At 72.3% G+C, this 57671-nt stretch carries 43 protein-coding genes and 1 pseudogene (1 of these 44 running past the window's edge); 15 read left to right on the forward strand and 29 right to left on the reverse strand.

What is annotated here, in order from left to right; genetic code table 11:
• Positions 1-343: 343 nt before the first annotated feature.
• Both ACYU7L_RS02615 and ACYU7L_RS02620 read left to right on the forward strand, forming a co-directional pair.
• Complete coding sequence (locus ACYU7L_RS02615; RefSeq protein WP_460793637.1) at positions 344-619, forward strand: hypothetical protein; 276 nt, start codon at positions 344-346, stop codon at positions 617-619.
• Between the two features lie 50 nt (positions 620-669).
• Positions 670-846: a hypothetical protein gene (locus ACYU7L_RS02620; protein WP_460793638.1), complete on the forward strand. Its 177-nt coding sequence runs from the start codon at positions 670-672 to the stop codon at positions 844-846.
• A 60-nt stretch (positions 847-906) separates the two neighbouring features.
• On the opposite strand, the gene gabT is transcribed toward ACYU7L_RS02620, so the two are convergent.
• The 9 genes and pseudogenes from gabT to ACYU7L_RS02665 all read right to left on the reverse strand — a co-directional run bounded on the left by gabT (position 907) and on the right by ACYU7L_RS02665 (position 13806).
• The gene (gene gabT / locus ACYU7L_RS02625) at positions 907-2265 is read right to left on the reverse strand and encodes a 4-aminobutyrate--2-oxoglutarate transaminase (RefSeq protein WP_460796552.1); all 1359 of its coding nucleotides are present in this window, start codon (positions 2263-2265) and stop codon (positions 907-909) included.
• Between the two features lie 18 nt (positions 2266-2283).
• Positions 2284-3624, reverse strand: a pseudogene (locus ACYU7L_RS02630) (flavin monoamine oxidase family protein); the annotation flags it as partial.
• Between the two features lie 27 nt (positions 3625-3651).
• Positions 3652-5088 carry a gamma-aminobutyraldehyde dehydrogenase gene (locus ACYU7L_RS02635; protein ID WP_460793639.1) on the reverse strand — a complete coding sequence of 479 codons (1437 nt, stop codon included), beginning with the start codon at positions 5086-5088 and terminating at the stop codon, positions 3652-3654.
• Between the two features lie 205 nt (positions 5089-5293).
• Positions 5294-6931, reverse strand: coding sequence for an amidohydrolase (locus tag ACYU7L_RS02640; protein WP_460793640.1), 1638 nt, complete (start codon positions 6929-6931; stop codon positions 5294-5296).
• 1 nt (position 6932) lies between these two features.
• Positions 6933-8315 (reverse strand): NAD(P)/FAD-dependent oxidoreductase, encoded by a 1383-nt coding sequence (locus ACYU7L_RS02645; protein ID WP_460793641.1) that lies wholly within the window; start codon positions 8313-8315, stop codon positions 6933-6935.
• A complete protein-coding gene (locus ACYU7L_RS02650; protein WP_460793642.1) occupies positions 8312-9676 on the reverse strand; it encodes an NAD(P)/FAD-dependent oxidoreductase in 1365 nt (454 codons plus the stop codon). The genes ACYU7L_RS02645 and ACYU7L_RS02650 overlap by 4 nt, the downstream gene beginning before the upstream one ends.
• Positions 9673-11067, reverse strand: coding sequence for an aminotransferase class III-fold pyridoxal phosphate-dependent enzyme (locus tag ACYU7L_RS02655; protein WP_460793643.1), 1395 nt, complete (start codon positions 11065-11067; stop codon positions 9673-9675). Before ACYU7L_RS02655 ends, ACYU7L_RS02650 begins: the two co-directional genes overlap by 4 nt.
• A complete protein-coding gene (locus ACYU7L_RS02660) occupies positions 11060-12574 on the reverse strand; it encodes a CoA-acylating methylmalonate-semialdehyde dehydrogenase (protein WP_460793644.1) in 1515 nt (504 codons plus the stop codon). Before ACYU7L_RS02660 ends, ACYU7L_RS02655 begins: the two co-directional genes overlap by 8 nt.
• A complete protein-coding gene (locus tag ACYU7L_RS02665) occupies positions 12571-13806 on the reverse strand; it encodes a saccharopine dehydrogenase family protein (protein WP_460793645.1) in 1236 nt (411 codons plus the stop codon). The genes ACYU7L_RS02660 and ACYU7L_RS02665 overlap by 4 nt, the downstream gene beginning before the upstream one ends.
• Before the next feature lie 152 nt (positions 13807-13958).
• Here ACYU7L_RS02665 and ACYU7L_RS02670 point away from each other — a divergent pair, with 152 nt between their 5' ends.
• On the forward strand, positions 13959-15344 hold the full coding sequence (locus ACYU7L_RS02670) for an aspartate aminotransferase family protein (RefSeq protein WP_460793646.1): 1386 nt from the start codon (positions 13959-13961) through the stop codon (positions 15342-15344).
• Between the two features lie 489 nt (positions 15345-15833).
• Here the strand turns inward: ACYU7L_RS02670 and ACYU7L_RS02675 are convergent, their stop codons facing one another.
• The 4 genes from ACYU7L_RS02675 to ACYU7L_RS02690 are packed head-to-tail and all read right to left on the reverse strand — an operon-like array spanning position 15834 to position 19937.
• A complete protein-coding gene (locus ACYU7L_RS02675; protein WP_460793647.1) occupies positions 15834-16640 on the reverse strand; it encodes an ABC transporter permease in 807 nt (268 codons plus the stop codon).
• Positions 16641-16642: 2 nt separating this feature from the next.
• Positions 16643-17557: an ABC transporter permease gene (locus tag ACYU7L_RS02680; protein WP_460793648.1), complete on the reverse strand. Its 915-nt coding sequence runs from the start codon at positions 17555-17557 to the stop codon at positions 16643-16645.
• The gene (locus tag ACYU7L_RS02685) at positions 17554-18687 is read right to left on the reverse strand and encodes an ABC transporter ATP-binding protein (RefSeq protein ID WP_460793649.1); all 1134 of its coding nucleotides are present in this window, start codon (positions 18685-18687) and stop codon (positions 17554-17556) included. Before ACYU7L_RS02685 ends, ACYU7L_RS02680 begins: the two co-directional genes overlap by 4 nt.
• Entirely contained in the window at positions 18687-19937 is a 1251-nt protein-coding gene (locus ACYU7L_RS02690) for a polyamine ABC transporter substrate-binding protein (protein WP_460793650.1), read from the reverse strand. Before ACYU7L_RS02690 ends, ACYU7L_RS02685 begins: the two co-directional genes overlap by 1 nt.
• A 162-nt stretch (positions 19938-20099) precedes the next feature.
• Here ACYU7L_RS02690 and ACYU7L_RS02695 point away from each other — a divergent pair, with 162 nt between their 5' ends.
• Positions 20100-20573, forward strand: a complete 474-nt coding sequence (locus ACYU7L_RS02695) for an Lrp/AsnC family transcriptional regulator (RefSeq protein ID WP_460793651.1) — start codon at positions 20100-20102, stop codon at positions 20571-20573.
• 193 nt (positions 20574-20766) lie between these two features.
• On the opposite strand, the gene ACYU7L_RS02700 is transcribed toward ACYU7L_RS02695, so the two are convergent.
• Positions 20767-22269 carry an LVIVD repeat-containing protein gene (locus ACYU7L_RS02700; protein WP_460793652.1) on the reverse strand — a complete coding sequence of 501 codons (1503 nt, stop codon included), beginning with the start codon at positions 22267-22269 and terminating at the stop codon, positions 20767-20769.
• Positions 22270-22456: 187 nt separating this feature from the next.
• Between ACYU7L_RS02700 and ACYU7L_RS02705 the strand changes: the two genes are divergently transcribed.
• Both ACYU7L_RS02705 and ACYU7L_RS02710 read left to right on the forward strand, forming a co-directional pair.
• Positions 22457-23191 carry a DUF305 domain-containing protein gene (locus ACYU7L_RS02705; protein WP_460793653.1) on the forward strand — a complete coding sequence of 245 codons (735 nt, stop codon included), beginning with the start codon at positions 22457-22459 and terminating at the stop codon, positions 23189-23191.
• Entirely contained in the window at positions 23188-23838 is a 651-nt protein-coding gene (locus ACYU7L_RS02710) for a GyrI-like domain-containing protein (protein ID WP_460793654.1), read from the forward strand. The genes ACYU7L_RS02705 and ACYU7L_RS02710 overlap by 4 nt, the downstream gene beginning before the upstream one ends.
• 90 nt (positions 23839-23928) lie before the next feature.
• On the opposite strand, the gene ACYU7L_RS02715 is transcribed toward ACYU7L_RS02710, so the two are convergent.
• Positions 23929-27690, reverse strand: a complete 3762-nt coding sequence (locus tag ACYU7L_RS02715) for a SpoIIE family protein phosphatase (RefSeq protein WP_460793655.1) — start codon at positions 27688-27690, stop codon at positions 23929-23931.
• Between the two features lie 192 nt (positions 27691-27882).
• On the opposite strand from ACYU7L_RS02715, the gene ACYU7L_RS02720 reads away from it, so the two are divergent.
• The 4 genes from ACYU7L_RS02720 (at position 27883) to ACYU7L_RS02735 (ending at position 32699) form a co-directional block, all read left to right on the forward strand.
• Positions 27883-28638 carry a histidine phosphatase family protein gene (locus ACYU7L_RS02720; protein ID WP_460793656.1) on the forward strand — a complete coding sequence of 252 codons (756 nt, stop codon included), beginning with the start codon at positions 27883-27885 and terminating at the stop codon, positions 28636-28638.
• Positions 28625-29509, forward strand: a complete 885-nt coding sequence (locus ACYU7L_RS02725) for an ADP-dependent NAD(P)H-hydrate dehydratase (RefSeq protein ID WP_460793657.1) — start codon at positions 28625-28627, stop codon at positions 29507-29509. The genes ACYU7L_RS02720 and ACYU7L_RS02725 overlap by 14 nt, the downstream gene beginning before the upstream one ends.
• 106 nt (positions 29510-29615) lie before the next feature.
• Positions 29616-30041 (forward strand): DUF5709 domain-containing protein, encoded by a 426-nt coding sequence (locus ACYU7L_RS02730; protein WP_460793658.1) that lies wholly within the window; start codon positions 29616-29618, stop codon positions 30039-30041.
• Positions 30042-30125: 84 nt separating this feature from the next.
• Positions 30126-32699 carry an SCO7613 C-terminal domain-containing membrane protein gene (locus tag ACYU7L_RS02735; protein ID WP_460793659.1) on the forward strand — a complete coding sequence of 858 codons (2574 nt, stop codon included), beginning with the start codon at positions 30126-30128 and terminating at the stop codon, positions 32697-32699.
• A gap of 139 nt (positions 32700-32838) precedes the next feature.
• On the opposite strand, the gene ACYU7L_RS02740 is transcribed toward ACYU7L_RS02735, so the two are convergent.
• The 3 genes from ACYU7L_RS02740 to ACYU7L_RS02750 form a co-directional block, all read right to left on the reverse strand.
• A complete protein-coding gene (locus ACYU7L_RS02740; RefSeq protein WP_460793660.1) occupies positions 32839-34080 on the reverse strand; it encodes a Dyp-type peroxidase in 1242 nt (413 codons plus the stop codon).
• Positions 34080-34709, reverse strand: coding sequence for a copper chaperone PCu(A)C (locus ACYU7L_RS02745; protein ID WP_460793661.1), 630 nt, complete (start codon positions 34707-34709; stop codon positions 34080-34082). The genes ACYU7L_RS02740 and ACYU7L_RS02745 overlap by 1 nt, the downstream gene beginning before the upstream one ends.
• A 147-nt stretch (positions 34710-34856) precedes the next feature.
• Positions 34857-35633: a hypothetical protein gene (locus ACYU7L_RS02750; RefSeq protein WP_460793662.1), complete on the reverse strand. Its 777-nt coding sequence runs from the start codon at positions 35631-35633 to the stop codon at positions 34857-34859.
• Between the two features lie 96 nt (positions 35634-35729).
• Between ACYU7L_RS02750 and ACYU7L_RS02755 the strand changes: the two genes are divergently transcribed.
• Entirely contained in the window at positions 35730-37232 is a 1503-nt protein-coding gene (locus tag ACYU7L_RS02755; protein WP_460793663.1) for a hypothetical protein, read from the forward strand.
• Positions 37233-37319: 87 nt separating this feature from the next.
• Complete coding sequence (locus tag ACYU7L_RS02760; RefSeq protein WP_460793664.1) at positions 37320-38438, forward strand: Glu/Leu/Phe/Val family dehydrogenase; 1119 nt, start codon at positions 37320-37322, stop codon at positions 38436-38438.
• 98 nt (positions 38439-38536) lie between these two features.
• Here ACYU7L_RS02760 and ACYU7L_RS02765 read toward each other — a convergent pair whose 3' ends face one another.
• From ACYU7L_RS02765 to purF, 3 genes are all read right to left on the reverse strand, one after another.
• On the reverse strand, positions 38537-38725 hold the full coding sequence (locus ACYU7L_RS02765) for a DUF3073 domain-containing protein (protein ID WP_460793665.1): 189 nt from the start codon (positions 38723-38725) through the stop codon (positions 38537-38539).
• Between the two features lie 144 nt (positions 38726-38869).
• Positions 38870-39970 (reverse strand): phosphoribosylformylglycinamidine cyclo-ligase, encoded by a 1101-nt coding sequence (gene purM / locus ACYU7L_RS02770; protein ID WP_460793666.1) that lies wholly within the window; start codon positions 39968-39970, stop codon positions 38870-38872.
• Between the two features lie 71 nt (positions 39971-40041).
• A complete protein-coding gene (gene purF / locus ACYU7L_RS02775) occupies positions 40042-41562 on the reverse strand; it encodes an amidophosphoribosyltransferase (RefSeq protein WP_460793667.1) in 1521 nt (506 codons plus the stop codon).
• A gap of 135 nt (positions 41563-41697) precedes the next feature.
• Between purF and ACYU7L_RS02780 the strand changes: the two genes are divergently transcribed.
• The gene (locus ACYU7L_RS02780) at positions 41698-43500 is read left to right on the forward strand and encodes an ATP-binding protein (protein ID WP_460793669.1); all 1803 of its coding nucleotides are present in this window, start codon (positions 41698-41700) and stop codon (positions 43498-43500) included.
• 2 nt (positions 43501-43502) lie between these two features.
• Positions 43503-45308 (forward strand): sensor histidine kinase, encoded by a 1806-nt coding sequence (locus ACYU7L_RS02785; protein ID WP_460793671.1) that lies wholly within the window; start codon positions 43503-43505, stop codon positions 45306-45308.
• A 336-nt stretch (positions 45309-45644) separates the two neighbouring features.
• Here the strand turns inward: ACYU7L_RS02785 and ACYU7L_RS02790 are convergent, their stop codons facing one another.
• The 6 genes from ACYU7L_RS02790 to ACYU7L_RS02815 all read right to left on the reverse strand — a co-directional run bounded on the left by ACYU7L_RS02790 (position 45645) and on the right by ACYU7L_RS02815 (position 53270).
• On the reverse strand, positions 45645-46121 hold the full coding sequence (locus tag ACYU7L_RS02790; RefSeq protein ID WP_460793672.1) for a (2Fe-2S)-binding protein: 477 nt from the start codon (positions 46119-46121) through the stop codon (positions 45645-45647).
• A gap of 40 nt (positions 46122-46161) precedes the next feature.
• On the reverse strand, positions 46162-48555 hold the full coding sequence (locus tag ACYU7L_RS02795) for a molybdopterin cofactor-binding domain-containing protein (protein ID WP_460793673.1): 2394 nt from the start codon (positions 48553-48555) through the stop codon (positions 46162-46164).
• Between the two features lie 328 nt (positions 48556-48883).
• Complete coding sequence (locus tag ACYU7L_RS02800; protein WP_460793674.1) at positions 48884-50089, reverse strand: PucR family transcriptional regulator; 1206 nt, start codon at positions 50087-50089, stop codon at positions 48884-48886.
• 14 nt (positions 50090-50103) lie between these two features.
• A complete protein-coding gene (locus tag ACYU7L_RS02805; RefSeq protein ID WP_460793676.1) occupies positions 50104-51462 on the reverse strand; it encodes a M20/M25/M40 family metallo-hydrolase in 1359 nt (452 codons plus the stop codon).
• Between the two features lie 158 nt (positions 51463-51620).
• A complete protein-coding gene (locus ACYU7L_RS02810; RefSeq protein ID WP_460793677.1) occupies positions 51621-52838 on the reverse strand; it encodes a pyridoxal phosphate-dependent aminotransferase in 1218 nt (405 codons plus the stop codon).
• Positions 52839-52907: 69 nt separating this feature from the next.
• Entirely contained in the window at positions 52908-53270 is a 363-nt protein-coding gene (locus tag ACYU7L_RS02815) for a sterol carrier family protein (protein ID WP_460793678.1), read from the reverse strand.
• Between the two features lie 47 nt (positions 53271-53317).
• On the opposite strand from ACYU7L_RS02815, the gene ACYU7L_RS02820 reads away from it, so the two are divergent.
• On the forward strand, positions 53318-54511 hold the full coding sequence (locus ACYU7L_RS02820) for an acetate/propionate family kinase (protein ID WP_460793679.1): 1194 nt from the start codon (positions 53318-53320) through the stop codon (positions 54509-54511).
• A gap of 145 nt (positions 54512-54656) precedes the next feature.
• Here the strand turns inward: ACYU7L_RS02820 and ACYU7L_RS02825 are convergent, their stop codons facing one another.
• Positions 54657-57122, reverse strand: coding sequence for a phosphoketolase family protein (locus tag ACYU7L_RS02825; RefSeq protein ID WP_460793680.1), 2466 nt, complete (start codon positions 57120-57122; stop codon positions 54657-54659).
• Between the two features lie 122 nt (positions 57123-57244).
• On the reverse strand, positions 57245-57671 hold the final stretch of the coding sequence (locus ACYU7L_RS02830) for a helix-turn-helix transcriptional regulator (RefSeq protein ID WP_460793681.1). 530 nt of this gene lie beyond the right edge of the window; the window shows 427 of its 957 coding nt (coding positions 531-957); its start codon lies off the right edge, out of view — the gene reads right to left on this strand; it ends in the stop codon at positions 57245-57247.

Genomic DNA, 57671 nt, shown 5'->3' on the forward strand with positions numbered 1-57671 from the left:
GCCGCTCTCGGGCGATTGACTCCCATCGAGTACGAGACCATCATGACCGCGCCAGCCACTCAGGCTGCGTGACCCAACCTGTCACCTGATCGTGCAGCAGTCCCGTTCGGTCACGTTTGGGGTCCGGGTGTGATGGGGATCACGTCAGCACCCGCATCCATCCGACCGCCTCCCCTGCGCTACCTGAAGGTGTCCCCATGTCATCTCGTCCCGCGCACAGGCTCGTCGCCGCCGCAGCGTTCTGCCTGTCAGTCGCCGCCCCGGCCAGCCTCGGTCATCGGCCGTAGCAGCCGACGGCGCCGGTGCGTCCGCCGGCACTGATGCTCGCGCATCGTCCCAACGCATGCGCGACCACGACCGCTCCTTCGTCAAGAGCACCCAGCGCGGCGCCGCCGTCTGGATCCCCACCAGCAAGCACTTCAGCTCTCCTAGCGACCCGAGCGGTTGGCAGCAGGGCGGGACACAGGGCTACTCCGAGGCCGATGGCCGACAGACTGCCAAGACCAAGGGGTCGGCCGACACCGTCGGGGGCACCGGTGGCCTCGACTTCGGCGTGGCCAGTGTCAGCGCCACCACAACCGGCAGTGGAACCGCAGCAGCACTACCTCCAACTCGGTGACGCGGACCTGGTCCCAGGCTGTGAACCTGCCCGCGGGCAAGCTCGCTCGGATGCGCATCTATCAGGCGGGATGGCGCTTCAAGTACACCTACGTCGTGACCTACTTCGGCGGGCCCAACTGTCCGAACAGGACTTTCACCAAGTGGGCAGTGCTGCCGATGAAGAAGAAGGTCACCTCGATGCAGGTCGAGCTCTACAGCAAGCGGAACAAGCCCAAGCCGCGCTGACACCCGAGTCGGCGCGAACGCACACCGGACGAGGCTCGAGTGCATTCGCGCCGACTCGCGTCAGGGGGACGCGAACGCGGCGTCGATGACGTCGAAGGCCTCCTCGAGCTCGGCGTCGCTGATGGCCAGCGGGGGCAGGAAGCGCAGCACGTTGCCGTAGGTGCCGCAGGTCAGCACGATGACCCCCTGGCGGTGCGCCTCGGCCGCGATCGCCTTCGCCAGCGCCGGGTCGGGGGTGCTGGTGCCGGCCTCGACGAGCTCGACGGCGAGCATCGCTCCGCGCCCGCGTACGTCGCCGAGCCGGGCGTCGCGGGCCTGCAGGGCGTGCAGCCGACCCAGGACGAGCGCCTCGATCTCCCGGGCCCGATCGACCAGGCCCTCCGCTTCGATGGTGTCCATCACCGCGAGCGCGGCGGCGCAGGCGAGCGGGTTCCCGCCGTACGTGCCGCCCAGACCGCCGGCGTGCACCGCGTCCATCAGCTCCGCACGACCGGTGACCGCCGACAGGGGGAGCCCGCCGGCGATGCCCTTCGCCGTACAGATCAGGTCGGGCACCAAGCCCTCATGGTCGGAGGCGAACATCGCGCCGGTGCGGGCGAAGCCCGTCTGCACCTCGTCGGCGACGAAGACCACGTCGTTCGCCCGGCACCACTCGGCCAGCGCGGGCAGGAAGCCCGCAGCCGGCACGATGAAGCCGCCCTCGCCCTGGATCGGCTCGATGACGACGGCCGCGAGGTTGGCGGCGCCGACGGTCTTCTCGATGGAGTCGATCGCGCGGGCCGCGGCCTCGGGTCCGCTCGTGGCGCCGTCGCGGAAGGGATAGGACAGCGGGGCTCGGTAGACCTCCGGCGAGAACGGTCCGAAGCCGTGCTTGTAGGGCATCGACTTCGCGGTCATCGCCATCGTCAGGCTGGTGCGCCCGTGGTAGGCGTGGTCGAAGACGACGACCGCCTGCCGCCCCGTCGCCGAGCGCGCGATCTTCACGGCGTTCTCGACCGCCTCCGCCCCGGAGTTGAACAGCACGCTGCGCTTCTCGTGGTCCCCCGGGGTCAGCTCGTTGAGCCGCTCGGCGACGGCGACATAGGGCTCGTAGGGCGTCACCATGAAGCAGGTGTGCGTGAAGGCTGCCGCCTGCTCGCTCACGGCGCGTACGACGCGGGGCGCGCTCGAGCCGACCGTCGTCACCGCGATGCCCGACCCGAGGTCGATCAGCACGTTGCCGTCGACGTCCTCGACGACGCCGCCGTGCGCCCGGGCCGCGTAGACCCCCATGATCGGGGCGACGCCGCCGGCGACCGCAGCCGACTTCCGGGCGGCGAGCTCGCGTGAGCGGGGGCCGGGGAGCTCGGTGACCAGACGGCGGGCCTGGTGCGTGACCGACGTCGTCGCAGCACCGGCCGACGTCGCGCCAGACCCGATCTCGTCGAGGATCCGCTCGGCGACCGCTGCGCCCATCCGCACCGCGCCGTCGACGTGCTGGAAGCCGAGCCCGGCCACGTCGCTGCTCGCGAAGCTCAACGGGCCCACGTCCTCGTGCAGGTGCCGGCCATAGCGCGTGAGCGAGCCGACGTCGAAGCTCGTGGCATAGGCGCCCTCGGTCCACTCCTCGTCACGCCACGGCGACTCGTAGTAGCCGACCGGGTCCAGCGCCTGGTCACCGAAGTAGTCCCGCAGCGACTCCAGGATCCGCTGCCGGCGCTCCGCCGGATCCAGGGCGAGCACCTCGTCGGCGCGCTCGTCGGAGACGAACCCGACCAGGGTCCCCCTGGTCTCCCTGGCGATGTCCTCGTTGGTGTTGTCGTAGGCCTCGTGCACCAGCGCATAGGGGCTGAACGCCGTCCCCGACAGCCCCAGCTCACGCCAGAACGGCGTCGCGTAGGTGACGTGCAGCTTCACGACGAGACCGAACGACTGGTGCTGGCGCAACTCCCGGTGGACCGCCGGCAACGGGGGTGAGATGGCCACCTTCGAGACCAGGGTGGGCGGCACGGCGAGCAGCACCCGCCGGGCCCGGAAGAGGCCCGCCGACGAGGTCACCGTCGCGCCTCCCTCCTCCCAGGAGATCGCCGTGACCGGGGCGGAGAGGCGTACGGCGTTGCCGAGCTCGGCCGCGAGCCGAAGCGGCACCTCCTGCAGGCCGCCCACCACGCGACGGTCGAGGATGAAGTCCGCGTCGACCAGGTTGCTGAAGCCGCCGGCACTGGCCGCCATCAGCACCGCCGTCAGCGCCGAGAACGTGTGCGTCGGCTTGGTCAGCATCGCCGGACCGACGTAGAGAGCGATGTTGTCGCGCGCCTCCGCATCGTCACTGTGGCGCACCAGCCACTCCGCGAACGTCAGCCGGTCGAGCTCGGCCGCGTCCGGGTGCTCCCACGGCGCGAGCGGGTCGAGCTGGGCGGCCAGCTCGTCGAGGACCTTGGTCAGCCGCTCGACCTCGGCGGCGGTGGTGGCGGAGACCGGGAAGGCCTCGCCCGTGAACGTACGACGAGCACCGTCGGCGCCGATGTAGACCGACTCGCCGGCCCGGTAGCGGGGGTAGGTGTCGAGCCCCAGCTCCTCGAGCAGGCCCTTGAGGGCGTCCTGGTCGGGCGAGACCCACTGGCCGCCCACCTCGAGACGGACCCCGTCGACGACGTCGGTCAGCAGCCGGCCCCCGACCCGGTCGCGCGCTTCGAGCACCACGACCCGCAGGCCGGCCCGCTGCAGCCGTCGGGCGGCGGTGAGCCCGGTGACCCCGGCCCCGACCACCACGACGTCGACGTCCCTCGTCCTGCTCACCGGATCACTCCCAGGTCGAGCATCGGCTCACTCCTGCCCGATGTAGGACATCACGTGCTTGACGCGCGTGTAGTCCTCCAGCCCGTACATCGACAGGTCCTTGCCGTAGCCGGAGTGCTTGAAGCCACCGTGCGGCATCTCGGAGACGTAGGGGATGTGGGTGTTGATCCACACCACGCCGAAGTCGAGGCCGCGCGACATCCGCATGGCGGTGCCGTGGTCGCGGGTCCACACGCTGGAGGCGAGGCCGTACTTCACGTCGTTGGCCCAGCGCAGCGCCTCGGCCTCGTCGCCGAAGCGCTGGACGGTGATCACCGGTCCGAAGATCTCGTTCTGCACCTGCTCGTCGTCCTGGCGCAGCCCCGAGAGCACGGTCGGCTCGTAGAAGTAGCCGCGCTCCCCCTGCCGGCTGCCCCCGGCCTGCACGCTCGCGTGGTCGGGCAGCCGGTCGACCATCCCGGCGACCCGAGCGAGCTGGTCGGCGTTGTTGAGCGCGCCGTAGAGCACGTCCTCGTCGTCGGGCATGCCGGTGCGCGTCCCGCGGGCCTGCGCCGTCAGGGCGGCGACGAAGTCGTCGTGGATGCCGGCACCGACGAGCACCCGGGTCGCCGCCGTGCAGTCCTGGCCGGCGTTGAAGTAGCCCGCCTCCGCGATCGCCGCGGCGGCCCTCTCCACGTCGGCGTCGTCGAAGACGACCACCGGGGCCTTGCCGCCGAGCTCCAGGTGCACCCGCTTGAGGTCGGACGACGCGCTCTGCGCCACGTCCATGCCGGCGCGGACCGAGCCGGTGATCGACACCATCTGCGGGGTGGGGTGTGCCACCAGCGCCCGCCCGGTGTCGCGGTCGCCACACACGACGTTCAGGACGCCCGGCGGCAGGAACTCCTGGGCCAGCTCCGCCATCAGCGTGGAGGTGGCGGGCGTGGTGTCGCTCGGCTTGAGCACCACGGTGTTGCCGGCTGCCAGGGCCGGGGCGATCTTCCACACCATCATCGGCAGCGGGTAGTTCCACGGCGTCACCTGGCCGACCACGCCGATCGGCTCGCGACGGATGAACGACGTGTGGTCGGTCATGTACTCCCCCGCCGACTTGCCCTCCAGCACCCGCGCTGCCCCCGCGAAGAACCGGAAGTGGTCGACCGTCGGCGGCATCTCCTCCGAGCGGGTCAGGTGGATCGGCTTGCCGGTGTCGCGGCACTCGGCGGCCACGAACTCCTCGGTGCGCGCCTCGAGGGCGTCCGCGATCCGCAGCAGGGCCAGCGAGCGCTCCTGGGGAGTGGTCCGACCCCAGGACTCGAAGGCCCGCTCGGCCGCGGCGTAGGCACGGTCGATGTCCTGCGCCCCCGACAGCGGGGCGCGGGCGTAGACCTCCCCCGTGCTGGGGTCGATGACGTCATAGCTCTGGCCCGAGGCGGAGTCGACGAGCTCCCCGTCAACGACATTGCGGAAGATCTGCTGAGTCATGCGCCGAGGCTACCCGAGACAACCGGATCCGTCGCCGGTCAGCGCGCACTCAATTGAATTCGCAGCGGAGTGGGCGCTCGACCGACGAAACCAGCGTTCCAACCCCCTCGCTGGTCGAGCAGGTTGCGCAGCCGGTGGGTCGAGCAGGTTGCGCAGCAACCGACGTCGAGACCAACCGACGTCGAGACCACCCACGTCGAGACCCTCACCGCCGAAACACCCCCCGCCCCTCCACGAACGTGTGCGTCACCTGCACCCCCGCGATCTCCATCGGGTCGACCCCCAGCACGTCACCGTCCACCGCGACCACATCCGCGGCGTACCCCACCTCGAGCCGTCCGGTGTCCGACTCCCAGCCGTTGAGGTGGGCGGTCCCCGTGGTGTAGCCCGCGAGCGCCTGCTGCACGGTGAGCGCCTGGTGCGCCAGGAGTGGCTCGACCGAGCGGTCCTGGTCGGGCCCGCGCCGGTTGACCGCGACATGGATGCCCAGCAGCGGGTCGGGCTCGGAGACCGGCCAGTCGCTGCCGCAGGCCAGCCGGGCGCCGGCGCGCAGCAGCGAGCCGAAGACGTACTGCTGACCGCGCGCCGACTCCACGAGGAACGGCAGCGTCAGCTCCTCGACCGCCTGGTCGCGACAGGCCCACAGCGGCTGCGCGTTGGCGGTCACCTCGAGCGCGGCGAACCGCTCGACGTCGGCGGCGTCGATGACCTGGATGTGGGCCAGGTGGTGCCGGTTGTCCCGCGCGCCGTTGCGCCGCCGGGCCTGCTCGACGGCGTCGAGGCTGTCGCGGACCGCTCGGTCGCCGAGGGCGTGGATGTGCACCTGGAAGTCCTGGGCGTCCAGCGCTGTCACATAGCTGGCCAGGTCGCCGGCGGCGATGAACGAGAGCCCGACGTTGTCGGTGCGGGCGCCGCCGCGGTCGAGGTAGGGGTGCAGCATCGCCGCCGTGTGGGTCTCGCAGACGCCGTCCTGCATGATCTTGACGCTGCCCGCGTCGAGCCCCGCCGCCGCGGCCCGGGCGCGTCGTACGACGAGGTCGGGGAGTTGCTCGAGGCCGCGCTCGCGGTCCCACCACTGCGCGAGCACGACCTTGGCGCTCAGCCGGCCGGTCTCGTGGGCGTGGAGATAGGTGTCGAGGGTGTCGGGCATGCCGAGGCCCTCCCCGACGAGGGCGTCCTGCCAGCCGACGATGCCGACGGAGTGCAGGTGACGCTGCGCTGTCAGCAGGGCCGCGAGCATCTCCTCGGGCGACGGTCGGGGCAGCAGCCGGGCGACCAGGCCCATCGCCCCCTCGTGCAGCGCGCCGGTGGGGCGTCCGTCGGGCGAGCGCTCGATGCGGCCGTCGGCCGGGTCGGGCGTGTGCTCGTCGATGCCCGCCAGCTCGAGGGCACAGGTGTTGACCCAGGCGGTGTGGTGATCGCGGTTGGGCAGGAAGACCGGGCGGCTCGCGCAGACGCCGTCCAGCAGGTCCGCGGTCGGCACGCCGCCGGGGAAGACGTCCATCGACCACCCGCCGCCGGTCACCCACGGCCGCTCCGGATGCGCCCGGGCGTACGACGCGACGCTGACGAGGTAGTCGGCGATCGTGGAGACCCGGGTCAGGTCGCACTGGTTGATCTCGAGACCGGCCTGCACCGGATGGACGTGGGAGTCGTGGAAGGCCGGCAGCAGCCAACGTCCCGCCAGGCTCTCCACCTGGGTGCTCGCGGAGACAAGGTGTGCGACGTCGTCGAAGTGGCCGACTCCGACGATCCGACCTTCGCGGACGGCCAGGCAGTCGCCGTCCCAGTGACCGTCGCGATAGACGGGGGCGTCGCGCAGGAGCAGGTCGGCGGGCCGCACGTCAGCGCCCCGCGACGGCGTCGGCGACCCTCGCCAGCGGCGAGGTCGTGGCTCGCCCGGCGAGCTCGTGGCGGTCGGCGGCGCGGTAGGCGCGGTAGAGCGACTGCACGCCCAGCCACCGCAGCGGCTCCGGCTCCCAGCGCCGGGCCCGACGGCCGACCCACGGCAGCCGGGTCAGCTCCGTGTCACGGCCGAGGACCAGGTCGGTGAGGGTCCGCCCGGCGAGGTTGGTGGCAGTGACGCCGGTCCCGACGTACCCGCCGGCCCAGCCGAGGCCCGTCGCCCGGTCGAGGCCGACGGTGGCCGACCAGTCGCGCGGGACGCCGAGCACGCCGCACCAGGCGTGGGCGACGGGGAGGGACGGGGAGAAGAAGGTGTGCAGGAGGGTAGACAGCTGCGCGACCGTGCCGGGCCGGGTGGCGCCGTCGGCGTCCGTGCGCGAGCCGAACCGGTAGGGGACGCCCCGTCCGCCTAGCGCGATCCGGTCGTCCGCGGTGCGCTGGGCGTAGACGTAGGCGTGCGCGAGGTCGCCGACCGTCTCGCGGCCCTCCCAGCCGAGCTCGGCCCAGACGTCGGCGGGCAAGGGGTCGGTGACGATCATGCTGGAGTTCATCGGCAGCCAAGTACGGCGCTCGCCGCGCAGGCCGGCGGTGAACCCCTCGGTCGCTCGGATCACGGAGGTCGCCCGGACGTCGCCGCGATGCGTGCAGGCGCGGGCGGCGCGGCCCGGTGCAGCCGCGTCGATCGCCGTGACGGGGGTGTCCTCGTGGATCACGACGCCGAGCCGCTCGACCGCGGCCGCGAGCCCGGCGACGAGCTTGGCGGGCTGGATCCGGGCGCAGTGCGGGTGCCACAGGCCCCCGAGCGTCCCGGCCACCCCGACCCGAGCGGCGCTCTCGGCGGCGTCCAGCTCCACGACGTCGGTGTCCGGCCAGGCCGCCTCCGCCGCGGCCAGCGCCCGGAGCCGGGCCAGCTGGGCGGGGGTGCGGGCGACGCTGAGCTCGCCGCCGTCGTGGACGTCGGCGTCGATGCCCTCCCGCTCCGCGACCGCGATCACCTCGGTGACCGAGGCGTTGAGAGCGCGCTGCTGGGCGATCGCGGGGCCGCGGTCGCCGCCCACGACGTACTGCTCCCGGCCGCCCGTGACGGTGTTGGTCAGCCAGCCGCCGTTGCGACCCGAGGCGCCGAAGCCGGCGAAGCGCGCCTCGAGCACCACGATGCGAAGGTCGGGCTGGGCGCGCTTGAGGTAGTAGGCGGTCCACAGCCCGGTGTAGCCCGCTCCGACGATGCACACGTCCGCCTCGGTCGCCCCAGGCAGCGGGGCGCGCGGCGCGGGCAGCCCGATCTGCTGCCACCAGAAGGAGACGCCCCCGTTGGGCGTCACGAGTCGAAGCCCAGGCCGAGCCGGTCCAGCGTCCGCAGCCACGCGTTGCGCCGCCCAGTGCGGTCCTCGCGCGCCAGCGCCTGGCGGGTGAGCTGGATGCCGATCCAGGCGAACGGCTCGGGCGGGAAGGGCAGCGGCCGGCGGCGCACCATCTCCAGCCGGGTGCGCTCGGTCTGCTCCCCGGAGAGCAGGTCGAGCATCACGTCGGCGGCGAAGCGGGAGGCGCCGACCCCCAGCCCGGTGAACCCGGTGGCGTAGGCGACGCGGCCGCGGTGCGCCGTACCGAACAGGGCGCAGAAGCGGGTGGAGGTGTCGATGACGCCCGACCAGCGGTGGGTGAACCGGAGGCCGGCCAGCTGGGGGAAGGTCGCGGCGAAGTTGCGCGCGAGGGTCTCGAAGGTGGCCGGGCGGTCGTCGTGGTCGGGCGCGATCGAGCGGCCGTAGTGGTAGATCGCGTCGTAGCCGCCCCACAGGACCCGGCGGTCCGGGGTGATCCGGTAGTAGTGGAACTGGTTGCCCGAGTCGAAGACGCCGATCGCCGGGTCCCAGCGCAGCGCGGCCAGCTGCGCGTCGGTGAGCGGCTCGGTGGCCAGCACGTAGTCGTAGACCGGCACCACCGACCACCGCGGGCGGCGCAGCGGGCCGGGGAACACGTTGGTCGCCAGGGCGACCCGCTCCGCCCGGATCGTGCCGGTCGCGGTGCGCGCCTCGAGGTGGTCGCCGACGCGGTGCAGCGAGTCGAGTCGGGTGCGCTCGGCGATGCGTACGCCGTGGCGCTCGGCCGCCGCGGCCAGCCCCCAGGCGAGTCGGGCGGGGTCGACGAGCGCCGACCCCTCGGCGTCGTGGCGCCCTGCGAGGTAGGTCGGCGAGTCGACCATCGCCCGCACCGCGGAGGCGTCGAGGAACCCCTCGGTCCCCGGATCGAGGGCGGACACCTCGTGGGGACGGGTGGCGACCGCCAGCGCCCCGCCCCGGACGAACCCGCAGTCGATCCCGTAGCGCTCGGCGGTGTGCTGGATGGCGTCGAGGTTCTCCAGCCCGAGGCGGTGCAGCTCGTCGTACTCCTCGGGCCAGCGGGCCCGGCCGTTGTCCTCGCCGTGGGTCAGGCTGGCCTCGCAGAAGCCGCCGTTGCGCCCGGTCGCGTGCTCGGCGATCCGGTCTCCCTCGATCAGGATCACGGTGAGTCCGGGCTCCCGCTCGACGGCGCGCAGCGCGGTCCACAGCCCGGTGAAGCCTCCCCCGACGACCAGCAGGTCGGCGCGGGCGTCGCCCTCCAGCGCGGGCCGGGCGGCGGGCCGGTCCGGGGTGTCGAGCCACAGCGGCCGCAGCACGGACCCCTCGAGCGCGCTCACTGGGGTCACGCGGGCGGACCTGCGGTCTCGGTCAGGGCACGGTCCAGGATGTCCAGGCCCTCGCGTGCCTCCTCGCGCGTGGTCGTCAGCGGCGGCACGACGTGGATCCGGTTGAAGTTCGCGAACGGGAGCATGCCCAGGCGGGTGCAGGCCGCGATCAGCGTGCCCATCTCCGGGCTCGACCCGCCGTACGGCGCGAGCGGCTCGCGCGTCTCCCGGTCGCGGACCAGCTCCAGCGCCCAGAACGCGCCGACGCCGCGCACCTCTCCGATCCGGTCGTGACGCTCGGCCAGCGCGCGCAGCCCCGGGCCGAGGACGTCCTCGCCGAGCCGGGCGGCGTGCCCGACGACGTCCTCGTCCTCCATGGTCTCGATCGTCGCGACTGCGGCGGCGCAGGCCAGCGGGTGCCCGGAGTAGGTGAGGCCGCCGGGGTAGGCCCGCTCGGCGAACGTCGCATAGATGGCCTCGCTCAGCGCGACCCCGCCCAGCGGGACGTAGCCGGAGTTGACGCCCTTCGCGAACGTCAGCAGGTCGGGCACCACGTCGCCCGCGTGCTCGATGGCGAACCACCGTCCCGCGCGGCCGAAGCCGGCCATCACCTCGTCGGCGATCAGCATGATGCCGTGCCGGTCGCAGAGCTCGCGGACGCCGCGGAGGTAGCCCGGCGGCGGGACCATGATGCCGGACGTGCCGGGGATCGACTCGAGCATGATCGCCGCGATCGTCGAGGGGCCCTCCAGCGCGATCACCTGCTCGAGGTGCTCCAGCGCGCGGTCGCACTCCTCTCTCTCCGTGGTGGCGTGGAAGGCGCTGCGGTAGAGGAACGGCCCGAAGAAGTGGACGGTGCCCTGCGAGCCGTTGTCGTTGGGCACGCGGCGCGGGTCGCCGGTGACGTTCACCGCCAGCTGGGTGCCGCCGTGGTAGGAGCGGTACGTCGAGAGCACCTTGTGTCGCCCGGTGTGCAGCCGCGCCATCCGGATCGCGTGCTCGTTGGCGTCCGCGCCGCCGTTGGTGAAGAAGATCCGGTCGAGGTCGCCCGGCGTGTGCTTGGCGATCAGCCGGGCAGCCTCGGAGCGGGCGCCGTTAACGTGGGCCGGCGCCACCGTGCAGAGGTCGGCCGCCTGCTGCCGGATCGCCGCGACGATCCGCGGATGCTGGTGGCCGAGGTTGGTGAAGACCAGCTGGGAGGTGAAGTCGAGCAGCCGGCGGCCCTCGCCGTCCCAGATGTAGGAGCCCTCGGCGCGCGTCACCACCATCGGGTCGATCAGCGCCTGAGCCGACCACGAGTGGAAGACGTGGCGCCGGTCGAGCTCGTAGGCGCGCTCGGCGTCGGTCAGCGCGCGGGCGAGGGTCTCGTTGTGGATGGTCGTGGGGGAGTCGGTCATGGCGGTGTCAGGCATTCCGGGGGAACCCCAGCTCGAGGCCGCCCTCGGGCCGGGCGGCCGGGTTGATCCAGCGGGTCGTGACGACCTTGCCGCGGGTGAAGAAGTGCACGCCCTCGGCACCGTGGGCGTGGGTGTCGCCGAACAGCGAGCGCTTCCATCCCCCGAACGAGTAGTAGGCCACCGGCACGGGGACCGGCACATTGATCCCGATCATGCCGACCTCGACGTCCTCCTCGAAGCGACGCGCGGCCCCGCCGTCGTTGGTGAAGATCGCGGTGCCGTTGCCGTAGGCGTTCGCATTGATCAGCGCGACCGCCTCGTCGTACGTCGCGACCCGGACGACGCTGAGGACAGGGCCGAAGATCTCCTCGCGATAAATCTCCATCTCCTGGGTCACGTGGTCGAAGAGGGTCGGTCCCAGCCAGAACCCGTCCGGGTCCCCGTCAGCGGAGACGTCACGGCCGTCGACGACGAGCTTGGCGCCCGCCGCCTCCCCGGAGTCGATGAGGCCCGCGACCCGGTCGCGGTGGGCACGCGTCACCAGCGGCCCCATGTCAGCAGTGTCGCCGCGCTCCGCGTGCCCGTCGCCGATCCGCAGCGTCGCCGTACGCTCCGCGACCCGCGCGACGAGATCGTCGGCCACCGGCCCGACCGCGACCACCACGCTGATCGCCATGCACCGCTCCCCCGCGCTGCCGTAGCCGGCGCTGACCGCGGCGTCGGCGGCGAGGTCGAGGTCGGCGTCGGGCAGGACGACCATGTGGTTCTTGGCGCCGCCGAGGGCCTGGACCCGCTTGCCGTGGCTGCTCGCCTGCTCATAGACGTAGCGTGCGATCGGGGTGGAGCCCACGAAGCTGATCGCCGCGACGTCCGGGCTCTCCAACAGCGCGTCGACCGCGGTCTTGTCGCCCTGCAGGACGTTGAAGACGCCGGCGGGCAGTCCCGCCTCGCGCCACAGCTGCGCGATCCAGAGCGCGGCGGAGGGGTCCTTCTCGCTGGGCTTGAGGACGACGGTGTTGCCGGCGGCGATGGCGACGGGGAAGAACCACATCGGCACCATCGCCGGGAAGTTGAACGGGCTGATGATGCCGACCACGCCGAGCGGGTCGCGCTTGGAGTGCACGTCGATCCCGGTCGAGGCGCCCTCGCTGTGACCGCCCTTGAGCAGGTGCCCGATGCCGCAGGCGAACTCCACCACCTCGAGGCCGCGGGCGATCTCGCCGAGGGCGTCGGAGTGCACCTTGCCGTGCTCGGCGGTGATCAGCGCCGCGAGCTCGTCCTTGCGGGCGTTCAGCAGCTCGCGGAAGGCGAACATCACCTGGGTACGACGCGCCAGCGACGCCGCGCGCCACCCGGGCGCGGCCCGCTTCGCCGCCGCGATGACGTGGTCGGCGTCGGCCGCGCTCGCGAGCGCCACCCGGCCCGAGACGCGGCCGGTGGCGGGGTTGGTCACCTCGGCCCACTGCCCCGACTGCCCGTCGTACGCCGCACCGTCGGCCCAGTGCGTGATCGTGGTGGTCATCGTGACTCCTTCTCCGTTGCGGGCGCGTTCGTGGGGTCCAGCTCCTGGATCCCCCACGGGCTGCCATAGGCGGTGAGCAGGTCGAGGAACGGCACCGCGTCGAACGCCTCCGGCCCGAGCACACCGGCCCCCGACCAGACCCCGGTGGCCAGCAGCTCGAGCGCGACGACCGGGTTGACCGCGGTCTGCCACACGACGCACTGGTGGCCGTACTCGCGCATCGTCCACTCGTTGTCGACGACGTGATAGAGGTACGTCGAGCGCTCGGCGCCGTCCTTGCCGCGCCCCGTGACCCACACGCCGGCACAGGTCTTGCCCGTCATCAGCGGGCCGAGGTCGGCGGGATTGGGCAGCGCGGCGGCGACCACGTCGCGCGGGCTCACCTCGACGCCGCCCACCCGGACCGGGTCGGTGCGGTCGAGGCCGAGCTTGTGCAGGGTCTTGAGCACGTCGATGAACTCGGCGCCGAGGCCGTACTTGAACGTCGCGCGGCGGCAGTCGATCCAGCGCGGCATCAGCAGGACCTCCTCGTGCTCGACGTTGACGCACTCCACCGGCCCGATGCCCTCGGGGAAGTCGAAGACCTCGGGCTCGCTGAACGGCGCGGTGGTCGTCCAGGCGCCGTCCTGCCAGATCACCGGCGGGTTGAGGCACTCCTCGATCGTCGTCCAGATCGAGAAGCTCGGCGCGAAGTCGTGGCCCTCGACGGCGAGGTTGGCGCCGTCGCGGACGCCGAGCTCGTCGATCTCGCTGAAGAGGTGGTCGGCGGCGTAGCGCGCGAAGACGTCGGAGAGCCCCGGCTCGACCCCCATCCCGCACAGCGCGAGCCGGCCGTCGCGCGCCCACGCGTCGGCCTCGGCGAACTGCTCGTCGCCGAGCTTGACGCCTGTCTGCTCATAGGGGGCTTCCGGGTGCGGGCGGGACAGCGACATCGCCATGTCGAGGTAGTCGGCGCCGGCGGCGCGAGCGCCGGTGAAGATCGGCATCACGAAGCGCGGGTCCACGGCGTTCATCACGTGGGTGATCCGGTGCTCGCGGCACAGCGTCGCGACGGCATCGGCGCTGGACGCATCCACCTGGACCGGCGTGTAGCGAGGGTCCTGAGCCGCGGCGCGCTCGGCGCTGGCCAGGCTGTAGTCGGCCACCACGATCGCCTCGAAGAAGTCGCGGCGGGCGGCGATGGCCGTGATCGCGGCGCCCACGCCTCCGGCCCCGACCAGCAGGATCCTCATGCGTCGTACCGCACTGCTCGTTGCGTCATGGGGGCGAGACTAGTGCGAAGACGACACGTTCAGCGACCCCATCGCCACGAAATCCGTGCTGAATCTCGTGTTTCACGACGGATTCCCTTGCCGATCGGGAGTCAGGCCCGCACGATGGTGGCATGCACCCGGACTACGACCACCTGCAGCGCGCCGCGAAGGACCACCTGTGGCTGCACTTCACCCGCCAGGGGCAGTACGCCGACGCGGACGTGCCGATCATCGTGCGCGGTGAGGGCGCCTACATCTGGGACGCCGAGGGCCACCGCTGCCTGGACGGGCTGGCCGGGCTCTTCGTCAGCCAGGTCGGCCACGGCCGTGTCGAGCTGGCCGAGGCGGCCGCGAAGCAGGCCCGCGAGCTGGCGTTCATGCCGCTGTGGTCCTACGCCCACCCGAGCGCGATCGAGCTCGCCGAGAAGATCGCCGGCCACGCCCCCGGCGACCTCAACCGGGTCTTCTTCACCAGCGGTGGCGGCGAGGCCGTCGAGACCGCGTGGAAGCTGGCCAAGAACTACTTCAAGCTCGTCGGCAAGCCGATGAAGCACAAGGTGATCAGCCGGGCCATCGCCTACCACGGCACCACCCACGGGGCGCTGTCCATCACCGGGCTGCCGGGGCTCAAGCAGCAGTTCGAGCCGCTGGTGCCCTCGACCTTCCGGGTGCCCAACACCAACTTCTACCGCGCGCCCGAGCACGCGGTCCGCGGGCAGGGCGACGACCTCGAGGCGTTCGGGCGGTGGGCCGCCGATCAGATCGCGGTGGCCATCGAGAACGAGGGCCCCGAGTCGGTCGCCGCGGTGTTCCTCGAGCCCGTGCAGAACGCGGGCGGCTGCTTCCCGCCGCCGCCGGGCTACTTCCAGCGGGTCCGCGAGATCTGCGACCAGTACGACGTGCTGCTGGTCTCCGACGAGGTGATCTGCGCGTTCGGCCGGCTCGGCCACATGTTCGGCGCCGAGCGCTACGGCTACCAGCCCGACATCATCACCTGCGCCAAGGGCATCACCTCCGGCTACAGCCCGCTCGGCGCGATGATCGCCTCCGACCGGCTGATGGAGCCGTTCCTGGCCGAGGGCGAGATGTTCGCCCACGGCTACACCTTCGGCGGCCACCCGGTCTCCACGGCCGTGGCGCTGCGCAACCTGCAGATCTTCGAGGACGAGCGCCTGCTGGAGAACGTCCGCGACAACGAGGCCACCTTCCGCGCCACCCTCGAGCGGCTCACCGACCTGCCGATCGTCGGCGACGTCCGCGGCGACGGCTACTTCTACGGCATCGAGCTGGTCAAGGACAAGGCCACCAAGGAGACCTTCACCGCCGAGGAGTCCGAGCGGATCCTCTACGGCTTCGTCTCCAAGACCCTCTACAGCGAGGGCCTCTACTGCCGCGCCGACGACCGCGGCGACCCCGTCATCCAGCTCGCGCCCCCGCTCATCTGCGGCCCCGAGCACTTCGACGAGATGGAGCAGATCCTGCGCTCGGTGCTCGACAAGGCCTCCGCGCTGCTCTGACGGCGGGGCCGGCGGTACGGCGACGGAACCGGGTCGCCGTACGGGCGGGCGACGACGGGCGACGGAACCGGTCGCCGTTTGGTCCCCAACGGCATCGAAATCGCGACCGGACATGCAGTCTCTGACCAATCGGCGTGCCCTCGACGGCCGCGGCTCTCCGCCGTACGACGGTCGCCGCCGCGGCTCGCCGTACGACGAGTCGGGGCCGCCGAATGGTCAGAGACGACCGGTGGGCGTCAGATATCTCTGCCGTTGGGGACCAAACGGCAGCCGGAACGGACCAGGCATGTCGCCTCTGGCCAAACCGGGCGCGTCTCCACGCCCCGCAGCTCCCCGCCGTACGACGGTCGCGGCCGCTCGCCGTACGACGCGAACCGAGCGCCGCTCGCCGTACGCCCCCGGGTCAGGGGTCGCCCATTGGTCAGAAACGACAGGTCAGAGTCGGAAATCGTTGCCGTTGGGGACCAAACGGCAGCACCGGCCGCCCCCTCACCCCCGAGCCCGCCGCCGACTCCCGACCTCGCCCAGCACCACGGCCGCCAGCGCCAGCAGGAACATGATCGTGCCGATGACGTTGATCTGCGGCGGGATGGCCCGCTGCTGGGCGCCCCAGACGAACATCGGGAAGGTCACCTCCTGGCCGGCGTTGAGGTTGGTGATGATGAAGTCGTCGAAGGAGAGCGAGAAGGACAGCAGGGCCGCGGCGAGGATGCCGGGGAAGACCAGCGGGAAGCTGACCCGCCAGAAGGTCTGCCACTCGTTGGCATAGAGGTCGGCGGCCGCCTCCTCGATGCGCGGGTCCAGGCCGGCAAGGCGCGCCTTCACCGTGACGACCACGAAGGACAGGCAGAAGAGCACGTGGGCGATGAAGATCGTCCAGAAGCCCAGCACGTCGGAGGCCCCGGCGTTGACGAAGAACGCGAGCAGCGACGAGCCGAGCACGATCTCGGGCGTGGCCATCGGCAGGAACACGAACAGGTTGGCCGCCGAGCGTCCCCGGAAGCGGTGGCGCACCATCGCGAAGGCCATCAAGGTCCCCAGCAGCGTCGCCAGCAGCGTCGAGGCGAGCCCCACCCGGATCGAGAGCGACACCGACGAGCACAGCTGGTAGGGCTCGCAGATGCCGGTCCAGTTGTCGAGGGTGAACCCGTCGAAGGTGTAGCTGTTGCGGCTCGCGGGGTCGTTGAACGACATCAGGATCACCACGAGCACGGGCACGAACATGTAGAGCAGCACCAGCAGGCCCAGGATCAGCACGAGGTGGTCGCCGAGCCAGCGTCCGGTTCGCGACAGCATGCTCACACCAGCTCCTCGGTGCCGGAGCGGCGCACGTAGACGAACACCATCACGACGATCAGCACCATCAGCGACACCGACAGCGCCGACGCGGTCGGATAGTCGCCGGCGAAGAACAGCCCCTGGATCTCGGTGCCGATCATCCGGGTGTTGGTGTTCCCGAGCAGCTGCGCGTTGATGTAGTCGCCGCTCGCCGGGATGAACGTCAGCAGCGTCCCGGCGACGAGCCCCGGCATCGACAGCCGCAGCGTCACGGTGCGGAACGCCGTGAACGGCGAGGCGTAGAGGTCCGTGGCCGCCTCCACCAACCGGGGGTCCATCTTCTCCAGGGACGCATAGAGCGGCAGCACCATGAACGGCAGGAAGTTGTAGGTCAGCCCGGTCACGACCGCCACCGGCGTGGCCAGCAGGTGCCCCTCCGGCCCCAGCACGTGCAGCCAGCGCAGCGCGGAGACGATGAGCTCGTTGTCCCCCAGCAGGTACTGCCACGACAGCGTCCGCACCAGGAAGCTGGTGAAGAACGGCGCGACGACGGCGACCAGCATCAGGTTCTTCCAGCGCCCGGCCTTGAACGCGATCGCGTAGGCGAGCGGATAGCCGAGCAGCACGCACGCGACCGTCGCCGCCAACGCATAGAGCAGCGAGCGGATGATCTGGTCCTGGTAGTCGCGCACGGCGTCGGTGTAGTTCTGCCAGTACCAGGTCATCTGATAGCCGGTCTGCAGCGAGCCCGACGGGTCGTACAGGCTGGTCGCGACCAGCGTGACGGTGGGTACGACGAAGAAGAGCGCCAGCCAGAATCCGCCGGGGAGCAGCAGCAGGTAGCCCGCCAGGCCGCGGCGCCGGCCCTCGTCGGGCGGGGTCCCCACCAGCTGGGCGTCCACCGGCGCGGCCGGCAGGTGCCCGGCGGCGCTCACGCATCCTCCAGCTGGGCACCGGCGTGGGCGTCCTGGGAGGCGTCGAGGAGGAAGGTGTGCTCAGGGCGCCAGTGCAGCTCGACCTGGTCGCCGGGCCGGAACCGCTGCCGCGTGCCGGTGTTCTGCTCGAAGACCGTCAGCTCCTGGCCCCACGCCATCCGGACGAGGTACTGCGTGCTGACCCCCACGAAGCTGACGTCGCTGACGACGCCGCCGGCGAGCGTATTGACGCCCGTCCCCTCGTCCTCCGCCGGTGCGGCGAGATAGACCTTCTCCGGCCGGACGCCGACCCACACGTCACCTTGGTCGGCGCCCGAGGCCAGATTCTCCGTGCCGGTGACGTCCGCGACGATCGCGGACCCGTGGACACCGAGCCGGATCCAGTCACCCTCGCGCCCCTCGACCGTCCCGGCCACGAGGTTGGACTGGCCGAGGAAGTTGGCCACGAACGTCGTGGCCGGACGCTCGTAGAGGTCCTCGGGGCTGCCGAGCTGCTCGATGCGCCCCTCGTTCATCACCGCGACGGTGTCGGCCATCGTCATGGCCTCCTCCTGGTCGTGGGTCACGTGCACGAAGGTGAGCCCGACCTCGGTCTGGATCCGCTTGAGCTCGATCTGCATCTGGCGGCGCAGCTTGAGGTCGAGCGCCCCGAGCGGCTCGTCGAGCAGCAGCACCTGCGGGTGGTTGATCAGCGCTCGCGCCAGCGCGACCCGCTGCTGCTGACCCCCGGAGAGCTGGGTCGGGCGGCGCTTGCCGAGGTCCGCGAGCTCGACGAGCTCGAGCATCTTGGCGACCTCGGCGTCGACCTTCTTGCGCCCCTGGCGGCGCAGCCCGAAGGCGACGTTGTCGGCGATGCTCAGGTGCGGGAAGAGGGCATAGCTCTGGAAGACCGTGTTGACCGGGCGCTTGTAGGGCTTGAGCCGGGTGATGTCGTCCGCCCCGAGCGAGATGGTGCCGCTCGTCGGCTCCTCCAGCCCCGCGACCATTCGCAGCGTCGTGGTCTTGCCGCAGCCCGACGGCCCCAGCAGCGCGAAGAACGCCCCCTGCGGCACGGTCAGGTCGAGCGAGTCGACGGCCGTGAACGCACCGAAGGACTTGGTGAGCGCGCGGAGCTCCAGGTCGTCGGCCATCAGCCGCTGATCACCTTCGCGAAGTCCTTGTCGTACTGCTGGCGGGTCTTCTCGTCGAGCTCCATGAACCCGTAGGCGTTCGCCAGGAACGCCTCGTCGGGGAAGATCAGCGGGTTGTCGACCAGGGAGGCGTCGATCTTCTCCATCTCCTGCTTCGCCCCCTCCACCGGGCAGATGTAGTTGACCCACGCCGCCAGGGTCGCGGCGACCTCCGGCTGGTAGTAGTAGTCCATCAGCTTCTCGGCGTTGGCCTGGTGCTCGGCCCGGTTGGGCACCAGCATGTTGTCCGACCACAGCGAGAGGCCCTCCTCGGGCACGACCCACTTGATGTCGGGGTTGTCGTACTGCATCGCGATCACGTCGCCGGACCACGCCTCGCACGCGACCAGGTTCCCGGCGTTGAGGTCGCGGATGTAGTCGTTGCCGGTGAAGCGGCGGATCTGCCCGGAGCCGACGTACCCCTCGAGGCGCCCGAGCGCGGCCTCCCACTCGGTGCTGTCGAAGTCCTCGGGGTTCGCACCCTCGAGCAGCAGCATGAACAGCATCGTGTCGCCCATCTCGGTGAGCAGGCTGACCTTGCCCTTCAGGTCGGCGCGCGTCATCAGCTCCTCGAAGGAGCCCACCTCGCCGGTGTACTTCGCGTTGTAGGCGATGCCGGTCAGGCCGCTCTGCCAGGGGACGCTGTAGTCGCGGCTCTTGTCCCAGGCCGGGGAGGCGAGGTCGGCGCGCAGGTTGGCCGTGACGTTGGGCATGTTGCCCTTGTCCAGCTTCTGGATCCAGCCCAGGCCGACCATCCGGGCGGCCATCCAGTCGGTCATCGTGATGATGTCACGTCCGATCGGCTCGCAGCCGCCGAGCTGGTCCTTGACCTTGCCGAAGAACTCGTTGTTGTCGTTGATGTCGGCGTTGTAGGTCACCGAGATCCCGGACTCCTTCTCGAAGGCCTCCAGGGTCGGCATCCGCTTGCCCTTGACGTCGATGTACTCCGGCCAGTTGGAGAAGACCAGCTCGGACTCCTCCGCCGACAGGTCCTTGCCCTTGCACTCCTCCGCGGACTGGACCTGCGAGTCGGTCCCGCAGGCCCCCAGCAGCCCGGGCACCCCCAGGGCGAGGGCGGAGAGCGAGGCACCGCGCATCAGACCGCGCCTCCCGATCCGGTGCTGGCCGATCTGCCGGCCCATCTGTTGGCCGGGCTGCTGCCTGCGCGCGGCGCGCAGCGCGGCGTCGAAGCTCGAACGGTCATTGGGCATAGGACGCTCCCCAGGGTCGATGGCTCGATTCGGGATCCTGTCACCGTCACGGACTCACAACAAGGGATTCAGTGGATTGGAAACGTGATTGCAACGAAATCCATCGTTTCGAGGTAGTCAACCGGGCTTTGCCCGCCGCCGCGCGCATGCGACGATGCGGCCATGACCCGCAAGCAGCAACGACCACCGGTGGTCCTCGACGACGCCGCCAAGGCGATCATCGAACAGCTCCAGCAGGACGGCCGTCGCTCCTACGCCGCCATCGGCAAGGTGGTCGGTCTCTCCGAGGCCGCGGTCCGCCAGCGCGTCCAGCGTCTGGTGGACACCGGCGTGATGCAGGTCGTCGCGGTCACCGATCCCCTCGAGCTCGGCTTCGCGCGCCAGGCGATGGTGGGGATCAAGGTCACCGGCCCCCTCGAGCCGGTCGCCGACGCGCTGGTGGCCCTCGACGACGTCGACTACGTGGTCATCACCGCCGGCTCCTACGACCTGCTGGCCGAGGTCGTCGCCGAGAGCGACGAGCACCTGCTCGAGATCATCTCCGGGCGGATCCGCAGCATCGAGGGCGTCGTCGCGACCGAGACGTTCATGTACCTCCAGCTCCGCAAGCAGACCTACTCGTGGGGCGTGCGCTGAGCCGGACCCCCAGCCCACACAAGCCCAGTCCAGCCCCAGACAAGCCCCAGCCCAGCCAGCTGTTGCTGCGGCGGCCCTGACCCTCGACACGCCGCCGACCCGTCACTCCCTCCACGCCGTACGGCGTGTTTGGTCGAGGGAGTGACGGATCGGCGGGTGGGGGGCTGGGCTGGGCTGTGGCTGGCCTGAGGGGTCAGCCGTTGTAGCTGGGCTGGGACTGGGGGTTGAAGACGTCCATCCGGACCTTGCTCGCGGTCTTCACGCGGGGGTCCTTGAGCTCGAGGACGTCGAAGCCCTGCTGGATGTCGTTGGAGAAGATGTGGCCGTTGTACCAGTACGCCGACCACGAGCCGCCGAGCATCAGCTTCTCGTCGGAGAGCGGACCGCGGTCGAACCACGCCAGCTCACGGGGGTGCTTGGAGTCGGTGAAGTCGAAGACGGAGATGCCGCCCTGGTACCACGCCTGCACCATGTAGTCGCGGCCCTTGACCGGGATCAGCGAGCCGTTGTGGGCCACGCAGTTCTCGGTGTTGGACTGCGTCCGCGGCATCTTGTAGTAGCTGCGGAAGGCCAGCTTGCCGCGGACGATGTCGTAGATCCCGTTGGCGCCGCGCTTCTCACCCACGGTCGGGTTGCACGTCGCCGCGCCGCCGCCGCCGAGCTCGTCGGTGAAGACGACCTTGGTGCCGGAGTTGTTGAACGTCGCCGAGTGCCAGAACGCGAAGTTCTCGGTGTCCTGCGTCCGCTCGGTCACCACCGGGTTGGCCCGGTCGGAGATGTCCATCAGGATGCCGTCGCCCATGCAGGCGCCCGCGGCGATGTCCTTGCTCGGGTAGGCCGTGATGTCGTGGCACCCCGAGGTCTCGCGCGAGTAGCCGCCGGCCGGCTGGCCTCCGTCAGGGAAGAGCACCGGCGTCGAGGCCAGCGACGCCGTCTCCGGCGAGCCGACCGGCACCTTCACCACGCTGATCAGGTCGTGCGGCGGCTGGCAGTCGGGGAACGCCGCGTTGGGTGAGTACGACGAGACGTAGACGAACAGGTCGCGCCCGTTCTTCGTCGGGGCCAGCGTGTGCGTGTGCGAGCCGCACGGGGTCTCGACGGCCGCGACGTACTCCGGAGCTGCCGGGTCGGAGATGTCGAAGACCCGCACGCCCTCCCACGAGCTCTTCTCCGTCGCCGACTGGCTGGTGCTGGAGCACGAGTCGTCGTTGCGGCTCGAGTCGACGCTGAGGACCAGCAGGTCCTTCCAGACCGAGATGTCGTTCTGCGAGCCGGGGCAGTGGACCTGCACGACCTCGCGCGGCTCCTTGGCGTTGGAGATGTCGTAGACGGTGAAGCCCTCGTAGTTGCCCGCGAACGCGTAGCGGCCCTTGAAGGCCAGGTCGCTGTTGTAGGCGGTGTCGCTCGCGAACGCCCCCGACTTGGGCAGGTTGGCGACCAGCTCGAGGTTGCGGCTGCTGGCCGTCTCACCGACCCCGAGCTCGGCGTCGCTGTCGTCGAGGCGGCCGAAGTCCTCACCCGGCAGGCAGCCGCGTGCGAAGTTGTCGCCCGCGCGCTTGAGCTGCCGCTTCATGGCCGGCGGGCAGTTGTCGACGCTCCGCGAGGACTTCGCCACAGGCGCCTCCGCCCCGTCCTCGTGGGCGCCGACCGGCCCGGCGGTGGCCGCGAGCCCGAGCGCGACGACGCCGGCCAGCACCGCTCCCGTCGCGCTCGTCCGCCATCTGGTTGATCGTCTGCGTGCTGCCAACATGTCCCGAGACCTTTCGTCGGTACGGCGCGAGGGGTGGCCGTCGTCCGGATATGTCGTACCGTGGCGCGCATTCGAAAGTAAAGAGCTGTCGGCGACTCGTCTCGGGTTGTCGCCCCGGCCCAGGAGGACGCCCGTGCGCCCACTCCCCGCATGCCCCACCCCCTCGCACGCCCGCCTGCGCACCAGCGGCCTCGCGCTGCTCGTCGTACTCGCCCTGGCGGGGTGCAGCGACGCCGGCCCCAGCGCCGACCCCAGCGCAGAAGCCACCTCGAGCGGCACCCAGGGCGGCACGGAGGGCGGCTCCGCCGTGCTCCAGCCCGGCCGCCCGGGTGAGCCGGCGACCACCGTGGCTCCCGACGACGTGGCGTCGAGCGGCGAGCACGAGTGGAACCACGACGACGTGGCCTTCGCCCAGATGATGATCCCGCACCACGCGCAGGCACTGGTGATGTCGCGCCTGGCCCGCACCCGCGCCGCGAGCGACGACGTACGACGGATGGCCGCGCGGATCCGGGCCTCGCAGGCGCCCGAGATCCAGGTGATGGCGCAGTGGCTGACCGAGCGCAACCTCAACGTGCCGCGCGCGGCCGACGACCCCTCGGCCTACGACCACAGCGAGCACGGCCACCAGGGGATGCCCGGGATGCTCACCGAGCCCCAGCTGCGCGCGCTGCGCGACGCGAAGGGTGCGCGCTTCGACCGGCTCTTCCTCACCGGGATGGTCGCCCACCACCGCGGCGCCGTGGAGATGGTCGACGACGTGGCCGTCGCCGGCACCGACCTGCGGATCAGCGAGATCGCCACCGACATCGCGGCCGGCCAGGCGGCGGAGATCAAGCGGATGCAGAAGATGCTGCGCGCGCTGTGAAGACCGACCTCAAGAAGGAGCTCGACGAATACCGGGCCCGCCGCGGCGAGTTCCGGATCGTCGACGTGCGTCCGCTGCAGTACCTCATGGTCGACGGGCACGGCGACCCCAACACCGCGCAGGAATACGCCGACGCGCTCGCGGCGCTCTACCCGGTCGCCTACAAGCTGAAGTTCGCCAGCTTGACCGAGCTCGACCGGGACTACGTCGTGATGCCGCTCGAGGCGCTGTGGTGGGCCGACGACATGGCCGCCTTCACCACCGCGCGCGACAAGTCACGCTGGGACTGGACCGCGATGATCCTGACGCCCGACTGGATCACCCCGGACCTGGTCGAGACCGCCGTCGCCGCTGCCGCCCGCAAGGAGCCGCCGGCGAGCCTCGACAAGGTCCGCCTCGAGACGCTGCGCGAGGGCCGGAGCGTGCAGACCCTCCACCTGGGGCCGTACGACGAGGAGGCCGCGGTGCTCGCGGCCCTGCACCACGAGTTCCTCCCCGGCGCCGGCCTCGCGCCCACCGGTCGCCACCACGAGATCTACCTCAACGACCCGCGCCGGGTGGCGCCGGCCAAGCTCCGCACGATCCTGCGCCAGCCGGTCGCCGAGACTGCGACGGCGGCGGGGGCGACGGCGGCGGCGCGGCCCTGAGGCCGGACGACCCGTCACTGGCTCCGCGCCGTACGGCGTGTCTGGTCGAGGGAGTGACGGGTCGCGGGGTGGGGGTGGGGGTGGGCGCGGTCAGGTCTGGGCGGTGAGGACGCACCAGACGACCTTGCCGTCGTCGGTCGGGCGGGTGCCCCAGCGGTCGCAGACGGCGGCGACGATCTGCAGGCCGCGGCCGTGCTCGTCGTCGGCGTCGGGGCGCTGCTTGCGCGGCTCATAGCTGGCGTTGTCGAGGACCTCGATGAGCACCTCGTCGTCGTCCGCGCGCAGGCGCAGCTCGACCGGCGACGCGGCGTGCAGGATGGCGTTGGTGACCAGCTCGCTGGTGACCAGGAGCGCGTCGTCGATCACGCCCTCGGACAGCCCGCACTCCCCCAGGTGCTCGCCCACCAGGCGACGCGCCAGGGTGGGGGCGGCGTCGCTCACGTCGAGGTGGAGCGAGACCGCACGTCGTACGACGGGCCAGTCGACGCGCGCGACCAGCACCGCCACGTCGTCGTCCGGCCCGTCGGGGAGCCGCTCGTCCACCAGCTGCTCGGGGGCCCCCTTCAACGGGCCGTCGAGGCGCTCGACGAGGTCTCGCAGCGAGGCGATGCCCGCGTCGAGGTCCTCACCGCGGCGCTCGACCAGGCCGTCGGTGTAGAGCACCACGGTCGAGCCGGGCGGCAGGGTGACCTCGCGCGGCGTCATGTTGTAGAGCCCCACCCCGAGCGGCGGGTCCTCGCTGCCCGACAGCACCGACGTCGACCCGTCGGGGAGCGTCACGATCGGGGGCAGGTGGCCGGCGTTGGCGAAGTGCAGGGTCCCCTCGGCCGGGTCGAAGACCGCATAGAGGCACGTCACGATCTGGTCCTGGCCCAGGTCGCGCACCAGCCCGTCGAGCGACTCCAGCAGGTCGGCCGGCGGCAGGTCCAGGCGGGCGTAGGCGCGGACGGCGGCCCGCAGCTGCCCCATCACCGCCGCGGCGCGCACTCCGCGCCCCATCACGTCGCCCACGACGAGCGCGGTGCGGCCGGCGCCGAGCTCGATGACGTCGTACCAGTCGCCGCCGACCTGGGTGCCCTCGACGCCCGCGCGGTAGTAGGTCGCGACCTCGAGGTGCTCGAGGTCGAAGTCCCGCTGGGGCAGCAGGCTGGCCTGCAGCTCGTCGGCGATCGCGTGCTCACGCGCGGACGCCTCGGCGCTGGCGGCGTTCAGCGCCAGCGCCTGGGCCGCGAGGCGGCGCTGCGTCACGTCCTGGACCGAGCCGCGCAGCGCCAGGGGAGTCCCGTCCGGCGCGGTGACGCGCTCGCCGTTCACGGCGACCACGATCTCGACGCCATCGGTGCGGATCAGCCGGAACTCGAGGTCCACCAGCACGCCGTCGCGAGCCTCGTCGAGCGCGCCCATCACCATGTCGAAGTCGTCGGGGTGCACCAGCTCGGTGATGACCGCGGGGAAGCCCAGCCGGTCGATCTGCTCGCGGGTGACGCCGGTGAGCCGGCGGTACTCCGCCGAGGTCTCCACCCGGCCGGTCGCCAGCTCGATCTCCCAGCTGCCCACCTGCGCCAGACGCTGCGCCTGGTCGAGCAGGGACTGGCTCTCCTCGAGCTGCCTGCGGGTCCGGCGAGCGCGGTCGAGCTCGAGGTTGGAGCGCACCCGGGCCGCGAGCTCGCGGGCGGTGAACGGCTTGACGAGGTAGTCGTCGGCGCCGGCCTCCAGCCCTTCGAGCGTGCCCTCCTCGCCCGCCCGCGCGGACAGCATCACGACCGGGACGCCGAGCGTCGCCGGGTCGGCCTGCAGCGCGGCGAGCAGCTCGAAGCCGTTCATCCGCGGCATCATCACGTCGGTGAGGACCAGGTCGGGCTGGGCGGCGCGGGCCTTCTCCAGCCCGTCGAGACCGTCCTGGGCGAGCAGCACCTCGTAGTCCACGTCGAGCAGACCACGCACGTAGTGGCGGATGTCGGGGTTGTCGTCGACGACGAGGATCCGGGGTCGGCGGCTCTGCTCGGACAGCGGCGACTGACGTGTGGCCCGCGGCGCGTCGGGCGAGCCGAGCGACACGAGCTGCGCGGCCTCGGCCAGGAAGCCGTCCACCACCTGCTCGGCCACCGCCCCGCCCGAGCGACCGACGTGCTCGGCCGGCAGGTGCTGCGCGCCCCACGGGAGCCACACCGTGAACGTGCTGCCCTCCCCCGGCGTGCTCTCGACGGCGACGGAGCCGCCGTGCAGCTCGGCCAGCTCGGCGACCAGCGACAGCCCGATCCCGGACCCCTCGTGGGTGCGCGAGCTGGCGCCCTGCACGCGGCGGAAGCGCTCGAAGACGTGCTGCTGCTCGGCGAACGGGATGCCGGTGCCGGTGTCGGTGACCGACAGCAGCGCCCCGTCGTCGAGGGCCTCGACGCGGAGCGTGATGCCGCCGACCATCGTGAACTTGAGCGCGTTGGACATCAGGTTGAGCACGATCTTGCCCCACAGGTCGCGGTCCACGAAGACCGCCTCGGGCAGCGGCGGGCAGTCGATGGTGAGGGTGAGGCCGAGCCGTTCGGCGGCCGACACGAACATGCTCGCGAGCTCGCGGGTGTAGTCGGCGAGGTCCACCGGCTCGAAGGACGCGTCGATTCGACCGGACTCCAGGCGCGAGAAGTCGAGGAGGGTGTTGACCAGCTTGAGCAGTCGCTTCCCGTTGCGCAGGACCACCTCGACCCGCTCGCGCTGGCGCGGTGGCAGCGGGTCGGCGCTGTCGGACACCGCGTCCTCGGCCGGCCCGAGCAGCAGCGTCAGCGGGGTCCGGAACTCGTGGCTGACGTTGGTGAAGAAGTCGGTCTTGGCCTGGTCGAGCTCGGCCAGCGTCTCGGCCCGGCGGCGCTCGAACTCGTAGGCCCGCGCGTCGGTGATGGCAGCCGCGAGCTGCCCCGAGACGAGCGCCAGGAAGTCGGCGTAGTCCTGGTCGTAGGGGCGGTAGGGGTTCAGCCCGACCACCTGGAAGCCGTACGGCGCTGCCTGCCCGGCCTGCGTCAGCGCGAGCACCGTCGCGCGACTCGGCGGCACGTCCCAGGCCCCGGTGGGGAGGTCCGCGAAGCGCTCCCCCAGGTCGTCGACGAGGACGGGTCGCTCCCCCTCCGCGGGCGGCGCCGGCCAGACCGCACCCGGAGCGCCGACGCGGAACAGGGCCGGGGCGGCGGGGTGGTCGTCCTGTTGCGCGCCGAAGCCGGTCTGCCCGGCCAGTCGTGCGGTGACGCCGTCCGCGTCGTACAGGTAGGTCAGCGTGAAGGGCAGGCACCGGTCGCTGGCCCTCAGCTGGCGGCAGGCGGCGCTCACCGTCTCGGCCTCGGTGAGGTTGGCGTTGCGCGCCCCCAGGTCCCGCAGCGTCTGCATCCGGCGGTGGGCGATGACCTCCTCGGTGTCCTCGCTGACCACGCAGAGCATCCCGGCGATCGCGCCGTCGTCGTCGGCCAGGGGGCTGTAGGAGAAGGTGTGGTAGGTCTCCTCGGGGTAGCCGCTGCGCTCGAGGAACAGCAGCAGCGACTTGTCCCAGGTGGCCTCGCCGGTCGTGAGCACGCGCTCGATGCGGGGCCCGATGTCGGGCCAGATCTCCGACCAGACCTCGGAGGCGGGCCGGCCCAGCGCCCAGGGGTACTTCGTGCCGAGCGTGTCGCGGCGGTAGGCCTCGTTGCAGAGGAAGTTGAGCTCCTCGCCCCACGCCATCCACATGGAGAACCGGCTGGCCAGCACCATCCGGACGACGGCCTTGAGGCTGCCCGGCCACGTGTCGATCGGACCGAGCGGGGTCGACTCCCACTCGACCGCGAGGAGGTCTCGCCCGAGATCCCCCTCACCGAGGAACGTGTGCTGCATGCGTCACCCATTCCTTGCGTCCGTGGACGCACCTAGTCCCCGTGTGGGCGACGGCCCCCGCCGTCGGCTCGGCCGCCCGAAAGTCTAGACGTGACCTGCCACGAGGTGCGGTACCCGATCCCGGTCCGCCTAGCCAGGCCGGACGGCGCCGTCGCGAGGCGTAGCCGCACCGGGGAGGGGTACCACCGCCCCATGCGATCGAGATGGACGACCGGCCCGGCCGAGATCACCCTGGTCCGGCACGGGCAGAGCGAGGGCAACCTGGCCGACGAGCAGGCCCGCGAGGCCGGCCTCGAGCAGCTGGAGCTCGACCTGCGCGACGCCGACGTCGAGCTCTCGCAGACGGGACGCGAGCAGGCCGACGCCCTGACCGCCTGGCTCGCGGGAGACGGGGCCGGATCCTCCCCCAGCGTCGCGATCAGCTCGCCGTACCGCCGCGCGGCCCAGACGGCGGAGCGTGCGCTGTCCGGTCTCGACCTCCGGATGGAGTACGACGAGCGGCTGCGCGAGCGCGACCTGGGCATCCTCGACGGGCTGACCGGGGTCGGCATCCGCGCCCGGCACCCCGAGGAGGCGGAGCGGCGCACGAAGCTCGGCAAGTTCTACTACCAGCCGCCGGCGGGGGAGAGCTGGGCCGACGTGGTGCTGCGGGTGCGCAGCCTGCTCGACGACCTGCGCCAGGGCTTCGACGGCGAGCGGGTGTGGCTGTTCACCCACCAGGCGGTGATCATGAGCTTCCGCTATGCCCTCGAGGACATCTCCGAGGCCGAGCTGCTCGAGGTCGACCGCGAGGTGCAGATCCCGAACGCCTCGCTTACGACGTACCGCCGCAACGGCGCCCTCTTCGAGCTCGAGAGGTTCGCCGACCCCGTGGCGGTCGACGCCGAGGACGCCGAGGTCACCGAGGAGCCGTCGCAGGCGGGACGGGGCGCCGATGAGCGGGTCTGACCCGGTCGTCGTCACCCCGGCCGTGCTGCGCGACTGGGCGCTGCCCGCCCCGGGGGGCGGCAAGGGGGCGCGTGGGACGCTGCTGGTCGTCGGCGGCTGCGCCGAGGTGCCCGGCGCCGTACGCCTCAGCGGCGAGGCCGGGCTGCGCGCCGGAGCCGGCCGGCTGGCGCTGGCCACGCTCGAGGCCGCCTGCTGGCCGCTCGCCGTCGCCGTGCCCGAGGCGCGCGTGGTCGCACTGCCCGCCTCCGACTCCGGGTCCGTCGCCGTCGAGGCCGCCGCCCAGGTCGCCGAGGAGTGCTGTGCAGCGGACGTCGCCCTGATCGGCCCGGGCTTCTCCGACCCCGAGGAGTCCAGCACCCTGCTCGCGGCGGCGCTCCCCGACGTCACGGGCGCGGCGGTCGTCCTCGACGCACTGGCCTCGGCCTTCCTCACCGACCACCCCGACGGGCTGCACCACCTCGAGGGCCGCGCCGTCCTGACCGTCAACCCGACCGAGCTGGCCCACACCGCCGGCCGCGACAAGGACGACGTGGCACGGGACCCGGTCGGGTGCGCCGCGGTGGTGGCCCGGCGCTCCCGGGTCGTCGTGGTGTGCGGCGGCACGCAGAAGCACGTCGTCGCCCCCGACGGACGCAGCTGGGTGATCCAGGGCGGTGGTCCCGGTCTCGGGGTGTCCGGCTCCGGCGACGTGCAGTCCGGGATCGTCGCCGGCCTGCTGGCACGAGGAGCGGACCCGGTCCAGGCGGCCGTGTGGGGCGGCTACCTCCATGCTCGCGCGGGCGAGCGGCTCGCCGCCGCCGTCGGGTCGGTCGGCTACCTCTCCCGCGAGCTCCCCGGGCAGGTGCCGGCCGTGCTCAGCGAGCTCGCCTGAGGAGCGCCCGATGTGACGCCTTCGACCGGGACGCGACCGGTCAGACAGGCATCCCCGGGTCGTCGTACGGGTATGGGTTCAATGAACCCCAATAGGGAGGAACCCGATGAGTGAGAACGACAGCGAGACCTACCACGACTACAGCGTGGACGACGAGGACCAGCCCCAGGGCGACGGCGACAGCCTGGTCAGCGACCGGGGGCTGAGCGAGCCGCTCGACGAGGGGTACTCGCCGCCGGAGAAGTGGTCGCCGGCGCAGGGCTTCGGCAACACGCCGCTCGAGGAGGCGACCGGGGAGACCCTGGACCAGCGCATCGCCCAGGAGGAGCCGGAGCCGGACCCCTATGCCGAGGCCGAGGCGCTGGAGGAGGACGACGAGCACGAGGTCGGCGACGAGCGCGCCGGCCGACTGGTCGACCCCGACCAGGGTGGCACGCTGGACACCGAGAAGGACATGGTCGGCACGGACGTCGGCATCGACGGCGCCGGGGCCAGCGCCGAGGAGGCCGCGGTGCACGTCATCCCTGACTGAGCGAGCTCGTCTGAGTACGCATACCTGGAGCATCCGGGTGGCGAGGCGGGTCCCCTGAGGCGCCCCCAGTGACTCAATGGCCTCATGACCCGTTTCGCCGACCCGACCCGCTGCCCCGACTGCGGCGCCCCCGTGCCGCCCAGCCCGGAGCGCTGCACGAGATGTGACCTCCCGCTGACCGGGCCCGACGCCGGTGACCTCTTCCGCACCCTCCAGCACGCCGACGTGGTGCTCGACCGGATGCGTCTCACCGCGCGGGTGCCGGTCGGGGCCGGCGCCGGCCCTGCGTCCGTGGGGAGGGCCGCCGTCGGAGAGGCCCCGGCCCGGGCGAGCTACGCGCCGTTCCCCGAGCCGTTCCCGCTCCCGCCCGGCCCGCGAGCCGTGGCGCCCGCGCCAGGTGGTCGCTCGGGGCTGAGCCAGGCCTCGGTGCCCAAGATCCTGCTCGGCCTCGGGGCGCTGTGCCTCCTCGTCGCCGCCGTGGTCTTCCTCGCGCTGGCCTGGTCGGTGCTCGGCGTCGGCGGGCGCACCGCTGTGCTGGTGGGTGTGACCGTCGCCGCAGGTGCGTGCTCCGCGCTGGCCGCCGGACGCGGACTGCGCGCGGCTGCGGAGTCGCTGGCGGCCGTCGCCGCCGGGCTGCTGGTGCTCGACCTGGTCGGGGCCGACAACGCCGGCTGGTTCGGGGCGCTGGAGCCCGGCGCCCTCACCATCCTCGTCGGCGTCGTCCTCGCCGGTGTCGGCTACGGCGCCGCCGAGCTCGCCGTACGCTCCCGCGCGCTGCCGCGCCTCGGCGTCGCGGAGCTCGTCGCCGCCCTCGGGGTGCTGCTCGTGGCCGGAGGTGCGCTGCTGCTCACCGAGGGGCACGTCGATCTCGTCCTCGTGGCCGGCGTGGTCGCCACGGCCGGCGCCGCCGCCCTGGCGCGCCTCCGGAGGCTGCAGATCGCCGCCGCTGCCGCCCTTGCCGGCGCTGGGGCGTGGTGGCTGGCGCTGCTGACGCGGGCGCTGGTGCGCGCCGGCGAGCACGCGTCGTACGGCGAGCTGTGGGGTGGGCTGTGGGGTGGGCTGGAGGTGTGGCCCCTGGTCGCGGCGGCTGCGCTGGCCACCGCGCCGGTCCTCGCTCGGCGGCTGCTCGACCGCTACCTGCGGATCGCCGCTGCGCTGGTGGGAGCACTGGTCCTCACCCTGGCCATCGGGCTCCCGCTGCCCCAGCTCCAGGCCGACCTGCGCACCGGGATCGCCCTCGCGGCGGTCGTCGCGGCCGCGCTCGCGACGTACGTCGTCGCCGGCGCCTGGCGGGTCGTGCCCGCGGGCGTCCTCGCGCTCGCGTGGCTGATCCCCGTGGCCGAGCTGGTGCGCCTGGGCGGGATCGCGACCGAGCGGGTGCTCCCCTCGGGGGTGTGGACCGAGGCGGCGACCGTGCGCCTGGCCGAGCCCGTCGCCGGTGGGGACTCCCCGCTCTTCCTGGTCCCGCTGGCGCTCGCCCTGGTGGTATCGGCGGTGGCGCTGGGCCGCTTCGTCGGCGAGACGCTGCCGGTGCTGCGCGCCGCGGCCTGCCCGGTCGTCGCGCTGCTGGTGCTGGCGCTGGCCGGGACCGTCGCGTCGTACGCCGTGCCGCTCGCGCTGGTGCTGGTGCTCGTGGTGCTCGCGGCGCTGGTGCTGGGCGGCTGGTCGCTGACCCTGGCCTACGGCGTGGGCGACGCTGCGTCCGAGCGAGGCAGTGAGGGGTCGTTGCTTGCCGGACTGCTGGCCACTCTGACGGTGCTGCTCGGTGCGCTGCTGGTGGCACTGGTGTCGACCTGGCTCACCGCCGCGGTGCTGCTCGCGCTGACCGCGGGAGCCGCGGCGCTGGGGCTGGTCCGTGACCGGGGGGCCCGGCTGCTGGGCGAGGTCTGCCTGCCGCCGGCCGCCGCGGCGCTGCTCTGGACGGTGTGCGACCTCGTCTCGATCGCGGTCGCGGAGCGCGGCGTCGCGGTCCTGCTGCTGCTCGGCGCGCTGGCGATCGTGCGGCCGCGTCTCACCACCGAGGTGCCGGCCCCCGTGGTCGGGGCCCTCGCCGCGGGCGTCGGCATCGCCGCCGCCGACGACCCGAGCTGGTGGCTCGCGATCGACCTCACCGTCGCCGGCACCCTCGTCGTCCTCACCTCCCTGGTCCACGCGCAGCGCCGCGTCCTCGCCCCGGTGGGCGGGCTGCTGCTCGCGATGGCCAGCTGGGTCCGGCTGGCCGACCTGGGCGTCGGCACCCCGGAGGCCTACACGCTCCCGTCGGCGCTGGTGCTGCTGGTCGTCGGGCTCTGGCACGTGTTGAAGCACCCCGAGTCCGGGACCCGGCGCACGCTCGCCCCCGGCCTGCTGCTCGCGCTCGTCCCCAGCCTGCTGTGGTCGCTGGCCGACCCCGTCTCCTGGCGGGCCCTGGCCCTCGGCGTCGCCTGCCTGGCCCTCGTGCTGGCCGGCGCGGCGCTGCGGTGGAGCGCCCCCCTGTCGGTGGGCGCCGGCACCGGTGCCGTGCTCGTGCTGCGCGAGCTCGCGCCGTACGCCGAGGTGCTGCCGCAGTGGGCCCTGATCGGCCTCGCCGGCACCCTGCTCACCTTCGTCGGCGTCACCTGGGAGAGCCGGGTGAAGCAGCTCCGCGCCACCGGCGCCTACCTCGAGCGCCTGCGCTGAGCCGGGCGTCGAGGCGAGCGTCGAGGCGAGCGTCGAGCCCCATGTAACGCGGGGTTACGGCGACTGCCACAGCGGTATATCGCTGCGGTAGACGCGATAACCCCGCGTTACATGGGGGTGGGGTACGGCGCGCAGCCGGTCAGCCGAGCAGCCGCTCGCCGAGCCAGCCGCCCCTCTCGAAGCCGGGCAGGATCGCGAACTCCGCCGACCCGATGGCGGTGGTCCACTCGTTGAGGGCGTCGGACTCGTCGAGCGAGCGCTGGATGGGGGTGAACTGGCGGTCGACGTCGGCTTGGAAGCTGCAGAAGACCAGGCCGCTCTCGATCGTCATCCCGCCTGCGTCGGCGTCGATCTCGCGGGTGTAGTTGAGGCCCTTGCGCACGATCCGGGCCCCGCCGTTCACGCTCGGGTGGGAGCGCCGCGAGTGGGCGTCTGCGGGAATCACCCAGCGTCCCTCGCTGCGCGCGGTCAGGTCGAGGGCGTCGAGCTCACCGCCACCGGTGAGCGGGGCGCCGTCGGCGAGACGTCTCCCCACCGACCGCTCCTGCTCGTCGCGGGTCAGGTCGTCCCAGGTGTCGAGGTCCATCCGGATCCGGCGGACCACCAGCGTCGTACCCCCTGCCCACGGCCCCTCGTCGATCCACACCGTGCGGTCGAAGAGGTCCGTGCCCGGCCGCGGGTTGCCACTCCCGTCGACCTGCCCGAACAGGTTGCGCCCCGTCACCGCGCTCCCGTCGGCGCCCACCCCGTTCCACGAGCCACCCTGACGCCAGCGCAGCCGCGCGAACGGCGCCGCGTCCGCGACCAGGCGTCGTACGGCGTGCGCGACGGTGGTGCCGTCGGCGCCGGCCACCATCACCACCAGGTCACCGCCGGTCCAGCGCGGCTGGAGCCGGTCGTGGCGCATCGCCGGGACCCGGGCTAGCCCCCGAGGACGGAGCGGGCCGAGCCCGGGCCGGGTGAAGACACCCGGCCCGAGCCCGACAGTGATGGTGAGGTCGGCGTGCGCCACCGAGAGCTCCGGGGCGGTGTCCCCCGGGGCCGGCCTCCCGTCGACGAGCGCCTCGACGTCACCGGTCCACAGCCGCAGCAGCCGGCCCAGCGCGTCGCGGTCGACGTCGTCGAGCAGGTCCAGGGCGACCAGCTCGCCCACCCGCGGGGTGGCCTGGGCCACCCCCGGCTGGTGCGCACCGTAGGGGCTGACGTGGGCGCCGGGAGGCGTGGCGGCAGCGACCGGAGTGGGCGTCGGTTCACCGTCTCCGGCGAGCGCCGCAGCCACGGGGGCCCCGACCGCCGCGCCGGCCGCAGCCGACGCGGCGTACCCCAGGAGCCGCCGGCGTCCCCACGTGGCCGGAGAGCCGGCCGGCGAGGAGCCCGCCATCAGTGGGAGTGCTCGCCCTGGTCAGGCGAGTGGTAGTGGCCCTCCTCCTCGGTGAACTCCTTCACCGGGGCCGTGACGTCGATCGAGGTGCCGTCGGAGAGCTCGAGCGTCAGCTCGACCTCGTCGCCGGCGGCCAGCTCCTGGGTCAGGCCCATCAGCATCACGTGGTAGCCGCCGGGCTCGAGGACCTTGCCCCGGCCCGCGGTGATCACGATGCCGTCCTCGACCTCGGCCATCGCCATCGCGCCGTCCTTCATCACCATCTCGTGGAGCTGGACCATCTTCGCGACGGGCGAGGTGGCGGAGACGAGGGTCGCGTCCTCGGCGCCGCCGTTGCGCAGCAGCATGAAGGCGCCGGTCATCGTGGTGTCGTCGGCATCGGTCGTCGCGCGGACCCACGGGTCCTCGACGGTGACCTCCGTCGCCGACGCGTCGGCCGACGAGTCCGCGGGGGTCGCGGCGGCGGAGCTGGTGGCGGGGCCGGTGGAGGTCGCGTCGTCGTCGCCGCAGGCCGTCGCCCCCAGGGTGAGGGCGAGTACGGCGAGCGGGACGCCGAGCACGCGCAGGCGGGCCCGGTGGCGGGCCCGCGAGCGGAGGGCGGTGAGCGCAGGGGTGGTGTGGTGCTGCATGGGGGTTCTCCTCAGAGGTGGGGCCGGGTCGTGTGCCCGAGGACGCGCCACAGCGCGTGGTGGGGCACACGACGCACAGGGGGGTGCGTCGGCCGGGGGGCCGCTCGGGTTCCGAGCGGGTCTGTCAGCGGTTCGGTCGGCGCAGGGTCACGCCGGGAGGAGGGCCGGCGGGCCGCGGTGACAGATGACGTGACGGACCGGGGCCGGGCGGGGAAGCCGGATCCGGGTGCGGGCCAGCAGCCGGCGACGCACCGGGCTGAGCGCGGCGAGCACGCTCAGGCGGGCGCGGTGGGCGCGGGCGAGGCCCGTGACGGCGGTGAGGTCGTGGACAAGGCGCAGGGCGGCGAGCTCGACGAGCGTCCACACGGCGGCCTCGCCGAGTCCCAGCCAGACCCCGATCGCGACCGCAGCGAGCGTGTGCGCGAGCAGCATCAGCGGCGGCTGGTCCACGACGTGCTCGACCAGGTGGCCCAGCCAGCCCAGCGAGATCGCGGGGCCGCTCGGCTCCGGCAGCGGCCCGACCTGCTCGGCCAGCTGGGCGGCGAAGTGGTCCTCCAGCGAGCCCACCCGGCGACCGGCGTCGTCGACGAGCGCCGGCTGGTGCGCCAGATGGTGCGCGTGCGGGGCCCCTGCGGTCGCCTGGGCGGCCGGGACGGACGTGGCCGCCGAGTCGCCGTGGTGACCGGCCATCGCGGAGAGCAGCGTGTGGACGAGGGTCTGTCCACCGACGACCAGCAGCACCAGCCGCGGCACCGAGGCCCGCCGGCGCAGCAGGAACGACGCGAGGAGGGTGGTGGCGACGAGGAGCAGCGCCATCGCGCCCAGCCCCGGCAACCGCCCGTCGGCCGCAGCGTGGGAGACGGCACCGGTGAGCAGCACCGCGGCGCCCAGGAACCCGGCGCGCAACCACAGCAGGGGGCCCACCGCCGCTCCTTCCCCGACCTGTTCGACGCGGACAGGGTACGGCGCGGGGCGGCGCGGTCGCGACCCGAGCGCTATGACGCGGCTCACACCCCAGCCGTGATCCAGCGCCTGGGGCACACTGTGACGGTGCTGCCGCGGTTCGAGATCGTCGCCCGCCTGCGCCCGGTGGCGCTGGTGGCTCCGAGCTTCGTCGACGTCGACCTCGCCTGGGACACCGCCGCGCCCGCCTCGTCACGGACGCCCGCCCCGCGGCTCGCGCCGTACGCCGCGGTGACGGCGGAGCTCGCCCCCGGAGCGGCGGGCCGGCTCACGCTGCAGCTGACCTCGGGGACCGTCACCCTCGCGGGCTGGTGGGACGCCCCGTCGGGGCGGGCCGGCCTCGAGGTCACCGACGCGCACGGGCACACGACCCACCACCGCAGCCGACGGCACGGCGGGGTCGCGGGCGTGGCCGAGCTCGGTCTGACGCTCACGGGCACCCACCTGAGCGTGCTCACCCGGACCGCGCCCGGGGGTGGATCGGGCACCGGGGAGGCCGACCCCGGCTGGACCGTCCGCGGGCGGGTCGACCTCGCCGACCGCCTCGACACCCGGGCCGAGTCGTTCCTCGCCGGGATCGAGGTCGGGCACCGGTGGTCGGGCGCCCAGGAGGTCGGGGCGCGGAGGCTGCGGGCGGGTGCGTTCGGCCAGCTCGGGCTGCGCGACGTACGCACGGTGACCGACCTCGCCGGCAGCCCGCTGCGCGAGGACGGCCGACTGCTGCTGACCGCGACCCACGCGGGGCCGGGCTTCTTCGACACCGCCCACACCGGCGTCTGGGCGCTGGACCCGACGACTCACGCACTCGAGCACCGCGCCGACCTCTTCTTCCGCCGCCCCGACCGGCCGGGCGCCTTCGGCGACCACTCCACCCACCTCGTGCGCACCGATGACGGCTGGCTGGCTGCGACCAGCACCTGGGGGGACTTCGACCGGGCCCGAGCGGGTGCCCGCGTCGACGTCACGCTGGCGCGCAGCGACGCCGACCTCCTCACCGGCGCCCACCTGCTGTCCACCGAGCCCCTCGACCTGCCGACCACCTCACCGACCGAGGACCTGCGCTCCGTCGGGGTCTGGGACCCCCACCTCGTGCGCACGGAGCGGGGGTGGCTGGTCGGGTTCGTCAGCGCGTCGCGGTTCTTCCGCTTCCACCCGGCGCTGGCCGAAGGCCCGTCGCTGGACCGGCTCACGCTCCGCGCGGCCGACTCCCGACGTACGGCGACGGAGGGGACGACGCTCGTCCCTCTCACCGCCGAGGACCTGGACCCCACGGACCCGGGCGCGGGGGACGCCGCGCTCGCCCCCGGCTGGTTCGTGCTCGCCAGCGACGGGCGCGACAGCCGGCGCGGCGACCGCCGCCGCTTCCCGGTGCTCGACCTCGGCCTGCGCGTGGTGGGCGCGCTCGACGCGCCGTACCCCACCAACATCCCGTGGCCCACGCTCGTCCGCGAGGGCGACGGGTGGCTGATGGTCACCTTCGACGGCAGCCCTCGCGGCGGCGAGCTCGCGGGCTACGGCACCCACGGCGACATCGTGCTGATGCGGGCCGACCGGGTCTAGGCTGGTGGTCGAGGTCACACCACCCCGTGGCCGCACACCCGCGCCACCCACCCTCGTGGCGTATGAACCAGGAGGACATCCATCCCCATGTCTGGACCCCACCCCCCGGCCGGCTCGGGCGCCCCGGTCAGCTCCGGCGTCGACGTCTTCGAGCTCGGCGCGGAGCACGAGCAGGTCGTCTTCTGCAACGACCCCGCCAGCGGCCTGCGGGCGATCATCGCCATCCACTCGACCGCGCTCGGCCCGGCGCTGGGCGGGACCCGCTTCCATCCCTACGCCACCACCGGCGCGGCGGTCGAGGACGCGCTCAACCTGTCGCGCGGGATGTCCTACAAGGCCGCGCTCGCCGGGCTCGACCTCGGCGGCGGCAAGGCCGTGATCATCGGCGACCCGGCGACGCTGAAGTCCGAGGCGCTGCTGCGCGCCTACGGCCGCTTCGTGCAGACGCTGGGCGGGCGCTACCTCACCGCCTGCGACGTCGGCACCTTCAGCGAGGACATGGACCACATCGCGCGGGAGTGCTCGTTCGTCACCGGGCGCACCGTCGCGCACGGTGGCGCCGGCGACAGCTCGGTGCTCACGGCGTACGGCGTGTTCCAGGGGATGCGCGCCGCCGCGGAGCGCACCTGGGGCTCCACCAGTCTGGAGGGACGCACCGTGGGCATCGCCGGGGTCGGCAAGGTCGGACGCCACCTCGCGCGCCACCTCGTCGACGACGGGGCGTCGGTGGTGGTGACCGACGTCTCCGCCGCCGCGATCGCCCGGATCCGCGACGAGCTGCCTGCGGTGCGCGTCGTCGACTCGACCGAGGAGCTGGTCGCCTCGCCGCTGGACGTCTACGCGCCGTGCGCGCTCGGGTCGGCGCTCACCGACGAGGTCGTCGACACGCTCTCGGCGCGGGTGGTGTGCGGCGCCGCCAACAACCAGCTCGCACATCCCGGGATCGAGAAGTCGCTGGCCGACCGCGGTGTGCTCTACGCCCCGGACTACTGCGTCAACTCGGGTGGACTCATCCAGGTCGCCGACGAGCTCGAAGGCTTCAGCTTCGAGCGCGCACAGCACCGCGCGAGCGGCATCCTCGACACCACGCGAGCAGTGTTCGAGCGCGCCGCGACCGACGGCGTACCCCCGGCGGTGGCCGCCGACCGGTTGGCCGAGCAGCGGATGCGGGAGATCGGCCGCCTACGCGGGATCTGGACCGGCTGAGGGAGGCAAAGCCTGACGTTGTCGGCCGAAGTTTCGGCCGACAACGTCAGGATTCCCCGGCGGACCGGGGAATCCTGCGATCCCGAAGAGGAGATCAGTCAGTCGCGCGGAGGATAGTCCGCCCAGTCCTCGGAGTCGTCGACAGACGACTCCGGCAGGTCCGGTGTGGTGGTGTTCTCACCGCCATGCAGCTCCTTCGCCAACGCCCCGAAGTCCGTCTCGTGAGTCCGGTACTTCAGGTCGCGGGCGACCTTGGTCTGCTTGGCCTTAGCTCGGCCGCGCCCCATAGGGTCGACCCCCTCGCACGCTTGGCCGGGGCACAGGTCCCCGGGCTGTCCTAGAGATTTCTCGTGAGGGCAACGCTACCTGCTGAGTGGCTATTCACGCACACCCGGGCCTGTAATTCGCGTACGCCCAAAGCGAAACCGCGCTCACCAGCCGGCGTACTGTCCCGTCAGGCGGACCTGTCCGCCCTCCACGTCGTCGGCCCGGACGGCGCCGGCGACCCACGCGCGGATGCCGTGCTCGGCCAGCACGCTCACGGCGAGGTCGGCGTCCGAGGGGTCGGTGAGGGCGACCATCCCGACGCCGCAGTTCAGCGTCTGCTCGAGATCGGGCTGGGCGATGTCGCCGACCGCGCGGACGAGGTCGAAGATCGGCTGGGGCGTCCAGGTGGAGCGGTCGATGGTCGCGGTCAGCTCCATCGGCATCACCCGGGCCAGGTTGGCGGCGAGACCACCGCCAGTCACGTGGGACATCGCGTGGGTGCGCGTGCGGGCGGCGAGCGCGAGGCAGGCTTTGGCATAGATCCGGGTCGGGACCAGCAGCTCCTCGCCCAGCGTGCGTCCCAGCTCGTCGACGTGCCGGTCCAGCGACCACTGGGCGGTGTTGAGCAGCACGTGGCGCACCAGCGAGTAGCCGTTGGAGTGCAGCCCGCTGGCCTCCATCGCGATCACCACGTCGCCGGGGCGCACCCGTCCGGGGCCCAGCAGCCGGTCGGCCTCCACCACACCGGTCGCCGCGCCGGCCACGTCGTACTCGTCAGGGCCGAGCAGGCCCGGGTGCTCGGCGGTCTCGCCGCCGGTGAGCGCGCAGCCGGCCTCGACGCAGGCCTCCGCGATGCCCTTGACGATCGCCGCGATCCGCTCGGGGACGACCCGGCCGGTCGCGATGTAGTCGGTCATGAAGAGCGGCTCGGCGCCGCAGACGACGAGGTCGTCGACGACCATGCCGACCAGGTCGAAGCCGATCGTGTCGTGCTTGTCCATCGCCTGCGCGATGGCGACCTTGGTGCCGACGCCGTCGGTCGAGGACGCGAGCAGCGGCCGCTCGTAGGCCTTGAGCGCCGAGGCGTCGAAGAGTCCGGCGAAGCCGCCGATGCCGCCGATCATCTCGGGACGGCGGGCCTTCTCGATCCAGACCTTCATCAGCTCCACGGCCTTGTCCCCGGCCTCGATCGAGACGCCCGCGGTGGCGTAGGCGTTCTCGCCCCCCACAGCGGGAGACGGGGACGAGACGGGGTTCTGGCTCACGACTGCTCCTGGTGACGGCGTACGGCGGGCGGGGGCGCTCGCTCGGGCGGGACGGGTCAGGCGGGACGGATTCAGGGGTTGTTCAGGACCGGCAGCGTCTTGGCGGTCAGGGACGCCTCGAGCAGGTGCTTGCCGAGCTGGCTCTCGTCGGGCAGCGCGACGGGGTAGTCCCCGGTGAAGCAGGCCTTGCAGAGGCGGTCGGTGTGCTGGCCGGTGGCGTCGATCATCCCGTCGAGGGAGATGTAGCCCAGCGTGTCGGCGCCGACACTGGCCGCGATCTCCTCGGGGCTGAGCCCGTTGGCGATCAGCTCGGCGCGGGTGGCGAAGTCGATGCCGTAGAAGCACGGCCACTTCACCGGCGGGCTGGAGATCCGGACGTGGACCTCCTTGGCGCCGGCCTCGCGCAGCATCCGCACCTGGGCGCGCTGGGTGTTGCCGCGCACGATCGAGTCGTCGACGACGACGATCCGCTTGCCGCGGATCATGTGGTCGAGGGCATTGAGCTTGAGCCGGATGCCGAGCTGGCGCAGGGTTTGGCTGGGCTGGATGAAGGTCCGCCCGACGTAGGCGTTCTTCACGAAGCCCTGGCCGAAGGGGATCCCGCTCTCCTCGGCATAGCCGGCGGCGGCCGGGGTGCCCGACTCGGGGACCGGCATCACCATGTCGGCCTCGACGGGGAACTCGCGGGCCAGCTGGCGCCCCATCTCGACACGTGCCTCGTGCACGTTGCGGCCGGCGATGGTGGCGTCGGGGCGGGCGAGGTAGACGTACTCGAAGACGCAGCCCTTGGGCGCGGCCTCGGCGAAGCGGTGGGAGCGCAGCCCCTCCTCGTCGATCACCAGGAGCTCGCCGGGCTCGATCTCGCGGACGACGCTGGCGCCGATCGTGGCCAGGGCGGCGTCCTCGCTGGCGACGACCCAGCCGCGGTCGAGGCGGCCCAGCACGAGCGGTCGGATGCCCTGGGGGTCGCGGGCGGCGTACAGGGTGTTCTCGTTCATCCACACGAACGAGAAGGCCCCGCGCAGCAGCGGCAGCACCTCGAGGCTGCGCTGCTCCAGGGAGGTGTCGGGGTGGTGCGCGAGCAGCGCGGTGACCAGGCCGGTGTCGTTGGTGGAGACCTCCACCTCGCGGCCCTGCAGGTCGGCCTCGTCGCTCTTCTCGAGCTCGGCGACCATCGCGACCAGCTCGTGGGTGTTGATCAGGTTGCCGTTGTGGGCCAGCGCGATCGAGCCGTCGGCGGTGGGCCGGAAGGTCGGCTGGGCGTTCTGCCAGGTGCTGGCGCCGGTGGTGGAGTAGCGCGAGTGGCCGATCGCGAGGTGACCGCGCAGCGACTCCAGCGTGGACTCGTCGAAGACCTGGGAGACCAGCCCCATGTCCTTGTAGACGAGGATCTGTCGGCCGTTGCTGACCGCGATCCCGGCCGACTCCTGGCCACGGTGCTGCAGGGCGTAGAGACCGAAATAGGTCAGCTTGGCGACGTCCTCGCCGGGAGCCCAGACGCCGAAGACGCCGCAGGCGTCCTGCGGGCCACGTTCCTGGGGGTCGAGGTCGAGGTTGAGCCGCCCGTCTCCGCGGGGTGTCTGCCGGGGCACGATCACGAGTCTAGGGGCGTCGCGCGCCGCCTCCTACATCGACGGGAGGCCTTCCGCCCCTCGGACGGGTCCGCATTCAGGCTCGACGGCTCCGCACAGCGACTACATTGGGCCCGGAAGGGGGTCGCGAACCGCATGCCAGAAGAGACCGTCCGCGAGCTCGCGAACTACCGCATCCACCGGGTACTCGCCGAGGCGTGGTCCTACAGCGCGCTCAAGGACACGCTCGACGTCATCGCCGAGGGCGTGACCGACGTCGCGGGCTTCGGCGTGGCCTGCCTCAGCGTGCTGCACGACAGCGGCGAGCTCGAGGTCGTCGCGGTCTCCGGCAACGAGGAGGCCCGTCAGGCCCTGCTCGGCACCTTCTCCCCCGTCAGCCAGATGCTCTCGGAGATCGAGCACGCCGACGAGTGGGGCTCGCTGCGCTTCGTCCCGCACACCCGGGTCGGCGACTTCGTGCGCACCGGCTGGGTCCCCGACATCGAGCCCGTCAGCGACGACCCGCTCGCCTGGCACCCCCTCGACCTGCTGGCCGCCCCGCTCAAGGACGAGGCCGGCGTGCTGCGCGGCTTCCTGACCGTGGACCTGCCCGACGACGGCCGCCGCCCGGGCACCGAGCGCCGTCGCCAGCTGGAGATGTACGCCGACCAGGCGGGCCGGGCGATCATCAGCGCGATGGAGCGCGAGCGCCAGGCCGAGGAGCTGCGGCTGGCCGACACCGCCCGCAAGATCGTGCGCAACGCCAGCGCCCAGCTCAACCTGGACCGCATCCTCGAGGACTGCCAGAAGGCCATCGTCGAGGGCTTCCGCATCCGGGGGCTGTGGATCCAGCTCTTCGACATCGACGGTCGCGGGCTCGAGCACGGCGCGATCTACTCCTCCGACGGCGCCGACGTCGAGCTCCCCGACGAGATGCGCGCGCTGGCCGCCCGGGCGGCCGCCACCTGCTGGCGCGAGCAGAGGGCGGGGGTGATCTCCCAGCGTCGCCCCGCCAGCTGGCTGTTCGCTCCCCAGGAGGCCGAGCAGATCCTCGCCTTCCTGGCCGGCGTCCAGATCACCTCGATGATGTTCGTCCCCCTGGGTGCCGGCCCCGAGAGCCTCGGTCATCTGGTGCTCACCCGCGACGACAGCGACCCGGAGTGGACCGACGTGGAGGCCGCCGTCGCCCTCGACATGGGCCACGACCTCGGCCGCGCCGTACTCAACGCCCGTCTCTTCGAGCGCGAGCACCGCCTCGTCGACGAGCTGCAGCGCCTGGACACCTACAAGGGGCAGCTGATCGCGACCGTGTCGCACGAGCTGAAGAACCCGCTCTCCTCGATCCTCGGCCACCTCGAGATGCTCGAGGGCGAGGTCGACCTCGGGCCCCCCACCCGCACCTCGCTGGCCGCCATCGAGCGCAGCGCCAACCGTCTCAACAAGCTGGTCGAGGACCTGCTGCTGCTCTCCCAGGTCACCGACCCCGACAACCCGCTGGAGACCGAGCCGATCGACCTGCGCGGCCACGTCACCGAGGCCATCGACCTGGTCGAGGTCGTCGTGCGCCGCAAGGAGCTCACGATCGCGCTCGACCTGCCGGAGGCCCCCGTCCTGGCGATGGGGGACGGGGAGGAGCTCGACCGCGTCTGCGCCAACCTCGTCAGCAACGCGGTCAAGTACACCCCCGCCGGCGGCTCGGTGCGTGTCTCCCTGGCCCGGGAGGGCGACGAGGTCGTGCTGATCTGCGCCGACGACGGCATCGGCATCGGCGTCGCGGACCAGGAGCGCCTCTTCAGCGAGTTCTTCCGCTCCACCAACCCCGAGGCGACCCAGCAGCCCGGCACCGGCCTCGGGCTCGCCATCGTGCGGCGCATCGTCGAGCGACACCGAGGCCGCATCGAGGTGACGTCGGCGCTGGGCGAGGGCAGCACGTTCGTCGTCCGTCTTCCGGCAGCCTGACCATGTCCCCGAGCCCCGAGCCTGAGGACCAGGCGCCGTACCCGATCCACGCGAACCTGAACCGCGCGCTGTCCTACGGGGTGCTCAAGGAGACCCTGCAGGTGATCGTGCAGGGTGTGGCCGACATGGCGGGGTTCGCAGTCGCCACGATCGGGGTCTTCCGTCCGAACGACCTGATGGAGACCATCGCGGCGGCGGGCAACGACGAGGTGCGCTGGGCGCTGGTCGGCGAGACCGCCCCCACACCGGTCGTGCTCGACCTGCTCAAGATGGGCGAGCGGTGGGGCAACCTGCTGCGCTTCGTCCCCCACGAGCAGGCGGCCGTCTACGCCAACGACATCTGGGTGGGCGACAGCACCATCGCGGACGGCCCCGACGCCTGGCAGCCGCTCGACGTCCTGATGGCTCCTCTCATCGGGGACGACGGCACCCTGCAGGGGATCCTCGCCGTCGACCAGCCCCTGGACGGGCGACGGCCCGGCCCCGACCAGCGCCGGATGCTGGAGACCTACGCCAGCCAAGCGGCCCGAGCCGTGCTGCGGACCTTCGAGCGTGACGTGCTGGGTGAGCAGATCCGGCTGGCCGAGGCGGCGCGCCGGGTGGTGCGCACCGCCAGCGCCAAGCTCGACCTCGTCACCACGCTCGAGGACTGCCAGGTCGCCCTGCTCGAGGGCTTCCGCTGCAGCGGGCTGTGGATGCGGACGCTGCCCACCGACGAGGACCCCATGGGGCAGGTGATCCGCTATCCCGCCGCTCCCGACGAGGTGGACCCGCCGTCCGACGTCCGCGACATCGTGATCGCCCTCGGACGCGAGTGCTGGGCGCAGCAGCGCGTCGCGATCGTCGCGCAGGACCGCCTCCCCCAGGGCCTGATCTCCGTGGCCGACCACCGACGGGCGATGGACTTCTTCCGCGCCCGCGACGTCGCCTCGGTGATGCTCGTGCCGCTGGGGGCCGGCGACGAGTGCCTGGGCACGATGACGCTCGCCCGGTCCCAGAGCGTCGAGTGGAGCGACGTCGAGGCGGCGACCGCGCTGGACATCGGCCACGACCTGGGTCGCACCATCCTGAACGCCCGCTTCTTCCAGCACGAGCAACGGCTGGCCCGCGAGCTGCGAGAGCTGAGCAGCTACAAGGCCAAGATGATCGACACCATCGCCCACGAGCTGAAGAACCCGCTGACCGCGATCCTCGGCAACGTCGACCTCCTGCAGGGCGCCCCCGACCTGGCGGGTCGTGGCGAGGTCTCACTGACGGCGATCGGCCAGAACGCCGACCGGCTGGCACGCCTGGTCGACGACCTGCTCCTGCTGTCCACCCGCCGCGCCACCCACGACGACTCCGACACCGCCCCCGTCGACCTGCGCGAACCCGTGGCGCAGGCACTCGCCGCCCTGGCCGACGACATCGCCGCCAAGCAGCTCCGGGTCACCGCCCTGGCCGCGCCCCACCCGGTCATGGTCCGCGGCGACGTCCACGAGCTGACCCGGCTCTGCGGCAACCTGCTCAGCAACGCCGTCCGGTTCACGCCGCCCGGTCGGGCCGTGCGGATCCTGATCGATGAGGTGGGCGAGGAGGTGACGCTCGCGGTGACCGACGAGGGGATCGGCATCTCCGAGGAGGACCAGATCCGCCTGTTCCACGAGTTCTTCCGCGCCGACGTGCCCGACGAGCTCACCACCCCCGGCACCGGCCTCGGCCTCGCCGTCGCCCAGCGCATCGTCGAGCGCCATCACGGCAGGATCGACGCCGAGTCGGCCCTGGGCCAGGGCAGCACGTTCACCGTCTGGCTGCCGGGGCTGGGCTGACCGGCGTCGTGGTGGCGGGCCCTAGCCCGCCGTTTGGTCCCCAACGACGTCATTTCCGCGCCTAGGCATGTCGTCTCTGCCCAATCCGTGGCGTCTTGCGCGCCCCTTCCGGGCTGGAGTCGGCGGCCGGCGCTGGGCGCTCACCAGCACCCGACCGACGACGGCGCGGCGCGTCGTACGACGTGAGCTCCGCGCGGATCGGCGCGGCTGCAGGCTAGGCGCGAGAGACATCACCGTTTGGGCAGAGACGACATGCCACGGCCGGAAATGCACGCCGTTGGGGACCAAACGGCAGCCCCCACGGCAGCCCCCCACGGCAGCCCCCCACGGCCGCCCTCACATCTCCCGCGCCCCCTGCCGCACCGCCTCCCGGATCCGGGTGTAGGTGCCGCAGCGGCAGATGTTGCGGATGCCGTCGAGGTCGGCCTCGGTCAGCGCGCGCCGCTCGCGTCGTACCTTCTTGACGAGCGCGACGGCGGCCATGATCTGGCCGGGCTGGCAGTAGCCGCACTGGGCGACGTCGCGATCCAGCCAGGCCTGCTGCATGGGGTGCAGCTCCTCGCCGACCGTGTCGGGCAGGCCCTCGATGGTCGTGACGCGGTCCTTGCGCTTGAGGTCGCCCACGCGGACCGCGCAGGGGTTGAAGGCCTTGCCGTTGATGTGGGAGGTGCAGGCCTTGCACACGTTGATGCCGCAGCCGTACTTCGGGCCGGTCACGCCGAGCACGTCGCGTAGCACCCAGAGCAGGCGTACGTCGTCGGCGACGTTCACGGTGACGGTGCGGCCGTTGAGGATGAAGGTCTGTCGGGGCACGGGGACTCCTGGGCTGGCAGGTGGGACGCGGGAGTGGAGGTCAGTAGGTGAGCTTGAGACCGTTGGTCGGCGACGCCGGGACCGGCGGCACCATCGGCTTCGGGTTGAAGGCCAGCGGCTCGAGGTGGTTGATCGGGAAGTGCGTGGGGACCTTGCCGGTGGCCCGCGCGTAGGCGCAGGCGACGGCGGCGAACGACGCGGCGACGCCGGCCTCCCCCGCACCACCGGGCTGACCGCCCTGCGAGGGCATCACGATCACCTTGACCTCGGGCGGGGTGTTCCACTGCCGGGTGTAGTAGTAGTTGTCCCAGCTGGCCTCGAGGAAGTGGCCGTCGCGCAGGTGCAGGCTGGAGGTCAGCGCCAGGGCGATGCCGTCGTTGATGCCGCCCTGCATCTGGGCCTCGAGACCGCGCGGGTTGACGACCAGGCCGACGTCGACGGCGAAGACGACCTTGGTGACGCGCGGTCCGGTGACGGCGTTGGGCACGTCGCGCTCGGTGGTCCGCGGCCGGCAGTCGATCTCCACGAGGCAGGCGCTGGCGCCCTTGTACTCCTTGTGGATCGCGATCCCCTGCGCCGTCCCCTTGGGCATCCGGCGCCCCCAGCCCCCGACCTGCGCGACCTTGTCGAGGACGGCGCGGACCCGGGCGTTGCGCAGCTGCTCGCGCCGGAACCGGTAGGGGTCCTTGCCCATCGCCTTGGCGAGCTGGTCGACGGCGAGCTCGCCGGCCGCACGGACGTCGGGCGAGTAGATGTTGCGCATGCTGCCGGTGTTGAACCGCTGGTCGGTCTCGGCGAGCGTCTGCACGACCGCACCGAAGTTGTAGGGGACCTCCTGGGTCAGCAGGAAGATCGTCTGCGCGAAGGTGGCGTTGCCCAGCCCCGGCGGCAGCTTCGTCGCCAGGCCCGTGATGATCTCGCCGAGCCCGTGGCGATAGTCGGTCTCCACGCTGGTGTGGGCCTGCTGGAAGGCAAGAACCTGGTTGCCGACGTACGCCGCGCGGATGCGCGAGGTGGCCATCGGGTGGGCGCGTCCGGCGCGGGCGTCGTCGGCGCGGTGCCACATCAGCTTCACCGGGACGCCCATCGCCTTGCTCACCTTGGCGGCCTCGAGCGCCCCGTCGTAGAAGAGCCGGCGACCGAAGGAGCCGCCCGACTGCGTGACGTGGACGCTCACCTTGTGCGGCGGCAGGCCGAGCACGGCGGCGATCTCCTGCTGCGCGACGATCGGCGACTTCAGGCCCGACCAGATCTCGGCGCGGTCGCGACGTACGTCGGCGATGGCGGAGTTGGTGTCCATCGCGGAGTTGCTGCGGAAGTAGAACGTGAACTTGGTGTCGATGGTCTTCAGCAACGGGGTGTCCGGCAGCTTCGGCAGGTCGGGGTCGAGCGCGTCGAGCCCGCGCAGGATGTCGGCGTCGGACTGACCCGCCACCGGCCCGTCGTTCCACTCCACGCGCAGTGCGCGCACCGCATCGATGCACTGGCCGAAGGTGCGCGCCCGCACGGCGACGCCGGTGTCGACCTGGGCGACGTGGGTGACGCCGGGCATCCGCTCGACCTGGCCGCGGTTGAGCACACGCCTGGGGGTGCCGTTGAGCGTGGGCGCCCGGCAGACCATCGTCGGCAGGGCACCCGGGACCTTGAGGTCGGTGGTGAACTGCTTGCGCCCGGTGACCGCCTCGAGCGCGTCGATGCGGTTGCGGGGCGTGCCCACGACCGAGAAGTCGCTGGCGTCCTTGAGCTCGACCTCGACGCTGCGGTCGGTCGGGCTGGCGGCGCGCGTGGCGAGCTCGCCGTACGACACCGAGGTGCCGTCGGGCGCCTCGATCACGCCGGCCTTCGCGACCAGGTTGGCGACGGTGTCGCCGAGCGCAATCGCGGCGGCGTCGAGCAGCGACTTCTTCGCGATGGCCGCGGCCACGCGGATCGGGGTGTACGTCGAGATCGTGGTGTTGGAGCCTCCGGTCAGCTGGTTGAAGAGCAGCTCCGGGCGGGCGTCGGCCAGCGTGACCTTCACCTTGGACAGCGGCAGGTCCAGCTCCTCGGCGATCAGCATCGCGGTCGAGGTGGTGATCCCCTGGCCGACCTCGGCGCGCGGCAGTGCGAACGACGCCGTGCCGTCCTCGTGGAGGGTGATCCGGATCAGGTTGGCGGTGGGTACGGCGGCCGCGGTCAGCAGGTCGTTGAGGTCGAAGAGCTCGGCCGGCTGGGGCAGCGTCGGAGCGAGCGCGGGCCGGCCGACGGCGGCCGCGGCGGGTCGCTCGAGCAGACCCAGGTCCGCGGCGGCGACGAGGGTCGCTCCGCCCAGGACGTAGCCCAGGAAGCGCCGGCGGGACGCGCCTGCAGGCGGGGCGTCGTACCCCTCTTCCGGCCCTTCTCCTGATCGGTCGTGCGCGTGCCGGTCGTGCGTGTCGTGCGGGAGCTCGGCCATCCTGGGTCCTCCAACGCCTGGCCCCGGTCGCCCGGGGAGTCGTGCTCCCTCCCACCGGCAACCGTGACAGACGCCACACGACCACCCAAGGGGTGGCTGCCCACGATCCAGGCCGCCCGTTGTGCACCCGGCACAACCCACCCCGCGCCGACCCGTCCCAAGATCTCGGTGACCCGTCGCGGACTCTCGGTGACCCGTCGCGAACTGTCGGCGACCCGTCAGCAACTGCTCGGGTCGGTGAAGATGCGCCGACTCGGCTGTCAACGTGCGCCGACTCGACGGTGAAGTTGCGCCGACTCGGCTGGGGGTGGGGTTGGGGCTGGGGTGGCTAGCGGGCGGCGCCGACCCTGAGGGCGCGCAGGGCCAGGGCCAGCTCGAGGGGCGGGGCGCGGTCGACCAGGTCGGTGCCGGTGACGGCGGCGATCCGGCGGATCCGGTTGAGCACGGTGTTGCGGTGACAGTGCACAGCCGCGGCGGTGTCGGCCGTGGAGCCGCCGCAGTCGACCCAGGCCTCGAGGGTCTCCAGGAGCTGCTCGGACTCCGCCGGGGCCAGCGCCAGGAGCGGGCCGAGCCAGACGGCGACCAGCCGGCCGGCCACCTCCGGCGAGGTGAGCAGCAGGGCGTCGGGCAGGCGGTCGTCGAACGACGCCACACAGGGCCTTCCGGGGGGCTGCCCGGCGGGCTGGCCGGCACACAGCCGCAGTGCCAGGGACGCCTGCCGGAAGGCGGTCGCCGTCTCCGCGAGGCCGGCGACCACGACCGAGACCCCGACGGGGTGGGCGGCCACCGCGCGCAGTACGTCGAGCGCTCCGGCCACCGAGGTGTCGCGCAGGGCCACCACCCCGACGGCGCCGGCGGAACGCCGTACCCATGCGGACGCGACGACCCGGCTGCGCAGCGCCTGCTCGAGGTGCTGTCCCTCGTCGCCCTCGACGGCGAGGACCAGCGTCGGGCCGGTCACGGGCAGGTCGAGGATCCGCCCCGCCTCGTGGGCGAAGCCCGGCTCCGCCGCCCGCCCGCTGAGCAGGCCCTCCCACAGCTCGGCGCGCAGCTGCTCGTCGGCACGGACGCGGGAGCGCTCCGAGACGTGGTAGGCCGCCGCGACCTGGGCGGACGTCTCGTCGACGACCTCCCACAGCCGGGTCCCGATCTCGCGCAGGGCCTGCGCGTCGAGCGTCTCCTCGGCCTGCTGGACCAGGTCGTCCCAGATCAGCCGCCCGCCCAGCCGGAACGAGCGGAGCACGTCGTCGAGCGGAAGGCCCTGCTCGGAGCGCCGGCGCCCCGTGGCCCGCGCCGCGTCGTACCAGCCGTCCTCCGCGCACGGCTCGCGGCCCTCGACCGCGGCGGCCAGCAGGTCGAGGACCCGCGCGATGTTGTCGCGGCAGGACTCGCGCAGGTCGTCGTCGGGGACCAGGCCCGTGGTGCGGTAGCCGGCGTTCTGGGCCTGGATGGTCGCGACCAGACGGTCGGTCAGGGCCGGCACCCGCGTCGCCCGGTGCGCGGCGAGGAAGGCGAGGTCGCCGGCCCGGTCCATGGCGGGACTACCGCTCAGAGGTTCTGCAGCAGCAGCGCCTCGGCGAGGATGACCCGCTCGAACTCCGCCAGGTGCAGCCCCTCGTTGGCACCGTGCGCACGGGTGTCGGGGTCCTCGACGCCGGTCACCAGCACGCTGGCCCGCGGGAACGCGTCGAGGAACTCCGCGATGAACGGGATCGAGCCACCGACGCCCATGTCGACGGGGGCGACGCCGTCCCAGGCCTCCTGGAACGCCGCGCGTGCCACGTCGTACGCCGGCCCCGTGGCGTCGATCGCGGTGGCCTCGCCGGTGTCGACGATCGTCACGGTGAGCTCGGCGCCCCACGGCACGTGCGCCTCGAGGTGGCGCTGCAGGCAGGCCACGGCGTTCTCCGGGGTGTCGCCGGGAGCCACGCGCATCGAGATCTTGGCGCGAGCGGCGGGGACCAGGGTGTTGGAGGCGCCGTCGACCTTCGGGGCATCGAGGCCGGTGATGCTCAGCGAGGGCTTGGTCCACAGGCGCTCGACGGCCGACCCGGAGCCGATCCACTGCACACCCGGGTTGGCGCCGGACTCCGCGCGCAGCCGCTCCTCGGGGTAGTCGACGTCGGCGGCCGGACCGCTGTGGAGGCCGGCCACCGCCACGTTGCCCGCGTCGTCGTGCAGGCTCGCGATCAGCCGGCTGAGCGCGATCAGCGCGTCGGGCACGAGGCCGCCCCACATGCCGGAGTGCACGGCGTGGGTCAGGGTGCGGACCTCGACGTCGGCGCGGACCAGGCCGCGCAGGCTGGTGGTGAGTGCCGGCACGCCGATGTCCCAGTTGCCGGAGTCGGCGATCACGATGACGTCGGCCTCGAGCAGGTGCTGGTACTCCTTCAGGAACGCCGGCAGCGATTCCGAGCCGACCTCCTCCTCGCCCTCGACGAAGACGGTCACGCCGACGGGGAGGTCGTCGCCGAAGATGCGCAGGGCGCCGAGGTGCGCCGCGATGCCGGCCTTGTCGTCGGCGGCGCCGCGCGCATAGAGGCGCCCGTCGCGCTCGGTCGGCTCGAACGGGGCGGAGTCCCAGGTCGCGTGGTCGCCCTCGGGCTGGACGTCGTGGTGGGCGTAGAGCAGCACGGTCGGCCGGCCCTCGGGGGCGGGCTTGCGCGCGACGACGGCCGGCGCTCCCCCGTCGGCGCTGAGGATCTGGACGTCGTCGAAGCCCTCGGCGCGGAAGAGCTGCGCGACCGCCTCGGCGCTGCGCTGGACCTCGCCGGCGCGGGCCGGGTCGGCGCTCACGGACTCGATGCGGACCAGGTCCTCGAGGTCGCGGCGTACGCCGGGGAGGACCTCGGCGAGGCGGGAGCGGAGGTGGTCGATGTTGGGGGTGGCAGAGGGGGTCGCAGTCACGTGGACGACTTTAACCGGGGGGTCTCGACGTCGGTTGCCAGCGCAACCTGCTCGACCGGCGGATCCAGTCTCGACGTCGGTTGGTCTCGACGTCGGTTGCTGCGCAACCTGCTCGACCCACCGGCTGCGCAACCTGCTCGACCGGCGAGGGTGCAGCGTCAGCGGCGGATCTCGGCGAGGAACTCCGCGATCCGGCCGATGGCCTCCTCGAGCACGTGCACCTCGGGGAGGGTGACGAGACGGAAGTGGTCGGGGGTGGGCCAGTTGAAGCCGGTCCCGTGCGTGACCAGGAGCTTCTTGGCGCGCAGCAGGTCGATGACGAACTGCTGGTCGTCCTCGATGGGATACATCTCCCGGTCGAGCTTGGGGAAGCAGTAGAGCGCGCCGTGCGGCTCGACGGAGCTGACGCCGGGGATCTCGTTGAGCAGCTTGTGCGCGGTCTTGGCCTGCTCGTAGAAGCGGCCGCCGGGCACGATCAGCTCGTTGATCGACTGATAGCCGCCGAGCGCGGTCTGGATGGCGTGCTGGGCCGGCACGTTGGCGCACATCCGCATGTTGGAGACCAGCAGCAGACCCTCGAGGAAGTCGGAAGCGAGGTGCTTGGGCCCCGACACCATCACCCAGCCGGAGCGGTAGCCGCAGACGCGGTAGGCCTTGGACAGTCCGCTGAACGTCAGGCAGAGCACGTCGTCGCCGGTGTAGGCGGCCGTGTGGTGGTGCACGGCGTCGTCGAAGAGGATCTTCTCGTAGATCTCGTCGCTGAACACGACCAGGTCGTGGCGCCGCGCGATGTCGACGAGGCCCTTGACGACGTCCTCGCTGTAGACGGCGCCGGTCGGGTTGTTGGGGTTGATGATGACGATCGCGTGGGTGTTCTCGGTGATCTTCGACTCGATGTCGTCGAGGTCCGGCGCCCAGCCGTTCTCCTCGTCGCACAGGTAGTGCACCGGGATGCCGCCCGACAGGGTGACCGCGCCCGTCCACAGCGGGTAGTCCGGCGCCGGCACGAGGATCTCGTTGCCGTCGTCGATGAAGGTCTGCAGCACCATCGTGATCAGCTCGGAGACGCCGTTGCCGATGAAGACGTCGTCCACATGGGCCTCGGCCAGGCCACGGCTCTGGTAGTACTGCGCCACCGCCGTGCGCGCGGAGTAGATGCCGCGGGAGTCGCTGTAGCCCTGGGCGTCGGGCAGGTGGTGCACCATGTCGGCGACGATCGCGGCCGGCGCCTCGAAGCCGAACGGCGCGGGGTTGCCGATGTTCAGCTTGAGGATGCGGTGCCCCTCGGCCTCGAGGCGCTGGGCCTCGACGAGGATGGGACCCCGCACGTCGTAGCGGACGTGTTGCAGCTTGCGGCTCTGCCTGATCTGGCGCACGTCGCCATGCTCTCAGGCGGTGTCCAGCGGTTTGCGCTCAGCCCACCCTGGCCGGCGGTCCGCAGCCCCTCAGGCCAGCGGCAGGTACGGCGTGAGGTCGGCGCGCTCCCCGCTCGCCCGGACGATCCCGGCCCGCTCTGCCTCGGGCCAGGCCGTCTCCCCGCGGGCGAGCGCGATCCAGGTCTCGGCGTCCATCTCGACGACGGCCGGCGGCGTACCCCGGGTGTGGCGCACCCCGGGCACCACCTGCACCGCGGCGTACGGCGGGACGCGGACCTCGACGGAGTGGCCGGGCGCCTTCTCCTGGAGCAGGGCGAGGTAGTGCTTGACCATCAGCTTGAGGTCGGCGCGCTGCGCCGTACCCTCGCCGAGGCGGCCCAGCGCGGCGGCGAGGGCCTCGGGCTCGGCGGGGGTCAGGCGGCGGGTGGACACAGGAGCATTCGACCACGCCCGCGAGCTGCGCCCCTAGGCTGGCTGCCATGGACCGCCTGGTGCTGGTGCTCAACACGGGATCGTCGTCGCTGAAGTATCAGCTGGTCGACGCCGACACCGGCGAGGCCGGCGTCCGGGGCCACCTCGAGCGGATCGGTACGACGGGCGCGGCGCTGCGTCACGTCGACGCGTCCGGCGAGACGACGCGCTCTGCGGAGCTGCCCGACCACGCCGCGGCGCTGGAGACGATGCGCGAGCTGCTCGAGAGCTCCGGCGTGGGCGGCGACGACCTGCTGGCGATCGGGCACCGCGTCGTGCACGGCGGATCGCGGCTGACCGAGCCGGTGCTCATCGACGACGACGTGCTCGCCGAGATCGAGCGGCTCTCGCGCCTCGCCCCGCTGCACAACCCGCCCGCGGCCGCCGGCATCCGCAGCGCGCGCTCGTCGTACCCCGACGTGGCCCAGGTGGCGGTCTTCGACACCGCGTTCTTCTCGGGACTGCCCGCGGCAGCGGCCGTCTATCCGATCGAGCAGGCGGTGGCCGAGCGCCTCGAGATCAGGCGCTACGGCATGCACGGGACGAGCCATCAGTACGTCGCGGGCGAGGTCGCGGCCTATCTCGGCCGGCCGCTGACCGCCTTCGACCAGATCGTGCTGCACCTCGGCAACGGGGCGTCGGCCGCCGCCATTCGTGGTGGGCGCCCGGCCGACACGTCGATGGGTCTGACGCCGCTCGAGGGCCTGATGATGGGCACCCGCGCCGGCGACCTCGACCCCGGCGTGCTGCTGCACCTGCTGCGTCACGGCGGCTACGACGCCGACGGGCTCGAGGAGCTGCTCACCCAGCGCTCCGGCCTCGAGGGGATGGCCGGCGTCCACGACTTCCGCGAGTTGCTCGAGGCGATCGACGCCCGCGACCCGGGCGCGGTGGCCGCCTACGCGGCGTACTGCCACCGGATCCGCAAGTACGTCGGCGCCTATCTCGCCGTGCTCGACGGCGCGGACGTCGTCGCGTTCACCGGCGGCGTCGGCGAGCACAACCCGGCGCTGCGCGCGGACTGCCTGATCGGCCTCGACCGGCTCGGCATCGAGGTCGACCCGGCGCGCAACGAGGACGCCGGCGAGCACCCCACCCGGGTGCGCCGCATCTCGACCGACACCTCCCGCGTCGCCGTGCTCGTCGTACCCACCAACGAGGAGCTGGCCATCGCGAGGCAGGCAGCCGCCCTCGTCGGCTGAGCGCCCCGCGCCCCACCCCGCCCGCCCACGCCCTATGTAACGCGGGGTTATCGGGTCCACCACAGCGAAATATCGCTGTGGCAGTTCGCATAACCCCGCGTTACATGGGGGCGGTACGGCGAGCGCGCCCGCCCGCCGTACGCCGTCAGTCGGCCGTGTTGCCCGGCTGGCTCGTCGTCGACGGGGACTCCTGGGGCGCCCGCTCGCCGGTCCACGTCCAGTCACGGACCTCGGGCAGGTCGTCGCCGTGCTCGCGGGTCCACTGGTGGGCGCGGCGGCGGGTGTCGACCATCAGCTGGCGCACCTGGGCTGCGCGCGAGCCGAGGCTCGGCACCCGGTCGATGACGTCCATGACCAGGTGATAGCGGTCCATGTCGTTCATCATCACCATGTCGAACGGTGTCGTCGTGGTGCCCTCCTCCTTGTAGCCGCGCACGTGCAGGTTCTCGTGGTTGGTGTGGCGATAGGCCAGCCGGTGGATCAGCCACGGATAGCCGTGGTAGGCGAAGATCACCGGCTTGTCGGTGGTGAAGATGTTGTCGAAGTCGCGCGCGCTCAGCCCGTGCGGGTGCTCGCGGGCGTCCTGCAGGCGCATCAGGTCGACGACGTTGACGAAGCGCACCTTCAGCTCCGGCAGGTGCTCGCGCAGCAGCGACGCGGCGGCGAGTGCCTCGAGGGTGGGGACGTCGCCGGCGCAGGCGAGTACGACGTCGGGGTCGCCGTCGTCGTCGGTGCTCGCCCAGTCCCAGATGCCGAGCCCGCGCGCACAGTGCAGGTCGGCCTCCTCGCCGGTGAGCCAGTCGAAGGTCGGCTGCTTGCCCGCGACGACGACGTTGACGTAGTGCTGGCTGGCCAGGCAGTGCCGCATCGTCGAGAGCAGCGTGTTGGTGTCCGGCGGCAGATAGACGCGCACCACCTCGGCGCGCTTGTTGACCACGTGGTCGATGAAGCCGGGGTCCTGGTGGGAGAAGCCGTTGTGGTCCTGGCGCCACACGTGCGAGGTGAGCAGGTAGTTCAGTGACGCGATCGGCGGTCGCCACTCGATCTCACGGGTCGTCTTGAGCCACTTCGCGTGCTGGTTCAGCATCGAGTCGACGATGTGGATGAACGCCTCGTAGCAGCTGAAGATCCCGTGCCGCCCGGTCAGCAGGTAGCCCTCCAGCCACCCCTGGCAGGTGTGCTCGGAGAGGATCTCCATCACCCGGCCGCTGCGCGCGAGGTGCTCGTCGGAGTCGAGGATCTCGCCGGCGAACGCCTTGTCCGTGACGTCATAGACGGCGTCGAGCCGGTTGGAGGCGGTCTCGTCGGGCCCGAAGATGCGGAAGTTGTCGGCGTTGTTGCGCACGACGTCGACGAGGTACTGCCCGAAGACCCGGGTGGCCTCGTGGGTGGACGCGCCGGGGCGGGGCACGTCGACCACGTGGCTGCGGAAGTCCGGCAGCTCCAACGGCCGGCGCAGCAGCCCTCCGTTGGCGTGCGGGTTGGCACTCATCCGGCGGGCCCCCACCGGGGAGAGGGCACGGATCCGCTCGACCGGCACCCCGTCCTCACCGAACAGCTCCGCGGGAGCGTAGGAGCGCAGCCACTCCTCGAGCTGGGAGCGGTGACCGTCGTCGTCGCGGGTCCCCGAGAGCGGGACCTGGTGGGAGCGCCAGGTGCCCTCGATCTGGACGCCGTCGACGACCTTCGGCCCCGTCCAGCCCTTGGGCGTCACCAGCAGGATCATCGGCCACGGCCGGCGCTCGGTCTCGCCGCGCTCGCGGGCACCTGCCTGGATGTCGCGGATCGTGTCGTGGGCCGCCTCGAGCGCCGCAGTCATCTGCTGGTGCACCAGCGCGGGGTCGTCGCCCTCGACGGTGTGCACCTCGTGGCCGTAGCCGCGCAGCAGGCTCTCGAGCTCGTCGCGGGGGATCCGGGCCGGCACCGTCGGGTTGGCGATCTTGTAGCCGTTGAGGTGCAGGATCGGCAGCACCGCGCCGTCGTGGACCGGGTCGACGAACTTGTTGGCGTGCCAGGAGGCGGCGAGCGGCCCGGTCTCGAACTCACCGTCGCCGACGACCGCCGCGACGAGCAGGTCGGGGTTGTCCATCGCCGCGCCGTACGCGTGCGACAGGACGTAGCCGAGCTCTCCGCCCTCATGGATCGAGCCGGGTGTCTCGGGCGCGACGTGGGAGGGGATGCCGCCGGGGAAGGAGAACTGGCGGAACAGCTCCTGCATCCCGACCTTGTCGTAGCCGACGTGCGGGTAGACCTCGCTGTAGGTCCCCTCGAGCCAGGCGTTCGCGACCGCCGCAGGGCCACCGTGGCCCGGGCCCGCGAGGAAGATCGCGTCGACGTCGCGCGTGCGGATCAGCCGGTTGAGGTGGGCGTAGATGAGGTTGAGCCCGGGCGTCGTGCCCCAGTGCCCGAGCAGGCGGGGCTTGATGTCGGCGGGGACCAGCGCGCGCTCGATCAGGGGGTTCTCGAGCAGGTAGATCTGGCCGACCGAGAGGTAGTTGGCGGCGCGGAACCACGCATCGATGTCGGCGAGCTCGCGCTCGCCCAGTGGCTCAGCGAGGGGGTGGCCGGCAGTGGCGGACGTCGGGGTCGGACGGGGCGCGGTCTGCGTCATCGGCAGCTCTCTCCTGGATAGCGGAATCCTCGCCTCCACCGTGCCACGCGCGACCGGTCCGCGACAGGGGCCGAACGGTCCCAGCGGCGTCGGCCCAGCGGCGTCGGCCCAGCGGCGTCGGCTCAGCCGGCAGTCGGTACGGCGCAGCGCGCGAAGCGGGCGGCCGCCTCGGCGACCCGGTCGCGCAGCTCGGCGGGCTCCTCGACGACGAAGTCCGCGCGCACGTTGGCGAGGACCATCATCGGCCAGTCGAGGTCGTCGACGTTCATGGTGAGCACGCAGCCGGGCCCGGCCGCCTCGACGCTCCCCCAACGCCCGACCCAGGCCCCCAGCGTCTCGGCGTCGATCGCGAACCGCACCCGCACGACGTACCGCATCGACATGTGCGCGATGCCCGCCTGCACGAACGCGAGCGCGTCCTCGGCGGGCAGCTCGCGGGGCCGGAAGCGCGCCCCGGTGACCTCGGGTCCGGTGATCCGGTCGACGCGGAAGCTGCGCCAGTCGTGGCGCTCTCGGTCGTAGGCGACGAGATACCACCGCGCGCCGATC

This window comes from Nocardioides pacificus (genome assembly GCF_054775955.1).

What these genes read in the sequence shown, in the direction of transcription:
- ACYU7L_RS02660 (WP_460793644.1), bottom strand. Translation starts at nt 12,574, where the DNA reads ATGACCACCACGATCACGCACTGGGCCGACGGTGCGGCGTACGACGGG.
- ACYU7L_RS02745 (WP_460793661.1), bottom strand. Translation starts at nt 34,709, where the DNA reads ATGCAGCACCACACCACCCCTGCGCTCACCGCCCTCCGCTCGCGGGCC.
- ACYU7L_RS02795 (WP_460793673.1), bottom strand. Translation starts at nt 48,555, where the DNA reads ATGGCCGAGCTCCCGCACGACACGCACGACCGGCACGCGCACGACCGA.
- ACYU7L_RS02690 (WP_460793650.1), bottom strand. Translation starts at nt 19,937, where the DNA reads ATGCCCAATGACCGTTCGAGCTTCGACGCCGCGCTGCGCGCCGCGCGC.
- ACYU7L_RS02735 (WP_460793659.1), top strand. Translation starts at nt 30,126, where the DNA reads ATGACCCGTTTCGCCGACCCGACCCGCTGCCCCGACTGCGGCGCCCCC.
- ACYU7L_RS02825 (WP_460793680.1), bottom strand. Translation starts at nt 57,122, where the DNA reads ATGACGCAGACCGCGCCCCGTCCGACCCCGACGTCCGCCACTGCCGGC.
- ACYU7L_RS02635 (WP_460793639.1), bottom strand. Translation starts at nt 5,088, where the DNA reads ATGACTCAGCAGATCTTCCGCAATGTCGTTGACGGGGAGCTCGTCGAC.
- ACYU7L_RS02780 (WP_460793669.1), top strand. Translation starts at nt 41,698, where the DNA reads ATGCCAGAAGAGACCGTCCGCGAGCTCGCGAACTACCGCATCCACCGG.
- ACYU7L_RS02675 (WP_460793647.1), bottom strand. Translation starts at nt 16,640, where the DNA reads ATGCTGTCGCGAACCGGACGCTGGCTCGGCGACCACCTCGTGCTGATC.
- ACYU7L_RS02820 (WP_460793679.1), top strand. Translation starts at nt 53,318, where the DNA reads ATGGACCGCCTGGTGCTGGTGCTCAACACGGGATCGTCGTCGCTGAAG.
- ACYU7L_RS02760 (WP_460793664.1), top strand. Translation starts at nt 37,320, where the DNA reads ATGTCTGGACCCCACCCCCCGGCCGGCTCGGGCGCCCCGGTCAGCTCC.
- ACYU7L_RS02720 (WP_460793656.1), top strand. Translation starts at nt 27,883, where the DNA reads ATGCGATCGAGATGGACGACCGGCCCGGCCGAGATCACCCTGGTCCGG.
- ACYU7L_RS02695 (WP_460793651.1), top strand. Translation starts at nt 20,100, where the DNA reads ATGACCCGCAAGCAGCAACGACCACCGGTGGTCCTCGACGACGCCGCC.
- ACYU7L_RS02655 (WP_460793643.1), bottom strand. Translation starts at nt 11,067, where the DNA reads ATGCCTGACACCGCCATGACCGACTCCCCCACGACCATCCACAACGAG.
- ACYU7L_RS02665 (WP_460793645.1), bottom strand. Translation starts at nt 13,806, where the DNA reads ATGAGGATCCTGCTGGTCGGGGCCGGAGGCGTGGGCGCCGCGATCACG.
- ACYU7L_RS02615 (WP_460793637.1), top strand. Translation starts at nt 344, where the DNA reads ATGCGCGACCACGACCGCTCCTTCGTCAAGAGCACCCAGCGCGGCGCC.
- ACYU7L_RS02730 (WP_460793658.1), top strand. Translation starts at nt 29,616, where the DNA reads ATGAGTGAGAACGACAGCGAGACCTACCACGACTACAGCGTGGACGAC.
- ACYU7L_RS02765 (WP_460793665.1), bottom strand. Translation starts at nt 38,725, where the DNA reads ATGGGGCGCGGCCGAGCTAAGGCCAAGCAGACCAAGGTCGCCCGCGAC.
- ACYU7L_RS02785 (WP_460793671.1), top strand. Translation starts at nt 43,503, where the DNA reads ATGTCCCCGAGCCCCGAGCCTGAGGACCAGGCGCCGTACCCGATCCAC.
- ACYU7L_RS02715 (WP_460793655.1), bottom strand. Translation starts at nt 27,690, where the DNA reads ATGCAGCACACGTTCCTCGGTGAGGGGGATCTCGGGCGAGACCTCCTC.
- ACYU7L_RS02725 (WP_460793657.1), top strand. Translation starts at nt 28,625, where the DNA reads ATGAGCGGGTCTGACCCGGTCGTCGTCACCCCGGCCGTGCTGCGCGAC.
- ACYU7L_RS02800 (WP_460793674.1), bottom strand. Translation starts at nt 50,089, where the DNA reads ATGGACCGGGCCGGCGACCTCGCCTTCCTCGCCGCGCACCGGGCGACG.
- ACYU7L_RS02620 (WP_460793638.1), top strand. Translation starts at nt 670, where the DNA reads ATGCGCATCTATCAGGCGGGATGGCGCTTCAAGTACACCTACGTCGTG.
- ACYU7L_RS02740 (WP_460793660.1), bottom strand. Translation starts at nt 34,080, where the DNA reads ATGGCGGGCTCCTCGCCGGCCGGCTCTCCGGCCACGTGGGGACGCCGG.
- ACYU7L_RS02685 (WP_460793649.1), bottom strand. Translation starts at nt 18,687, where the DNA reads ATGGCCGACGACCTGGAGCTCCGCGCGCTCACCAAGTCCTTCGGTGCG.
- ACYU7L_RS02670 (WP_460793646.1), top strand. Translation starts at nt 13,959, where the DNA reads ATGCACCCGGACTACGACCACCTGCAGCGCGCCGCGAAGGACCACCTG.